Raw genomic sequence first — 52124 nt, forward strand, 5'->3', positions numbered from 1 at the left:
TATCGGTCGGCGTGATCGACGGCGCGCCGTCGTCGTTGCCATTGATTGTGATCGTCAGGGTGGTGAAAGAGGTGCCGCCTTCGCCATCGGAGATCGCGTAGCTGAACACGTCCGAAAGCGGCGCGCTGACTGCATCGAGGCCGTTCACGAGCGGATTGGCGTTGTCGAGGACGTAAGTGTAGCTGCCGTCGGCGGCGATGGTCAGCGTGCCGTAAGTGCCGACGATCTGCGTGCCGGCATTGGGCGTGCCGGGGAAGTCGCCGAGATGCGCGGCGGTGCCGGCCATGACATGCGTGACCGAGAGCGCGTCTCCATCCGGATCGATGTCCATTCCCGCCACAGCGGCTCCGCTGGCGATCACGCCGTTGGCGGCGGAGACGACGAGGTCCGGCCCGTCTTCCGTGACGGTTCCGTTGTCGGCCGCGGCTTGCGGCGCCGGGTTGGTGACCGTCCAGTCGAAGCTCTGCGTTACCGTGCTGCCGTGGCCGTCGTCGGCGGTGACCACGACGGTGTAGACGCCGGCGGGGTTGCCCCCTGTGCTCGACTGGCTGGCGGAGTTGTCGATCGTCCCGCTGATGATGCCGGTCACCGGGTCGAGCGTCAGGCCCGGCGGCAGGCCGGTGGCGGTGTAAGTCAGCGTGTCGCTCGTATCGGCGTCCGTGAAGGCGGAGGCGATGTCGACGGTGACGACCGCATCGGCATCCTCGTTCGCCTGCCCTGGCAGCGTGCCTACCTCGACCGGGCCGTCGTTCGTGCCGGTCACCGTGACCGTCAGCGTCGCGGTGTCCGTGCCGCCCTCGCCGTCGCTGATGGTGTAGGTCACGCTCGTCGTGCGCGTCTCGCCCACGGCCAGGTCTTCGAACTCGCCGTTCGGATCGAAAGCGTAGCTGCCGTCGGCGTTCAGGGTGAACGTCCCCCCGCCAGTGCCCGCGAGCAAGGAGCCCACACCGGCCGCCGCGCCGTTGATGGCGCTGACCGTCAGCGGATCGCCTTCGGGATCGCTGTCGTTGCCCAGCACTCCGTCTGCCGCATCGACCGCCAGCGGCGTAGCCTCATCGGTTGCGTCAACGTCGTCCGCCGCCACAGGCGGATCGTTGATTCCGGTGACCGTCACTTCGAATGTAGCGGTGTCCGAGCCGCCCTCGCCATCGTCGATCGTGTAAGTCACGCTGGTGGTGCGGGTCTCGCCGACGGAAAGGTCGTCGAACTCGCCGTTCGGATCGAACGTGTAGCTGCCGTCGGCGTTGAGGATGAACGTGCCGCCACCGTTGCCGGCTACCGCGGCGCCGACGTTGCCGGGGGCGCCGTTCACCTCGCTCACGACCAGCACATCGCGGTCCGGATCGCTGTCATTGCCGAGCAGGCCGTTCGCGGCAGTCGCGGAGAGCGGCGTGTCCTCGTCGGTCGTGCGGGCATCGTCGAGCGCGACCGGGACGGGGTTGCTGACCGTCCAGTCGAAGCTCTGGCTTACGGTGCCGCCGTTGCCGTCGTCGGCGGTCACCACCACCGTGTAGACGCCAGGCGGATTGCCGGTCGTGCCGGACTGGCTGGCCGAGTTGTCGATCGTCCCGCCGATGAGGCCCGTCACCGGGTCCAGCGTGAGGCCGGGCGGCAGCTCCGTTGCCGTGTAGGTCAACGTGTCGCTGGCATCGATGTCCGCGAAGGCGGAGGTGACGTCGATCGTGACGACCGTCTCGGCGTCCTCGTTCGCCTGCGCGGGCAGCATGCCCACGGCCACGGGACCGTCGTTGGTGCCGGTGACCGTGACCACCAGTGTGGCGGTGTCCGTGCCGCCTTCCCCGTCGCTGATCGTGTAAGTCACGCTCGTGGTGCGCGTCTCGCCGACCGCGAGATCGTCGAACTCGCCGTTCGGGTCGAAGGTATAGCTTCCGTCGGCGCCCAGAATGAACGCGCCGCCGCTGCTCCCCACCACCGACGAACCGACGCCCGCGGCGATGCCGTTCACGGCGCTGACGGTCAGCGCATCGCCATCGGGATCGCTGTCGTTGCCCAGCACGCCGCCGGCTGCGCTTACCACAAGCGCGGTATTCTCATCGGTCGTGCCGGCGTCGTCGATTGCCTCCGGCACCGGGTTGCTGACGGTCCAGTCGAAGCTCTGGGACACAGTGCCGCCATGGCCGTCGTCCGCGGTCACCACGACCGTATAGGTCCCGGGCGGGTTGCCCGCCGTGCCGGACTGGCTGGCGGAGTTGTCGATCGTCCCGCTGATCCGGCCGGTCACGGGATCGAGCGTCAGGCCCGGCGGCAGGCCGGTCGCGGTGTAGGTCAGCGTGTCGCTGGCATCGACATCTGCGAAGGCGGCGGTGACATCGATCGAAACGACCGTATCCGCATCCTCGTTCGACTGGCCCGGCAGCGTGCCCACCGCGACAGGCCCGTCGTGGGTGCCGGTCACCGTTACCAGGAGGGTGGCGGTGTCCGTGCCGCCCTCCCCGTCGCTGATCGTGTAAGTCACGCTCGTGGTGCGCGTCTCGCCGACGGCGAGGTCGTCGAACTCGCCGTTCGGTGTGAAGGCGTAGCTTCCGTCGGCGTTCAACGTAAACCTGCCGCCACCGGTGCCCGCCACTGTCGAACCGACGCTTGCCGAGGCCCCGTTCACGGCGCTGACGGTCAGCGTGTCGCCATCGGGATCGCGGTCATTGCCCAGCACGCCGCCCGCCGCGCTCACCACCAGCGCGGTGTTCTCGTCGGTCGTGCCGCTGTCGTCGATTGCCTCCGGAGCCGGGTTGGTGACGGTCCATTCAAAGCTCTGGCGTACGGTGCCGCCGTTGCCGTCGTCGGCGGTCACGACAACCGTATAGACGCCGGGCGGGTTGCCTGCTGTGCCCGACTGGCTGGCCGAGTTGTCGATGGTCCCGCCGATCAGGCCGGTAACGGGATCGAGGACCAGGCCCGGCGGCAGTCCAGTGGCAGTGTAGGTCAGCACATCGCTTTCGGGATCGCTGAAGCCGGCCTTCACGTCGACGCCAGAGACCGGGTCCGCATCGCTGTCGGACTGGCCCGGCAAGGGGGTTGTGACCGGCGGGTCGTTCACCGGCGTGACGAGGATATCCAGGGTGCTGGTGGCGGTGCCGCCGTCGTTGCCGTCGCTGACCGTGTAAGTAACGGTCGGGACGGTGCCGTTCCAGTCCTTCTCCGGCACGAAGGTGTAAGCTCCGTCCGGGCCGATCACCAGGGTGCCGACACCGGGAATGGTGGCGGTTTGCCCCGCCGTGTAAGCCTGTCCGCCGATCTCGAACGCGGTGACCGCGAGCGGGTGGCCGTTCGGATCGACGTCGTTCTCGAGCACATTGCCGCTGAGCGGCGTGTCTTCGGCCGTCGTCTCGGTTTCGGGTAATGGCGCGGGCGGTTCGTTGGTGACCTCCACTGTCACCGTCGTGGTCTCGGTCCCGCCGCCGCTGGTCACGGTGTAGGTGTAGCTATCCGGCCCGACATAGCCCGGATCGGGCGTGTAGGTGATCGTGCCGTCGGGATTGATCACGACGGTGCCGTGCCCGCCCTGGCTGATCGCGGTCACCGCCGCGTTGCTATTCTCGAACGTGTCGTTGTCGAGCACGTCCACCGTCACCGGATCGCCCGACTGGGTCGTGATCGCATCGGGGACGATGTCGCTCACCGGCTCGACAACGATATCGAGCGTGCTGGTGCCGATGCTCCCGCGGCCATCGTCCACCGTGTAGGTGACCGTCGGCACGGTTCCGCTCCAGTCCGGCACGGGCGTGAAGCTGTAGCTGCCATCGGCGTTGATCAGGACTGCACCGATGCCGGCAATCGTCGCCTGCTCCCCGGCCGCAAAGACCTGGCCGCCGATCTCGAACTGGGTGACCGTCAGGACGCGGTTCTCGGGGTCGCTGTCATTATCGAGGACATTGCCGGAGGCGGTTTCATCCTCCTGGATGGTCCGCGTGTCCGGCGCGAGCACGGGCGCGCGATTGACCGGCTGCTCGTCGTTCCTGCCGCTGCTGTAGCGTTGCTCCAACTCCTCTTCGACGGGATCGGCCCAGTCGATCGTCATCGGCCGGAGCACTTCCCTGTTTCGCGCCAGGTTCAGCGGGGCGATGCTGTCGGTTTCCAGCTGGTCTTCGATCCTGACGAGCTGCACGAAGCGATGGCCGTCGCCGAGCCGCGGCGCCGGGTCTTGCTCGGGCTGCTCCTCGGGCCTGTTTTCGGCAAGCAGGTTTTCCTCGATCATGCGGACCAGATCGGGTGAGGCCAGGAACGGCTCGGTCTGATCGGGCGGGACGATCAGGAAGCCGCTTTCGGCCCCTTCCAGCGTGACCAGCTCGGCATCGGCGCCCGAGCCGCTACGGACGACGAGAGCGGCGCCTGCCGCGAGAATGAGAGTCTCGGTACCGGTGAGTTCATCCCCGGCGGAAAGCCGGCGCAGCGAGCCGTCGGCCCCCCTTGCCCAGACTTCGCCGGTGACTTCGACAACGGTTCCAGTCGTACTCATGCCCGCTCCCCAACAATCAGATCCGTCGTCGCCGCGTGCTGACGCAGCCGGCTAGCGCTCGCTCAAGGCATTCTGCTTCGCTCTCAGAAGCGGCTTGAGCAGGTAGGAAAGAATGGTCCTCTTGCCGGTCAGGATATCGAGCTGGACGGTCATCCCCGGGATCACCGAGAGACCCGGCTTGAATTGGTTGCCGGCCGTCTCTGCCCTGACGAGGTAGTAAGTGTTGCCCTTGTCGTCGGTGATGCTGTCCGGGCTGATGTGGGTCAGCCTGGCGGGCATGCCGCCGTAGATCGAGAAATCGTATGCGGTGAACTTGACGACAGCTGGCAGCTCCGGCCGCAGGAAGGCGATGTCGCGCGGCGAGACTTTGGCCTCGACCACCAGCCGGCCGTCGCTCGGCACGACTTCGACCACCGCATGGCCCGGCTGCACCACGCCGCCGATGGTGTTGAACAGCACACGCTGCACCACGCCCGTGACCGGAGAGCGGATTTCCGAGTACTTCACCCGGTCGGCCAGGCCGCTGACGTTCTGACCCAGGCTGTTCAGCTCGGCGGTCGCCGCGGTGAGCTCTGCGCGCCACTCGTTCTTCGCCGTCAGTTCGACGTCGCGGATGCGCGTGGCGGCTTCCTGGATGCCCGACACGAGCTGGGCGCGCCGCGCCCGCGCCTGCTGGCGCTCGCCCTGCGCGTTGGAGACTTCGCGCTGCAGCCGCAGGACATCCATCTCGGAGACCGCGCCGGAGGCCAACAGCGGCCGGGTGATGGAGAGCTCTTCCTGGGCCATCTGGTAGGAGCGGTCGGCCGTGCGCAGGGCGGCTTCGACCTCGCCCAGTTCGTCGCGCCGCTGGGCGAGCTGCTGGCGCGCCATGAGGAGCCGCTCGTCGAGCTGCTTGCGGCTCTCGAAGAAGAACTGGCGCTCCTGCGCCAGGATCAGCGCCGCTTCGCTGCCCTGCCCGGCCCCGGCGCCGTCCGGCTCTTGCGGTTCGTAAAGGCTGCCGTTGACCAGTGCGTTCAGCCGGTCGATCTTGGCGCTCAGGGCGAAGGCCTTGGCGCTCCCTTCGCGCAAGTTCGCGACGAAGCGCGTGGGGTCGATCCGCACGAGGGTCTGGCCCTGCTTTACGCTCTGCCCCTCCTTGACGAAGATCTCTTCCACAACCCCGCCGTCGACCGACTGTACGACCTGCAACTGGCGCGAGGGGATGACTTTGCCTTCCCCGCGGGTGACCTCATCGATGGGAGCGAATGCCGCCCACAGCAGCAGCACGGCGAAGATCGCCACGATCGCGTAGAGCATGCCGCGCGCGCGGAGCATCTGCTGCCGGTCGATGGCGTGGCTTGCCCCCGCTTGCCAGTCGCGCAGATCGCGCGGCTCACTGCTGGAGAACAACTGCAACACCTTGTCGAGCCACCCGCCCTTGGTCGCCTGGCCGGTAACCCGGTCCAGCCAGTCGAACAGGCGCTGCTCGATAGAACGGTCGTATTCCGTTTGCGTGGTCATACTGCCACCTTCTGGATCTGGCCGCTGTTCAGCATGTCGAGGACCGCCGCCTTCGGGCCGTCTGCAACGACCTTCCCGTCCTCGAGGACGATCAGCCGGTTCACCAGTTCGAGCATGGCCGGCTTGTGCGTGATCAGCAGCATCGTGCGGCCCGCGGCATAGTCGGCCAGGGCCTTGGTCACATGCGCTTCCAGGCGCCCGTCCATCGCGCTGGTCGGCTCGTCCAGGACCAGGACGTTGGCGTTCATCGCCACAGCGCGGGCGATGGCGACGGCCTGCCGCTGCCCCCCGGACAACCGGTTGCCGCCTTCGCCGACCGGCATCTGCAAGCCTTCGGCATTGGCGCCGAGCATCGGCCCGAGGCCGGCGACTTCCAGCGCTGTAGAGAGGTTCTGCGAGCGATCGTCACGCGGCGCGCCGAGCATGATGTTCTCGAGCACGCTGCCGTTGAGGAGCACGGGTTCCTGCGGGACGAACCCGATCCGCCGGCGCAGTTCGTCCGGATCGATCTGTCCGGTATGGACGCCGTCGATCATGACGATCCCGTCGCCCGGCTGGTAGAGGCCCAGGAGGAGCTTGCCGACGGTGCTCTTGCCCGATCCGACGCGGCCGACGATCCCCACCCTTTCGCCGGCGCGAACATGGAAGCTGACGCCCTTGAGCGCATCCGCCTGAGCGCCGGGATAGGCGAAGACGACGTTGCGGAAGGCGATGTCGCCGGTGATGCTCGGGCGGCTGATCCAGGCCTTGCCGGCTGGCCGTTCCTGGGGCTGTCCAACGGTCTCGTCCAGCTGCGCGAGCGAGGTCCGCGCCTGGTAGAACGAGGTCATCAGCGAGGCGGTCTGCGCGATCGGCGCCATCGCGCGGGACGAGAGCATGTAGGCGGCGATCATCCCGCCCTGGCTGATCTCCCCATTGATCACGAGATACACGCCGACGATGATCAGGACCCCGCCGACGATCTGCTGGATCAGCGCGGTAACTGTGCCGACCGAGCCGCCCAGCAGGCGCTGCCTGGCGACTTGCGCGGAAAGGTACTCGGTCGCGTCCTCCCAGGCCTTCTGCACCCGGCCGGTGGCGCCGAAGGCCTTGAGCGTCTCCAGCGCGAACAGCCCTTCGACCAGCGCGGAGTTGCGCTGCGCGCTGGCGCCGCTGACGTCGTCCGATATCTTGCTGAGCCGCGCCGCCACCGACAGCGCGTAGAGCAGGGCGATCGCCGTTCCGACGATCAGCGGCAGCGCCAGCCAGAAGGAGATCAGGCCGATGATCAGGGCGAACAGGAGGAAGAACGGCAGGTCGATCAGCGTGAGCACGGTCATCGAGCCGGTGAAGCCGCGTACCGCCTCGAACGACTGGATGCTGTTGGCGTAGCTGCCCACCGAAGCCGGCCGCTGCTCCAGCCGCATGCCGAGCACACGCTCCATGATGCGGGCCGAGAGCTGGGTGTCCGCCCGGGCGGCGGCCGCGTCCACGAACCAGCTGCGCATGTGGCGCAGCGCCATGTCGCCGATCAGCACGATCAGGATGCCGGCGGCCAGCACCCACAGCGTGTCGGTCGCCTGGTTCGGGACCACCCGGTCGTACACGTTCATCACGAACAGCGGCATCGCCATGGCGAACAAGTTGACGAACAGGGCCGCCAGCATCACGTCGCGGTAGATCCGCCGGTTCCCCTTGATGACGTCCCAGAACCAGTGCCCTATGGGCTCGGGCTGCTTGCCGGCGTGCGCATCGGCGCGGAACGTCGGCCGGCAGAAGATCGCCTGCCCGAGATATCGCTGCTCGAGGTGCGCCAGGGGAATGTGGACCCGGCGATCGGCCGCGCCGAGTTCCGGGAACGCGACCGCGGCGGTCCCCGCATCCTGATCGATCGCATAGAGCACGCAGGCGTGCTCGTTCTTCAGCAGCAGGACGGCGGGCAGCAAAGCGGCGTTGAGTTCGCCGATGGGTGCGCCGACCACGCGAGCGGCGAAGCCGATGCGCTCGGCCGCGCGGGCGAACAGCGCCGGGGTCAGGGAGCCATCCAGCGGAAGGCCCGCGACAAGCGCGTCGCGCGTGGTCGCGGTCCCGTGCTCGGCCGCCAGCAGCAGCAGGCAATCGGCCAAATCGTCTCTTTGGTGGCGCTCCATCAACATGCTTTCACCCTCTCGAAACGGATGCGCAGGCGCACTCTCTCGGGACCGCTCAGCCCGAAGTACCGATCCAACCGCCGCAATCGATCGCTTCCGGCGGCTGGGCGTCGTCGTCGAATTCGCTGATGGCCGGCATCCCGGCCCGCGACTGGCCCATCACGTCGAGCAGGATCCCCATCGCGTGCAGGGTCCGGTAATAGGCCTTGGTCAGCTCGTGCCGCGCCTGGGCCGACGAACGCTCCGCCTGGAACGCCTCGTTCTTGGCATCCAGCACGTCGAGCAGGGTGCGGCGGCCGATGTAGAACTGCTGTTCGTAAGCCGCCGCGACGCTTGCCGAGCCGACCCGGTGCGCTTCCAGCGCGGCCAGCTTGGCCTTCAGGTTGGCGATGTCGTTCCAGGCGATCGAGGCGGTCTGGCGCAAGTCCACGCAGGCCTTGGCGAGCAGCTCCTCGCTCTGGTTGCGGCGCCGCTCCGCCGCATCGGTCCGCGCCCGGTCTGCGCCGCCGCGGAACAGGTTCATCGTCAGGTTCACCCCGACGAAGCTCTCCTCCCCCCGCCCGCGCGGATCGAATTCGGAATCGAAGCTGCTGGTGTTGCGGTAAGTCCCCGTGCGCGCGGCAAGCGAGACTTTCGGGTAAAAGGCGGCCTTGCTCTCCTGCACCGCTGCCTTCGCCGCCTCGACGGTCGAGGCCGCGGCATAAAGGCTCGGGTGGTTGCGGACCGCCGAGCCGATGACCGCCTCGAAGCTCTCCGGCACCCGATCGGAGGCAACGGCGAAATCCTGCAGCGTTTCGCCGGGAGCGCTGCCCACTACCCGGCGGAAGCGCGCGCTGACATCGTGCAGGTTGGCCTGCTCGGTCAGCATGTTGGCTTCGGCCAGAGCGAGGCGGCCGGAAGCCTGCTGCAGGTCCGCCCGGTTGCTGACACCGGAATCGGTCCGCTGTTCGATGAGCGCAAGGACGCTCCTGTGAGTCTCGCGGTTCTGCTCCGCCAGGCGCAAGGTTTCGCGGTACTGGCGCACGTCCTCGTAAGCCAGGATCGCGTCCAGCGCCTTGGTCTGCGTCTCGTCCAGGAGTTCGTAGTATCGGGCGAGGCGGAACTGGTCCGCTTCCTCAAGCTGGCTGCGGACCAGGAAGCCGTCGAACAGCATTTGCGTAATCGACAGTTCGGCGTGGTCGCGCGTGAACCACCCGCGGTCGTCGAATTCGCGGCTCGCCTTGCCGAACTCTCCGCTGATGTCGACGGAGGGAAGATAGCCGCCCTTTACCGCTCGCCGGTCGTCCCCCGCCGCCAGGAAAGCTTCCCACCGGGCCTGGACTTCGGGCTGCGTGTTGATGGCCGCTTCGACCGCTTGCGCGACATTCGAAACCGGGGGCACGGCGGTCTGCACGTCCTGCGCCGCCGCGGCTCCGGCCCATGCGAAGCAGGACGCCAGGGCGGCAGCCCGCGCAGCTTTGACGAAGCGGCGTCGCGCCCTGCCCGATAGATGAGATGACGAGTACAACGAACCGACCCCCAACGCTTTGCACACGTGCTTCACCAGGCGCACCCTCCCCCCTTGATCGACACGGCGCACCGGTCCGATGCGGAACGGCACGCAACAGCGACGCTGACGCTCTCTTGCTGGACAGTCCGGAAGTCACGGACCCGAACCGTTGGAATTTGCGGGATCATGAACCCGCCGAGACCCTTCCCGAATGCGAGAACCCTTCTCCGGCAGACAGATGCCCCGATAATGCTTTATCGTCCATTGCGGGATTGTTAAATATTGTTAAATGGCCGACCGATCAGTCGCACATTCATTAACTATACTAGGCGAGTTATGCCTTTGCTGAGACACACCGGCGAAGATTAACTTCGAATATTAACGTTCGCCCGTGAAGTACACCTACGCCATCTTCCGCAGCATGCCCTCAGCTTCGGATAGTTGCGCTTGCCGCCCGGAATACTCTCGATTCAGGTACGCAGGCGGACGCCGGCGAGCGGAAATGCAGGGTGCCGGCCGGGCCTCTTCCACCGCCTGGCCCGCAGGCGCTCCTCGTACTGCACGACATGCGCGAGAGGGGCGCCGAAGAAGAACATCTGTTCGGACGCGGCCATCGTGCGCGACTGTACTCTCAACGCTCCACCGGAACCGAGTTGCCGTTCCGCCGCGAACAGGTGCCGCCCGCATCGAATGACATGATCCGGCGCCACGGCAATATCGAGCCGGCTTTCGCCAGAGCTGATCGATGAGATGGGCCACTGCATGCGCCGACCTATATTCCACGGCCTGCGGACGTCTACCTTTTCGGAGGCGATTCACTCTTAATTTGCAATGTTTTGCATTGCTACAGGAGGAAGTACTTCCAACAAGGGCCGGCACTACACCCGGCCGACAATGGCACCCCGCGGCAGGGACGCCGCTGTGGCAATACCGGACGCTTCGCTCTAAGTGCGCGGCACACGCTCCGGGGAAGACACATGGCACGCAAGCATCCGAAACACGGACCCTACGAGGACCTGCCGAGCGAGGAGGAGACGCCGGAGGCAGCGGTGCCCTGCTGGCTTTGCAGCCGTCCGACGGGGAAGACCATCGTCTGGCATCACCCCGTGCCGAAGAGCCGGGGCGGCCGCGACGTCGTGCCCATGCATCCTATCTGCCAGCAGACCCTGATCGCCAACTTCACCAATTCCGAACTGCAGCGCCACGCGACCGACGTGGAGGCGCTCCTGGCCAATCCCAACGTCCGCAAGTTCGTCGACTGGGTGGCCAAGAAGGACCCCGACTTCACCGCCACTATCACGAAGAAGCAGCGCTGAGCGGGCGGGCAGGCGCGAGCTCTAGCCGACAAGCGGCGGAAGCAGCGTTGCTCGCTGCGTGTGTCTCGCGCCGGAGAAGCACAGCTGAAGTTCGCTTTGCCGCTCGGTACCGCCCATTGCGGACGAGCCGGAGCGGTGGCAGTATCGGCATAACTGCCCGGGGGTGATTTACGGCGAACGGTCGCCAATCTCGTGCGAGCCGCGGCGCGGCCGCCTATCTCGTCCTGCCGTTGCTCATGGTCGGCGCGGCACTCGTGGGCTTCTGGCCACAGTACTATGGACCCTTGCTGCGCGGCGATGCCCTGGAAGGGGTTTCCGCGCATCCGCTGGTTCACCTCCATTCCTCGCTTTTCCTGCTCTGGCTGTGCGTGATCTTCGGACAGGCTCTGCTCGTCCGTTTGGGGCACGTCCGCTTCCACCGCAGGATCGGCGGCTGGCTCGCTGGCCTGGGCTATTGCGCTGCCGCCGTCGGCCTCTTCAGCGGCCTGGCCCTCGCGGCAGCGCGAGTAGAGCGCGGCGACAGCATCGAGAGCGCAGCCACCTTTGTTGCCGCCCCATTGCTCGACATGGTCATGTTCGTGACGTTTCTCACGGGCGCGGTGCTCTACCGGCGGCGCCCCGAGATCCACAAAAGGCTGGTCCTGTTCACCGGCTACAGCTTCGCGTTCATCGGGCTGATCCGCTATCTCGCGCGGGTACCCGGCGTGATGGAGCAGTTGTGGCTGGCTACGATACTGCTGATGCTGCCGATCGCGATGTGCATGGCCTGGGAGCGGTTGCGGACGGGGCGGATCCACGCCGTCTGGTGGTACGGCTCAGCCATATTCTTCTCCCGCCTTATGCTCGAGCTGCTCACGACTCTGCCATGGTGGCAGCCGATTGGACGTGCCCTGATTGCACCCTTCCTGTAGCTGCCTGCAGGCAAGTGCTCGCCTCGGTTCGTTGCCACTCCGCCGGAGGGCGCGATTGACTCGCCGGTAGCGGCACCGCACGCTGGGCCATGTGCAATTTGTATCGCATGAGCGCCTCGACGGCGGAGGTCGCGAACCTTTTCGACGCAGTTGAGCGAGGCCAGACCAACGCTGGCCCCGAAGTCTACCCCGGCTACCCTGGCGTCGTCGTTGCGAGCGGCGAGGTGAGATCGATGACCTGGGGCTTTCCGCTGGTGCTGAAGGGCAAGAATGGGCAGCCGCTCAAGCCGAAACCTGTCAACAACACTCGGGCCGACAAGCTCGACAGCTTCATGTGGCGCTACAGCTTCCAGGAGCGCCGCTGCATCATTCCCGTCACCGAGTTCGCCGAGGCGGAGGGGGAAAAGGGCGCGAAGACGCGCACGTGGTTTGCGCTTCCCGACGAGCCGATCTTCGCCGTAGCCGGCATCTGGCGCGACACGCCCGAGTGGGGCCCGGCCTATTCGATGGTGATGACCGAAGCCTGCATCCATGTGGCCGATGTGCATGATCGCATGCCGGTCATCCTCCGCCGCGCGCACTGGCGCGACTGGCTGGAGGGCCCGCCCGACCATGCCTCGCTGTTGTGCCGCCCTTATCCCGACCTCATGGTGCGCAAACGGACGAGCGAGCCGTGGGTGCGGAAGGGAGCTTCGGCCTGACACGCAGCTCTCGCAAAGGCAGTGCCGGGCGATGAGCGGATCTTCGAAGCCGGACACCACGCCGGACGGCCGATACATCGTCGTGCGCGGGCGCCTGTGGCGCGCTGCGAACCCGCTCCTGGACACTGCCGTCCGCGAAGGACTGGTACGAGAGCTGATGAGCGCGAGGCGAGCCGTGCGCGCAGCGCTGCGCACCGGAAACCGCGATGACCTTTCCGCAGCACGGGCGCGCGTGCAAGCCGCAAAGGAGGGGCTTGGAGAGCGAGGCGAGCCCTGGTGGTCCGACGGGGCACCGGACTTCAACCGCCACCTCGTCAAGAACACACCCTACGCTGAATGGTGGCAGACGAAGTCGGCCAAGTAGTTCCTCACACAGCGGCTGAGCCCACGCCGCTCGCGCGGCGTTGTCAGAGACCGGTGCTGGGCAAGTGGCGGAGCGGGAGGGATTCGAACCCTCGATACGGGGTTACCGTATACACACTTTCCAGGCGTGCGCCTTCGACCACTCGGCCACCGCTCCGCATCCTGGGATGGCGCGCCCTAGCGGGGCGTGGGGGGTTTCGCAAGCCATGCGACGGTGGCAAACCGGATCGATGACGCGAATGCTCCTCAGCGCCCTCGCCTGCGCTCTCGTGGCGGCACCTCTGGCGGCGCAGGAAAAGCCTGCCGAAGCGCCGACGCCTGCCTCAGTGGTGGCGGCTGCGAAGTCCGCCGAATGGACAGCGATCGACCCGGCCGATCTGCTGGTGATGACGCTTGCGCCGAGCGCGAAGGGCGAGGAGCGGCAGGTGATCGTGCAGCTTCTGCCGCCGCCGTTCAGCCAGGGCTGGGTCGGCAACATCCGCGCGCTCGCCCGGGCGCACTGGTGGGACGGGACGAGCGTCTACCGCGTGGTCGACAACTGGGTCGCACAATGGGGCGACGCCGACGAGACCAAGCCGCTGCCGGAAGGCATCCGCGAAGTGCCGGAAAGCGAATATGTCACGCCGGTCCAGCGCGATCCCGCGGGAGTTCGCGACTACGTGCTGACGCCGAAGCGCGCCGAGATCGTGATCAACCGGTTCATCGATTCTTATGCCGTGACCGGGTTCGTGGCCGGCTGGCCGATGGCGCTGGACGACAAGGGCGGCGGCACGGCGTGGCCGGTTCATTGCTATGGCCATGTCGGCGTCGCCCGCGACCTTTCACCCGCCACCGGGAGCGGCGCGGAGCTCTACGCGGTGATCGGCCACGCGCCGCGGCAGCTCGACCGCAACATCGCGGTGGTCGGGCGGGTGATCGAGGGGATCGAGCACTTGGCGACCTTGCAGCGCGGCAAAGGCGAGGCCGGGGTCTACGACGATCCGGCCCTGCGTGTGCCGATCCTCTCGGTTCGGCTCGCCGACGAATTGCCGGAAGGCGAGCGGCCGCGGTTCCAGTATCTCGCCAGCGAGAGCGAGAGCTTCGCCAGATATCTCCACGTCCGCGCCAACCGCAGCGATCCGTTCTACCGTGTGCCCGCAGGCGCGGTGGACCTGTGCAACGTGCAAGTGCCGATCAGGCGAGAGCCCCAGGGGTGAGCGATCGCGTCCACTTCTCGGCTCCGCTGCTGATCTGGACCAACGAAGCCGAACGGAGCTCCATGGGCTTCGTGGTGGTTCCGCAGCCGGCGGCCGACGCGATCTCAGCATACGAGCTGGCGCGGCGGCTGGAGCTTGGGAAGCGGCGCGGCTTCGGATCGGTCAAGGTCACCGTGCGGGTCGGCGGCAGCGAATGGCAGACATCGGTGTTCCCACAGAAAAGCGGGACATGGTTCCTGCCGATCAAGGTCGCCGTCCGTCGGGCCGAGGGACTGGACGAGGGCGCTCCGGTGGAAGTGGAGCTGGAGTTGCAGTGAGCAATCCTCCCTGTTCGGCGCAGCCGAATGGGGAGGGGGACCGCGACACCGCAGGTGTCGTGGTGGAGGGGTAAGGACCGCCATACCCCTCCGTCAGCCGCCTGACGGCGTCTGCCACCTCCCCATTCCCGCTTCGCGGGAACAGGGAGGATTTCGCTAGATCCGCTCCGCCTGGGCGATGGCTTCGCTGGCGCGCAGGGCGCTGACGATGCGGGTCAGGTGCATCAGGTCGTTCACTTCTAGATCGACGTCATAAGTGTGGAACGGATCGTCGCGCTGGGTCAGTTCGAGGTTGATGACGTTGGCGTTGTTCTGGGCGAAGATCCCGGCCATTTCGGCCAGCGTGCCGGGGCGGTGATAGAGAACCGCGCGCACGCGGCCCACCGCGCCCTTCGAGCGTTCGCCCCACGACAGGTCGACCCAGTCGGCATCGATCCCGCTGGCCAGTTCGAGGCAATCGATGGCATGGACCTGGACCCCCTCGCCCCTGTGACGCAGGCCGACGATGCGATCGCCCGGCACGGGATGGCAGCACGGCGCCAGCGTGAAGCCGACGCCCGGGGTCAGGCCCTTGATCGAAATCGCCTGTTCCTGGGCCGGCAGCTCCGGCAGGTCGGCGGTGCTGCCGGGGACGAGCGCTTCCATCACTTCGCGGTCGCTCAGCTTGGCGGAACCGATGGCATGCATCAGCGCATCCTCGTCCTCCAGCTCGAGCCTTTCGACCGCGGCCCTGATCGCCTTCCTGCCGATCTTGCTCGGCACCCGTGCGGAAATGTCGTCGAACAGCATGCGGCCGATGGCGATGACTTCCTCGCGCTCCTTCTGGCGAACGGCCCGGCGGATCGCCGCCCGGGCTTTGCCGGTGACGACGAACCCGAGCCAGGAAAGCTGCGGCTCCGCGCTCTTGCCCTTGATGATCTCCACCACGTCGCCGTTGTTCAGCGGCGTGCGCAGCGGCATGTGCCGCCCGTTGATCTTGGCCCCGACCGTCTGCGCGCCGAGATCGGTGTGCACGGCGAAGGCGAAGTCGACCGGCGTCGCGCCTTTGGGCAGCTGGAACAGCGCGCCCTTCGGCGTGAACGCGAAGATCCGGTCCTGGTAGATCGCCAGGCGGGTGTGCTCGAGAAGTTCCTCGGCATCGTGGCTGGCGTCGACGATCTCGATCAGGTCGCGCAGCCAGCCGACCGCGCCGTCCGGCCGATCGCCCTGCTTGTAGGCCCAGTGTGCGGCGAGGCCGAATTCGTTGAGCCGGTGCATCTCACGCGTGCGGATCTGCACTTCGACGCGCATCGTGCTTTCGTAGATCAGCGAGGTGTGGAGCGAGCGGTAGCCGTTGCTCTTGGGCGTCGAGATGTAGTCCTTGAACCGTCCCGGCACTGACTGCCAGACCGTGTGCAGCACGCCGAGGGCGCGGTAGCAGTCCTCGATGGTATCGGTGACCACGCGGAAGGCGAAGATGTCGGTGATCTGCTCGAAGCTGACATGGCGCTCGGCCATTTTCTTCCAGATCGAGTACGGGTGCTTCTCGCGACCCGAGACCTCGACCCGTACGCCGGCTTCGGCGAGCGCCTGCTTGACCTTCAGCGCGATAGCATCGACCTGGCCGCCTTCGGAGCTGCGGATCTGCTCAAGGCGCCCGGTGATCGTGGCATAGGCTTCGGGCTCGATCTGCTCGAACGCGAGCAGCTGCATCTCGCGCATGTACTCGTACATGCCGACCCGCTCGGCCAGCGGGGCGTAGATCTCCATCGTCTCGCGGGCGATGCGCTGGCGCTTGTCCGGGCTCTTGATGAAGTGCAGCGTGCGCATGTTGTGCAGCCGGTCGGCCAGCTTGACGAGCAGCACGCGCAAGTCCTCGCTCATCGCCAGGAGGAACTTGCGCAGGTTCTCCGCCGCCCGCTCGTCGTCGGTCATTTGCTCGATCTTGGAGAGCTTGGTGACCCCGTCGACCAGCCGCGCGACATCGGGCCCGAACTGGTGCTCGATATCCTCGATCGTGGTCAGCGTGTCTTCGACCGTGTCGTGCAGCAGCGCGGTGATTACCGTGTCCTGGTCGAGCTTCAGGTCGGTCATCAGCCCCGCGACTTCGATCGGGTGGCTGAAATAGGGATCGCCGCTGGCGCGCTTCTGGCTGCCGTGCTTCTGCACTGTGTAGACGTAAGCGCGGTTGAGCAGCGCCTCGTCGGCGTCCGGATCGTAGGCCTTGACCCGTTCCACAAGTTCGTACTGGCGCAGCATGCGGCCACGATGTGCGTATTGTTGCCGCGGGAGCAAGGGGAAACGCGCAGGCGTTGCGGGAACGGCAACAAGTGTTGCGCAATTGGTTCTTACCAAGGCGGCCGCCACGCCGTAGGAGGGACCCCGCGATGCTGACGGACCCTACCGCCCTGCTGCTCGCGCGGCTGCAGTTCGCCTTCACGGTGAGCTTCCACTTCATTTTCCCTGCGTTCTCGATCGGCCTGGCGAGCTATCTCGCGGTGTTGGAAGGGCTGTGGCTGAAGACCGGGCGGGCGGTTTACATCGACCTGTTCCGCTATTGGCTGAAGATCTTCGCCATCGTGTTCGCGATGGGCGTCGTCTCCGGCATCGTCATGTCCTACCAGTTCGGGACTAACTGGTCGGTATTCTCCGACCGCGCGGGGCCGGTGATCGGGCCGCTGATGGCCTACGAGGTGCTGACGGCGTTCTTCCTCGAGGCGGGGTTCCTGGGCGTCATGCTGTTCGGCATGGAGCGTGTCGGGAAGAAGCTGCACTTCGTCGCCACTGTCATGGTGGCGATCGGCACGTTCATCTCGGCTTTCTGGATCCTGTCGGTGAACAGTTGGATGCACACGCCGCAGGGCTTCGTGATGGGGGACAACGGACAGTTCCTGCCGGGCGAAAGCTGGCTGCCGATCATCTTCAACCCCAGCTTCCCGTTCCGGCTGGTGCACACGGTGACCGCAGCATACCTGACCACTGCGCTGGTGGTCGGCGGCGTGGGCGCGTGGCACCTGCTGAAGGATCGCGCGAACATGCACGCGCGCAAGATGTTCTCAATGGCGATGTGGATGGCGGCGCTGGTCGCCCCGCTGCAGATCGTCGTCGGCGACCTTCACGGGCTCAACACCTGGGAGCACCAGCGGCCCAAGGTGCTGGCGATGGAAGGGCATTACGAGAGCCACCCGGACGGCGCCCCGCTCTACCTGTTCGGCATCCCCAACGATCGCGAGCAGCGGCTCGACTACGCCGTGGGCATTCCGAAGGTCGGCAGCCTGATCCTCGAGCATCGGCTCGACGGACCGGTCGCCGGGCTCGACACGATACCGGACGATGAGCAGCCGCCGGTGGCGGTGGTGTTCTGGTCGTTCCGCATAATGGTCGGCTTGGGGCTGCTGATGCTGGCGCTCGGCATGGTCAGCCTGTGGGCGCGCTGGCGCAAGACCCTCTACACCTCGCCATTCCTGCACCGGTTCGCGCTGGCGATGTCGCCCGCGGGCTTCGTGGCGGTGATCGCCGGGTGGGTGACCACCGAAGTCGGACGCCAGCCTTACGTCGTGTACGGCCTGATGCGCACGGCCGAGGCTGCTTCGCCGCTCGCGACGCCGGCGGTCGCCTCTTCGCTCGCCGCATTCGTGGTGATCTACTTCGCGGTGTTCGGCACCGGCACCTGGTACATCCTGCGGCTGATGCGCACTCCGCCGCACACGCACGAGCCGGACCTGAAGGACAGCCTCGACGCGCCGATCCGCACCGCCGGCACTACGCCCGGGCCGACCCAGAACCCGGGGCACGAGCCGCCGCTTCCGAAGGGGCAGGACTGATGGCCGTCAGCTTCGACCTGACCGTGATCTGGGCGTTCATCATCGCCTTCGCGGTGTTCGCCTATGTCGTGCTCGACGGGTTCGATCTCGGCATCGGCATCCTGTTCCCGACGATCACCGTCGGCCACGGGCGCAACCGGGCGATGAACTCGATCGCGCCGGTGTGGGACGGCAACGAGACCTGGCTGGTGCTCGGCGGGGGCGGGCTGCTGGCGGCTTTTCCGCTGGCCTATTCGGTGATCCTGCCGGCGACTTATCCGCTGGTGATCGCAATGCTCCTGGCGCTGGTGTTCCGCGGCGTGGCGTTCGAGTTCCGCTGGCGCGACCCCAAGCACCGGCCGCTGTGGGACGGCGCGTTCTTCGGCGGGTCGGTGATTGCGGCACTCTCCCAAGGCATGATCCTCGGCGCGCTGCTGCAAGGGATCGAAGTGGAAGGCCGCGCCTATGCCGGCAGCTGGTGGGACTGGCTGACGCCGTACACTCTGCTCACCGGCCTCGGCACCGTCGCCGGCTATGCCCTGCTCGGGTCCTGCTGGCTGGTGTGGAAGCTGTCCGGCGATGTGCAGGACCATGCCTACAAGCTCGCCATGCGGGCCGGGATCGCGACCCTGGCGCTGATGGCGATGGTGAGCGTCTACAACCTGCTGCTGCTCGATCAGTATCGGGAGCGCTGGCTGGAATGGCCCAACATCCTGTTCGCCAGCCAGGTGCCGCTGCTGACCGCGATCGTCGCGTTCACGTTCTTCTGGTCGCTGCGGCGGCGCAAGGAGCTGCTGCCGTTCCTGCTGGCGCTGGCGCTGTTCCTGCTCGGCATGGCCGGCATCGGCGTGACGATGTGGCCTTATGTCGTCCCCGCCGACATCACCATCTGGGACGCCGCCGCGCCGGAGAGCAGCCAGGTGTTCATGCTGGTGGGCGTGGCGATCACCCTGCCGCTGATCCTCGGCTACACCGGCTGGGCTTATTGGGTGTTCCGCGGGAAGGTCGGCCATGAGGGCTACCACTGATGGCACCCGAGGAGCGGCCGCTGTGGCAGCGGCTGGCCTGGATGGCGGCGATCTGGGCGGCGAGCGTCGCTGTGCTGGGGGCTGTGGCTTGGGTGCTGCGGTTGTGGATTGGGTGAGAGTGGGCGCGGGGTCGGGCCCTCATCCAACTTCGACTAAGCCCCTGCGGGGCTAAGTCTCCGTATCCTTCTCCCACAAGTGGGAGAAGAAGGGTCGCTGCTGCTTCTCCCGAGTGAGAGTAGAAGAATGCGGCGTAGCGCTGCTCCTTCTCCCACTGGTGGGAGAAGGATACGAAGGCTTGGCAGCTTGCTGCCTAGCCGAAGTTGGATGAGGGCCAGCGGTGCCCACTACCCCTCCCCGTTCACAACCTTATCGACCGCAGCCTGGGTCACCGCATGATACCCCGCGCGCGTCCCCGCATAGATCCGCCTCGCGATCGGCTGGCCCCACTCCCCCTCGCCCATGAGCGCCTCGAACAGCGGGCGGACGAACTTGGTGCGGCCGACGGTCGAGAGGAAGCGCTCGACCTGCGGCACGGCGGGCTCATAGCGGTTCTGCATCGCCAGCTCGAGCCAGAGGAACAGCACTTCGTTGTTGCCGGTGCCGGACAGGCCCAGCGCCGTATCGACCGCAGCGAGCTGCTGCGCGCTGCGGTCGTCCGGCACGCTCTTGAGGAAGCGCTGGCGCTCGGCGGTGGTCCATCCGGACCAGGCGCCCGAGGGAATCGTGCCGCCGGCCTTGTAAGCCTCCACGGCAGCGTCGACTTCGGCGAAAGCCTGCGGGTCGGGGCGGACGACGTTGTCAGGCAGCCCCGGCTCGAAGATCCACTCGCGCAGCTTGAGCCTGCTCGCCAAGGCGGCGTCACCTCGCACGAGGTTCTGCTCCATGTCCTCCAGCAGCATCTGCGATGTCGCGGGCTGGAAGGCGTGGCGGTCGAACCAGCTCCGCAGCCAGGCATCGAAACGCTGGCGGCCGACGATGTGCTCGACGGTGCGCAGGAATGCCGCGCCCTTGTCGTAGACGATCTCGCTGCCGGCGCTTTCGACCCCGTCGGGCTGGTGCAGCGCGGTGCCGGGATCGTCGCGGCCGACTTCGGCGAGGACGTCCTCGACCGTGGCGAAGCTCAGCGCTTCCTCCTGCTCGGCCCGCTCCTTGCCGTAGATCTCCTCCGTGATGCGCCCCTCGAAGTAGGACGTGACCCCTTCGTTGAGCCAGGAATCGCGCCAGTTGGAGTTGGTCACCAGATTACCCGACCAGGAGTGCGCCAGCTCGTGCGCGACGAGGCCTGTCAGGCTACGGTCGCCGGCGATGAACGTCGGCGTGAGGAAGGTCATCACCGGGTTTTCCATCCCGCCGTACGGGAACGCCGGCGGCAGGACGATCATGTCGTAGCGGCCCCAGCGGTAAGGGCCGTAGAGCGCCTCGGCCGCAGTCACCATAGCCTCTGTGTCGACCAGCTCGGCGGCCGCCCGGTCGAGCATAGCCGGCTCGGTCCACACACCGGTGCGCGGGCCGAGCGCGCGGAAGTCGATGTCTCCCGCCGCGATGGCGATCAGATAGGGCGGGACCGGCTTGTCCATCTTGAAGCGGAAGGCCCGCCGGTCGCCAAGATCCTCCGGCTCCCCCTGGCTTATGCCGGACATGACCACGTCGAGTGGCTTGGGGGCGGTGATCCGCGCTTCCCAGGTCTGGCGGATGCCGGGGCTGTCCTGAGTTGGGATCCAGCTCCGGTTGAGGATCGCTTGGCCCTGGCTGAGCAGAAACGGGTGCCGTCCGCCCGCCGTCTGCTCGGGAGCGAGCCACTGCAGCGCGCCCGCCTGCGGATTGGCCTGATAGGCGATGGTGATGCGCCGTGCCTGGCCGATCTCGATCGTCAGCGGGGCGCCCTTCTCGTCATCCGCTGCGCCGACCCGGAACGGCAGCTCCCTTCCCGCCTCATCGGTGATCCGCGCGATCCGCAGCCCGTCGCTGTCCAGCACGATGGTCTTGGCGTTCGGCCGCGCCAGGATGTCGAGCACCGCGGTACCGCCCACCTGCTTGCCCTGAAAATCGAGGGCGAGGTCGAGCGCCACATGGGTAACGCGGGCCACTTCCGGCTGAGCGTAAGTGGAGGTGTCACGCGCTTCGGGCGTTGTCAGGATCGGCGAGACCATCGCGGCGCCTTGCGCCGCCGGTGGCGCGGCCGGGATCGTGGTGCAGGCGGAAGCGAGAAGCAGGGCGAGCGTTGCGGCGGCAAGGCGCATGAAGAAACTCCGGCAGCTGATCGTTTCAGAGGGAACTATCGATCCCTCCCTGACCTGCCAATGAAGAATTGCGGGCTTGCGGTCGCTGTGACAGTGTCATATATTTTCGATATGGCTGCTGCACGATCCGCCAAGCCCGTTACAGTTACGCTGGGTCCGCTAAGCGACATGGTCCGGGAGCGGGTCGAATCCGGCCGCTATTCTTCCGCCAGCGAGGTACTGCGGGCTGGCTTGCGAGCGCTCGAGCGCGAGGAAGCCGCGCTCGATGAAATGCTCAAGAAGATGGTGCAGGAAACCCTGGCCGATCCAGGCGAGCTGATCCCGCACGAAGACGTTTTCGCGCACCTCGATGACTTGCATCGGCAGCGCACCGGGTCGTGAAAGATTACAGGGTTGTCTGGCAATCCGATGCGCGAAGCGATCTGATTGCCATCTATCGCTGGATAGCCGATGCCGCCGACCCGGGAACCGCCATCGGCTTCATCGAGGCCATCAGGGGCCACACCGGCAAGCTCGCGTCATTCCCTTCAAGAGGCCGCCCACGCGAGGACATCGGCCCCGGTATCCGTACGGTGCCTTTCAGACGGCGCACGCTGATCGCATACCGGGTCCATTCCGACTGGGTGGAAATCCTGCGTGTCGCTTACGCCGGACGACATTTGGGTCTGGACTAACCCCAGGTCACCTCGGGCGGGAGGCTCATCAGGATGGCGTCGATGTTGCCGCCGGTCTTGAGGCCGAACAGGGTGCCGCGGTCGTAGACCAGGTTGAACTCGACGTAACGGCCGCGCCATTCCTTTTGCGCGGCCTTCTCCTCGGCTGTGAACGGCTGCTCCGCGCGGCGCCGGACGATCTTCGGGAAGACGGAGAGGAACGCCTCGCCCACATCGCGAGTGAAGGCGAAGTTGCGTTCCCACGCGGCGTCGTCAGGGCATTCGAGATGGTCGTAGAAGATCCCGCCCACGCCGCGGGCCACGCCGCGGTGGGGGATGAAGAAGTACTCGTCAGCCCACTTGCTGAAGCGGTCGTAGTACAGCGGGTTGTGCGCCATGCAGGCGGCGCGGAACGCGGCGTGGAATTCCTCCGTGTCCTCCGCATAAGGGATCGGCGGGTTGAGATCCGCGCCGCCTCCGAACCAGGCCTTGCTGGTGGTGAGGAAGCGGGTGTTCATGTGCACCGCGGGCACGTGCGGGTTCGCCATGTGGGCGACCAGGCTGATGCCGGTGGCGGTGAAGCCGGGATCCTCGTCGCTCGCGCCGTTCACGCTCTGCGCGAAGCCGGGCGCGAATTCGCCCTGCACGGTCGAGACGTTGACGCCGACTTTCTCGAACACTTTGCCCTTCATCACCCCGCGCACGCCGCCGCCGCCTTCGCTGGCGTCCTCGGTCTCGCGATTCCACGGGATGTATTCGAACGCGGCGTCGGAGCCGGCCTCCCGCTCGATGGCTTCAAACTCGGCGCAGATGCTGTCGCGCAGGCTTTCGAACCACGTGCGGGCGCGCTCGGTTTGGGGGCTCCAGTCGTTCATGCCATTCACAACCTTTCAACCCCGTTCGTCCTGAGCTTGTCGAAGGGGACCGCTTTGTCTTCCGCGCCGCACTAGAAGGAAGGACGGCCCTTCGACAAGCTCAGGGCGAACGGGAAAGGGGTTGGGAGCCTTGCCAAAGCCGTTACCCTACGGCAAGGGGCGCGCATGGTTCCCCTTTCGTTCGCCCCCTCTCTCGAATTCAATGGTGAAGAATTCGCGCTCGTCGATGGGCGCGCGCTCTATTGGCCGCGGGAGCAGGCGCTGCTGGTGGCCGACCTTCATCTGGAGAAGGCCAGCTTCTACGCCAAGCACGGGCAGATGCTGCCACCTTACGACAGCCGCGAGACGCTGGAGCGGCTGGCGCTGGCGATCCGCGCGACCGGTGCGCGGCGGGTCTACACCCTCGGCGACAACTTCCACGACAGCGCCGGAACCGAGCGGCTGGAACCGCACGCCGCAGGTATGCTCGCCGCCCTCACCCGCGCGACCGACTGGGTGTGGATCACCGGAAACCACGATTCAGCCATGGAAGCAGCCGCCGGCGGGACGCTGGCGAAGGAACTGGAGATCGCCGGGCTCCTGCTGCGCCACCAGGCGAAGAAGGGCGAGACGCGGCCGGAGCTGTCGGGCCATTACCACCCCCGCCTGCAGCTCCGCGTTCGCGACCGGGCGATTCGCCGCCCTTGCGCGGTGATCGGCAGCGGCGGAGACGGCGGCGGGCGGATGATCCTGCCCGCTTTCGGTGCGCTCACCGGCGGCATGAATGCGGCCGATCCGGCGATTCTGGATGCGCTGCAGCCAGCCGCCGCGATCGATGCCGTGGTACCGGCGCGCGGGCAGCTTGCGACCTTCCCGCTGTGGCGCAAGGCGGCCTGACTCAACTCCCTGTCGCCAGCCCCTAGCACTTGGCGGCGAATCGCCCTAAGTAGCGCCTCAATCAACGGCAATCCAAGGAGCCTGCCCCATAGCCCGTCCCCCCCGGCGCATGATGACCCCGCCCGTAAAGAGCGGCCCGCGCTACGATAACATGATCCAATCGGACAAAGTCCGGGTGATCGACGAGAACGGCGAGAATATCGGCGTCATGTACACCAGCGAAGCGATCGAACAGGCGGCCGGCATCGGCCTGAACCTGGTCGAAGTCTCGCCCAACGCCGACCCGCCCGTCTGCAAGTTCCTCGACGTCGGCAAGCACCGGTACGAGGCGCAGAAGAAGGCCAACGCCGCCCGCAAGACACAGAAGACGCAGGAGATCAAAGAGATCAAGATGCGTCCCAACATCGACACGCACGATTACGACGTGAAGATGCGCAACGTGTTCAAGTTCCTCGAGGAAGGCGACAAGGTGAAGATGACCTTGCGCTTCCGCGGCCGCGAAATGGCGCACCAGGAACTCGGCATGAACCTGCTCAAGCGGGTGCAGGACGATACGGCGGAGATCGCCAAGGTCGAAGCCTATCCCCGGCTCGAAGGCCGGCAGATGCTGATGGTGCTAGCGCCGAAGTAAGGCGCCGGGACTACCCCGAAAGACTATGATTTGGCTGTCGGTCGTCGCCCACTTCGGGTATAGAAGTGGGCGAGGCTGCGGCGACTCATCGATCGGCTTCTGGCGATCCGCACTTCGCGCCCGTGGTGCTCCGTAGACGCGGACAACCATCTCCTGGCCGAGAGCCGTCCGCTTGCTCCCTCCTGCGAAAGAGCAAGCCATGCGAACGTTCACGATGCTGATGAAGCGCGGTCGCGGGCAGCAGCCGCAGCGCCTGGATTTCGACGCGGAGGATCCGGCGGACGCATTCTCAATCGCCCGGCGCGAAGGCGGCGACGAGCCAGTCGAGCTCTGGGAAGGCAGCCGGCGTCTCGGCCGCCTGACTCGGATGCAGGACGAGCTCTGGCGCATCGAATAGCCGCGCTTCGCGCCGGCACTTTCCCCCTCGCCATCTGTTGCAGACCCATGAGAGCGCCGACCCGACTGGCGCACATCGCGCTGTCCGGTTACAGGTGAAATCATGACCGATCCCGCCGACCCGATCACCCCGCGCCGCAAACCCAAGCCGGAGGTGACCACGATCGGTGGGCGGGCGCTCAAGCCCTCCACCCTGATGATGAGGCACGGGTACGACCCGGTGCTTTCGGAAGGCTCCCTGAAGCCGCCGATCTTCCTCACCAGCACGTTCGTGTTCGAGAGCGCGGAAGCCGGCAAGCGCCACTTCGAAGGCATCACCGGCAAGCGCGAAGGTGGGGCCGAGGGCCTCGTCTACTCGCGGTTCAACGGCCCCAACCAGGAGATCCTGGAGGATCGCCTGGGCGTGTGGGACGGCGCTGAGGACGCGCTGGTGTTCTCCAGCGGCATGACCGCGATCTGCGTGCTGATGATGGCTTACTGCCGGGCGGGCGACGTGATCGTCCATTCCGGTCCGCTCTACGCCGCCAGCGAAGGCTTCGTTGCGAAGGTGCTCGGCAAGTTCGGGGTGCGCTACGTCGACTTCCCGGCCGGCGCGACCCGCGAGGAACTGGACGCCGTGCTCGCCAGGGCGAAAGATATGGCCTCGGAAACGGGCGGCAAAGTGGCGATGGTCTACCTGGAAAGCCCCGGCAATCCGACCAACGCTCTCGTCGATATCGAAGCTGTGCGCGACGCGCGCGATGCCGCGCTCGATCCCGGCAGCACGCCGATCGCGATCGACAACACTTTTCTCGGGCCGCTGTGGCAGAGCCCCTTGCGACATGGCGCCGACATCGTCGTCTATTCGCTGACCAAGTACGCCGGCGGCCATTCGGACCTCGTGGCCGGAAGCGTTTCGGGCGCGAAGAAGTGGATGGATCCGGTCCGCAGCCTGCGCAACACGATGGGCGGCATCTGCGATCCCAACACCGCCTGGATGCTGCTGCGCAGCCTGGAAACGCTCGAGATCCGCATGCAGCGCGCGACCGAGAACGCGATCCGCGTGTGCGACTTCCTCGACGCTCACCCCAAGGTGGAAGGGGTCGGGTTCCTCGGCCTGCTCAAGGACCCGCGGCAGAAGGACATCTACCAGCGCCACTGCACCGGGCCGGGCAGCACGTTCTCGCTGTTCATCAGGGGCGGCGAGGCGGAAAGCTTCCGCTTCCTCGATACGCTCAAGGTGGCCAAGCTGGCGGTCAGCCTCGGCGGCACCGAGACCCTCGCCAGCCACCCTGCCGCGATGACCCACCTCTCCGTCGCCCCCGAGCGCCGGGCCCAGCTCGGGATCACCGACAACCTCGTGCGCATCTCGATCGGGATCGAGGATGCGGACGACCTGATCGCCGATTTCGACCAGGCGCTGGCGGCGGTTTAGGCCTGCACTGGAGATTGCGCCCGCGCCCTTCGACAAGCTCAGGGCGAACGGAGCCGGGCCGGGTAAGCCCCCACGTCCGTTCGTGGTGAGCTTGTCGAACCACGTCAGCGCGACGCCTCACATCTTGCGCTATCGTCCTTCGACAAGCTCAGGACGAACGGGAAGGGGTGTGGCTCAGCGCGCGCCTACTCTTGGACAACACCACATCCGTTCGTGGTGAGCTTGTCACCACATCCGTTCGTGGTGAGCTTGTCGAACCACGGACAGTGCGACGGCTGACATCTTGCGCTTGCGCCCTTCGACAAGCTCAGGGCGAACGGACATTGGGTGTAGCTCAGCGCGGCCGACTCTTGGACATCACTACATCCGTTCGTGGTGAGCCTGTCGAACCACGATTAGCGCAAGGCCTCAGATGCCGCTGGCGTCCTTCGACAAGCTCAGGACGAACGGGGTGAGGCAGGAAGGTTAGCTGGCTCGCGCCGCTACCCGCGCCACTGGCGGCGTTCCTCGGCCTGGCGCAGCACCTCGTAGGCTAGGCTGCAGGCGTGGAACTGCTTTGCCGCTTCCTCGTCGCCGGGGTTCACGTCGGGGTGGACTTCCTTGGCCTTGGCGCGCCAGGCCTTCTTGATCGCTTCGAAATCGGCATCGGCTTCGAGGCCGAGCACTTCGAGCGCGCGCATTTCGTCGCTGCTGCGGCTGCCGTCTCCGGAGCCCGCCCAGCCGTAATGCGACGCTTCGGTATAGCCGGCGCTGGCCTGCCGTTCGGTGCGGGCGCGGGCTTCCGCCTCTTCCTTGTCGAGGCCTTCGAAGTAGTCCCACTTGCGGTTGTATTCCGCCGCGTGGCGCTGGCAGAAGTACCAGCGGTCGGGGTTGTTCGGGGCCTTGGGCGCGGGGCAGTCCCCCGGCTCGTCGCAGCCGTGGCGGTCGCACAGGCGCACGGTCGTGGTCTCGCGAGCGCCCGCGTAGCCGCGCCAGCGGGGGAAGCCCCAGTCTATCGAGCGGCGCGGTCGGTTCACGGCTGCACTTCCATTTCCATTACACCTTAAGTGGCATGCGGGCCCCGCCCTGCCAAGCGCCCATTCCGCGACACTTCGAGACAAATGCTGCATTGCAATATGGCTGGAGCGCACGATATGGGCGCGGCAAGGAGTCTCGACGTGAGCAAGCAGTTGTCCGTTTCCGCCGCCTTCTCCATCTTCGCGATGGCGGCTTTCGTGCTGTTTGCGCCCCAGGCGCCGCGCCAAAGCGAAACGGGCGCGACGACCCTTGCCGCCGCGCCCGCGTTCAAGGCCTCGCTGCCGGACTTCTGAGGAAGCCCGGAGCGAAAGCGCCTTAGTTCATCACGATCGTAACGGCGCGCCGATTCTGCGCCCACGATGCTTCGTCCGAACCGAGAGCGACCGGGCGCTCCTTACCATAGCTGACCGTGTTCACGCGGGCGGCAGGCACGCCCAGGCTGACGAGATAGTTCTTCGCCGCGTTGGCGCGCCGCTCGCCAAGGGCGAGGTTGTAGTCGCGCGTGCCGCGCTCGTCCGCGTGGCCTTCGATCGTGGCGCGGGCGTTCGCGTACTGCTGCAGGTACTGCGCCTGGCTGCGCAAGGCGGCGGCATCCTGGCTGTCGATGTCGTACTTGTCGGTATCGAAGTAGATCGTGTCCTGCGTGCCGATCACCGACTTGAAGTGCGCCTGCGTGCCGGGAAGCGCACCGGCCGGGCCGGTGGGCGCGGGCGTCACGCTATCGGTCGGCTGCGGGGCCGGCGGCAACTGCTCGGGCGCCTTCTTGGCGCAGGCCGACAGGGCCAGCGCGCTGGTGGCGATGAGGGTAATGGCGAGACGGTTCATCTCTGAATCTCCTTCTTGTTATATCGCGCCGCGCAGAGCCCACGCGGGGCCCCGAGAGGGACAACGCGCTTATGGCAATACCGGTCCCCAAGCCGGATCCGATGCTCCGACCGGCGTTGCGAGACGCCGTTCGTTACGTCCTGTCAAATCGACCTGCCAGATCGTGGCGTCGCCCGAGCCCCGCTCCGTGCGGAAGAACTGCACGATGCGGCCGTTGGGGCTCCAGGTCGGCGCCTCGTCCTGCCAGCCGTTGGTGAGATGGCGCAACCCGCCGCCCGACGGGTTCATCACCGCCACGCGGAAGCCTCCGCCGATATGGGTGAAGGCGATCAGGTCGCCGCGCGGGCTCCATTCGGGCGTGGCCGCGCGGCCGCCGAAGAAGCTGATGCGGCGCTGGTCCGATCCGTCGGCGTTCATGATGTAGATCTGCTGGCTGCCCGAACGGTCGCTCTCGAACACGATCCGGCTGCCGTCGGGCGAATAGGAACCGCCGACGTCGATGCCGGGCGTGTTGGTCAGCCGTGTGCTGCGCCCGCCGGTCGCCGGGACCGAGTAGATGTCGGTGTTGCCGGCGACCGCCATCGAATAGAGGATCGTGCGACCATCGGGCGACCAGCGCGGCGCGAACGTCGGGTTCGTGCTCTCGGTCACCAGGTTCTGCCGGCCGCTGCCGATGTCGTAGACGTAGATCCGCGGATTGCCGTTGAGGTAGCTGAGGTAGACGATCTTCGAATAGTCGGGCGAATAGCGCGGCGTCAGCGCGGTCGACTGCCCGTTGGTGATGAAGCGGTGGTTGGCGCCGTCGGAGTCCATGATCGCCAGGCGCTTCACGCGGGCGTTCTTCGGCCCGGTTTCGGCGATATAGGCGATCTTGGAATCGAAGAACGGGCTTTCGCCGGACAGGCGCGAGTAGACGAGGTCGGCGCACTTGTGCGCGGCCCGGCGCCACTCGGCGGGCTGGACCACCCAGCCGGCGCGCGCCAGCTCGCTGCCCAGCGCGACGTCGTAGAGGTAGCAGCCGACGGTCAGGCGCCCGTCTCCCGCAGCGCGGACATAGCCCTGGACCAGCATCTCGGCGCTGCGGCCGCGCCAGGTATCGAACGCCGGCGCGGTGATCTGCGGATAGCTCGGGCGCGGCAGGGAGTCCGGCCCGACAGGGCGGAACAGGCCGTTGTTGCGCAGGTCGTTGAACACGACCCGCGCGAGCTCGTGCCCGAGCGCACCGGTGCCCTGCGAGTTCGCCGGGGTCGGCTGGTCGCGGTCGGTCGCGAAGGTGGGGATGGCGATGCCGAGATCCTGCCACGCGCTTTCGTCCGTGACGGTGAAAGTCAGGCCGCCCTGGTCCTCTCCGGCAGGCTGTGCCGGAGCGGGCTGCTGCGGCTGCGGCTGCGGCTGGGGCGCTTGCGCGGCGGCCGGGGCCGACACCAGGGCGGCAATGGCGAGAAGGAGATAATGCTTCATCACAGGTTCCTATCGAAACGAGCGCCGCGCACGGACTTCCACGCGTCGTAAAATTCATCGGGCAGATTGAACGGCGCCGCCAGTTGCACGGCGCGGATCGCCCGCTCGGCATGGAGCGGCGCCTGCGGGCGGTTGGAATCGTTGATGCCCTGCTGGTCCACAACCCGGGGCCGCCCTTTCAGGCTGCCGTCGGGATTGAGCTCCCAACTCAGGATCGTGACAAGCTTTTCCGCGTCGACGCCTTGCGGCGCGTTCCAGTGCGGCTTGATCTGGCGGATGATTGCAGATGTGATCGAGGCCTGCTCGGCCGGCCCGGCGCGCGCCGCGGGCGTGCCGCGGCTCTCGCTGCGCTCGCTGCCGCCCACGCCTTCGAGGAAGTCGTCGCCCAGACGGCTGCCGCCGGATCGGGTTGCCTGGGTCGGACGCGGCTCGGGCCGCGGGGTCGCCCTGGAGGTCGGCGCCGGCGCGGGCCGCGCGGAAGCGGCCGGCCGCGGAGCGGGGGTGCGCGTGACGGTAGGCTGGCGTGTCGGGCGCGGTGCGGGCTGCACCCGCTCGACCGGCCGCTCGATCACCGGCTCCGGGCGAGGCTGCGGCGGCTGCGGCTGGACCTCCGGTTCAGGCGGCGCGGGCTCCGGCGCCAGCACCGGGGCGATAGCGGCCTGCGGCTCGGCGGACGGATCGGGCGCCGTCGATTCCAGGCTCACCTCGCTCGCCAGGCTGACTTCCATCCGCTCCGGGATAGGCAGGCGCGTAGGCTCGTCGCGGACGTTGAACACCAGCGCGGCCACGAGCGCGACATGGGCAACCGCGGCCACGCCAAGCCCGACGCGCTCTTCGCGCCTGAGATGAGCGAATGGTGCCATCACCGCCACGGCTATGGAGCCTCGGCTGAACCCTGGGTGACCAGAGAAATGCGGTTGCACCCGGCACGGTTGAGCTCGCCCATCACGGCCATGACCCGCCCGTAATCGAGCACGCGGTCGGCCCGCAGCGTGATCAAGGGCGCATCGGCGGTCCCGCAGCCGAGCTGCTCGACTTCGTTGGGGAAGCTGCCGCGTTCGACCACGAGATCGTCCACGTAGATGAACCCTTCGCGGTCCACCGCGATGGTGATCTGGTCCGGTTCCTGGTCCAGCGCGTTGGCGCGGCTGTCCGGCAGCTCGATCGGCACGGCGCTCGCCAGCATCGGCGCGGTGACCATGAAGATGATCAGCAGCACCAGCATGACGTCCACGAACGGCGTGACGTTGATCTCCGCCATCGGCGTGCGCCGCTTCGAACGTCCGCGCCCGGAGGACTGAAGGCCCATCGCCACGACTAGCTCCTCCCCGGCACGGGGAGGGGGACCATCCGCAGGATGGTGGAGGGGGCCCGGCGGAACATCAGAGGTTGCGCTGGGCCCCCTCCGTCACCGGCCGGAGCTTGTCCAGAGCGACGCCGCAGGCGGCGTCGAAGGGGCCGGCGCCACCTCCCCGTTCCGGGGAGGATTTGCTGCAGACGCTCCATCACTGGCCCTCCAGCTCGCGGCTGATCTGGGCGTGCACCCGGTCTGCGAAGCGCTGCATGCGCGCCTCGAACGCGTTCACCCGGTGGCTGAAGCGGTTGTAGGCGATGACGGCCGGGATGGCGGCGAACAGGCCGATGGCGGTGGCGAACAGCGCTTCGGAGATGCCGGGAGCGACGACCGCGAGCGAGGAGTTCTGCTGCTCGCCGATCTGGAAGAAGCTGTTCATAATGCCCCAGACGGTGCCGAACAGCCCCACGAACGGCGCGACCGAGCCGGTGGTGGCGAGAAAGTTGAGACGTTCGGCAAGGGAGTCCGCTTCCGTCGCGACTTGCCCTTCCATCGCCAGCGCCACGCGCGACCGGGTGCCTTCGCGATCGGCCACGCGGCCGCCTGCTCCGGTCGAGTGCTGCAACTCGCTCAGACCCGCGGCGGCAACGCGGGCCGACGGCACGTCCTGCCGGCGCCGACCTTCGAGCAGCGTCTCAGGCTCCTTGGCCAGCAGGAATTCGCGCTCGAACGCGGCGCTGCGGCGGGAGACCTTGCCCATCCGCAGGGAGAAGCTGACGATGATCGCCCAGACCCAGATGCTGGCCAGGACCAGTCCGACGATCACGATCTGCACGACAATGTCGGCGTCGCGGAACAGCTGCAGGGGGTCGAGCCGGGTCGGCGCAGCCGCGGTGGCGGCTGCGAGGAGGGAGACGGTTGTCATGCTGATTTCGTATCACCCATAAATGTTGCAAATGCTGTGCGCCAGGGATCGGGCTGACGCCGCGGCCGTCCATCCGGCCCAACGAAGCCGACGCGCAATTGTGCCTCGGCGAGCAGATCCTCCCCTCGCAGCGCCTTCTGGTGCAGGCGGCAGGACGCGGCACGAAGTTCGACCGGCCGCGTGGAAATGACGATATCATCGTCGAGCTTGGCCGGCGCGGCATAGCGGATTGCCAGGTCGGCGACGGCATAGGCGCCCTCGCCTGCCTCGACAGCCGCGCGCTGGTCTATGCCGAGCAGACGCAGCAGGTCGGAACGGGCCCGCTCGAACCATTTCAGATAATTGGCATGGTAGACGATGCCGGACAGATCGGTATCCTCGTAGTAGACACGCACAGGGAACCAGTGCTGCGGGCCCTCCAGGAGCCCGGAGGATGGTTTTGGATGGCGCGCCATATATGAACGCTGCCTTACGAATCGCCGAGTCGCGCGGCAAGTGCCAAGCGGGCCGAACGGTTACGAAGCCGCGATCATCCGCCCCAGCGGAGCGCCGCCGAACAAATGCACGTGCAGATGCGGCACTTCCTGTCCCCCGTGGCGGCCGACGTTGGCGAGCAGCCGGTAACCGGGATCGACCAGCCCCTGCTCGCGGGCGACATGGCCCACGGCGCGGATGAAGCCGGCAATCTCCTCCGGCTCGGCACGAGCGGAGAAATCGTCCCAGCTGACCCATTCGCCCTTGGGAACGACCAGGATATGCACCGGCGCCTGCGGGGCGATGTCGTGGAAGGCGAGCGCCCATTCGTCCTCGTAGACCTTGTTGCACGGGATCTCCCCGCGCAGGATCTTCGCGAACACGTTCTCGCGATCGTACGGCAGGGTCGGATCGATCGGCATCAGGCTCCCCTCGAGGCTTTCTCGTCGATGCCGGACACGCCTTCCCGCTGGTCGAGCTCGGCGAGCACGTCGGCGAGCGGGATATCCTTCTCCTGCAGCAGCACGAGCAGGTGGAAGAGCAGATCGGCCGCTTCGCCGGTCAGTTCCTCGCGCGTGCCGGAGAGGGCGGCGATCACCGCCTCGACCGCTTCTTCGCCGAGCTTGCGGGCGATGACCGGAAGGCCGCGGGCGCGCAGCTGCGCGACGTAGCTCTGTTCGGGAGACGCCGAGCGGCGCCGGGCGATCGTGGCTTCGAGGCGGGTCAGCGTGTCCATGCGCGCCCGGCATGGCGCAGCGGGACGCGCCGCGTCAATCCTGCTCGCGATCCTTGTCCGGCCGGCGCATCGAGGCGCGGCGGCCGACGATCACGCCGAGGATGCCGAGAGCGAACAGGGTCAGCTGCGATCCTTCGGGCACTTGCGAGCCCTCGCCGGCCAGGACCGGCGCGGCGGAAAGAAACAGCCAGAGCGGGATGAGGATGCGGGCGACCATGCACCCGGCCTTTGTCCCGCCGGGCGGCGGCCGCAAGCGGGCAAAGATGAACGTCCCGTACCGGGACCATCAGCCCCGCGCCGGCAGGCCCGCGGCCCTCAGCGCGGCGTGCGCTTCGGCGATGCTGTAAGTGCCGAAATGGAAGATCGAGGCGGCGAGGACGGCGCTGGCATGCCCTTCCCTGACGCCTTCGACGAGATGCTCCAGCGTGCCGACGCCGCCGCTCGCGACGACCGGTATCGAGACCGAGTCGGCGATCGCGCGCGTGAGCTTGAGGTCGTAGCCGCGCTGGGTGCCGTCGCCGTCCATCGAGGTGACGAGCAGCTCGCCCGCGCCCAGTTCGGCGAGCCTGACGGCGTGTTCGACGGCATCGATGCCGGTCGCTCGCCGGCCGCCGTGGGTGAAGATCTCCCAGTGATCGTGGCTCCACCTCGCGTCGACCGAGGCGACGACGCACTGGCTGCCCATGCGGGCGGCGATGTCGGACACGACCTCCGGACGGGCGACGGCGGCGCTGTTGACCGCCACTTTGTCCGCGCCGGCGAGCAGCAGCGCGCGGGCGTCGTCCACCGTCCGGACGCCGCCGCCGACCGTCAGCGGCATGAAGCAGACTTCCGCAGTGCGCCGGACGATGTCGAGCAGGGTGCCGCGGCCTTCGTGGGTCGCGGAGATGTCGAGGAAGCACAGCTCGTCCGCGCCGGCCTTGTCGTAAGCCTGCGCCTGTTCGACCGGGTCGCCGGCGTCGCGCAAGTCGACGAAGTTGACGCCTTTGACCACGCGGCCCTCGGCCACATCGAGGCAAGGGATGACCCGGATGCGGACGGTCATAAATCCTCCCCGGCACGGGGAGGGGGACCGCCGCCGAAGGCGGTGGTGGAGGGGGCCCGCCATCTGGCGCAGCGCGTGCGGCGGGCCCCCTCCACCATCCCCGGAACAAGTCCGGGGCTGGTCCCCCTCCCCGTGCCGGGGAGGATCGGGTTCCTCGCGGCGCTCACCCGCGCCCTGCCATCTGGATCGCGGCGGTGAGGTCCAGCCGGCCGTCGTAAAGCGCGCGGCCGGTGATCACCCCTTCGATGCCGTCGTCAGCATGCAGTGCGAGCATGCGGATGTCGTCGAGGCCCTTTACGCCGCCGCTGGCGATCACCGGCAGATCGGTGCGCCGGGCGAGATCGACGGTCGCTTCGATGTTGCAGCCCTTGAGCATGCCGTCGCGGCCGATGTCGGTGAACAGGAGGCTGGCGACGCCGGCGTCTTCGAAGCGGCGGGCCATGTCCGTCACCGGCACGTCGGACAGTTCGGCCCAGCCCTCGGTGGCGACCATTCCGTCGCGGGCGTCGACGGCGACGACAATGCCGCCGGGAAACTCGCGCGCCATGTCCTTGACGAACTGCGGGTCCTTCAGCGCGGCGGTGCCCATCACCACGCGGGCGACACCGAGGTCGAACCAGCCTTCGACCGCTTCCGGCGTGCGGATGCCGCCGCCGAGCTGCACGTAGCCGGGGAAGGCTTCGATGATCGCCTCGACCGCCGCGCGGTTCTCGGCACGGCCGGCGAACGAGCCGTCGAGATCGACCACGTGGAGGTGCTGCGCGCCGGCTTCGGCGAACAGCAGGGCCTGGGCGGCGGGGTCGTCGCCGTAGACGGTGGCGCGGTCCATGTCGCCTTCGGCGAGGCGCACGACCTGGCCGCTCTTGAGGTCGATGGCGGGGAATACGATCATCGCCGCGCGGTAATGCGGCGGACCGGGTTTCGCAATCACCAACCTCCCGGTGGCGGCGGCGCTACTCCGTCCCGCCTTTCGAAGGCACGAACATGTCCTTGGGGATGTGCGTGATGCGGCAGGCAAGGTCCGCCTCTCCGCTGGCGACGATGAAGTGATCACCCGCATCAACGATCCCGGTCGAGAACACGACGTCGCGGACGTACATCAAGTCGTCCAGCGGCCGGGTGAGTTCCGCGTTCGCCTCCATCAGCGGAGGGTGGCTGGTGGCGATCACTTTCCACGGCTCCTCCGGATCGAGCAGCGACCAGTATGTGCGATAAATGCCGACGATCTCGTGCGGTTCGACCCCGTGCCACAGCGACAGCCAGCCGCGCTGTCCGGCGATCTCGGTCAGGATCGGCGGAGTGCCGCCGCCGATCCGCGCGGTTGAGGGCGTCCCCGCATGCGGGCGGATGTGCGGTTCGATGTGCGGCATCCAGTGCAGCGCATCGGGGCTGGAGGCGATGTTGATCGACGGGCCTGCGTGCCAGGGGCTGTCCGGCGGATAGGCGAAGAACAGCGCCCCGAGCGGGCGGGTCTGCGCCCAGTACTTGCCGCCGATCAGCCCTTCGAAGATCAGCATGTCCTTGTTCTGGTGGTCGAGGACGATGCCCTCGAACGTCCAGTCGAGCGCGTTGTCGGAGCTGTAGAGCGTGGTGGAGTGCCGTTCCGGGCTGACCGAGCAGGTGGTCATCAGGTAGCGATCGCCGACTTTACTGATCCGCGCGTCTTCCACCCCGTAGCACTGCCAGGTGCCGGCGGGCGCGATCGCCTTGTCGTAGTGGATCTGCACGATCTCCAGACCGTCGGGCGTGACCTCCACCGGCAGGAGCCAGGAGAGCGAAGTCAGCGCCATGACCTTCCAGCCATAGCCGTGGAGCTGGAACTTGCGCGGATCGGCGGTGTCGGCGAGGTTGAGCGGCCAGGCGTCGAGCACGTAGCCTTCCTGCGGATCCCAGCGGATCGCATGGACGTGATTATCGAAGATCGGCTTGCGCAGGGCTTCGGCGACGCGGACGATCAGCAGCAGGTTCCCATTTGGGAGCTGCGTCATCCCGGGATTGAACGCGCCGAGAACATAGGTTTCGCAGTCCAACTGGCCTGCGAGCGGCGAGCGTGACAGGTCAATATCGCCCGGGCACAGAACGAGTTGATCGACCGGGAAGGTGCTTGCCCCCTTGTTGCTGGTCATGGCGTCCATGATCTAATCCTTGATGCGCGGCTCGACCCGCATCAGCGACACGACGGTCCGCCTGGGCTGGCAAAGGAAGAAGTGCGCGGCAGCGGCGATGTCCTCCGCGCGCAGCATCTTGGCCTGGTGGATCATCTCGCGCTGTTTTTCGACCGGGATCTCCGGCAGCTGCATGTCGGTGCCGACCAGGCCGGGCTCGATGTTGCCGACCTTGATATCCTTCTCGGCAAGCTCCTTGCGCAGCGCCTCGGCGAAGGCCTCCACGCCGGTCTTGGTGGCGACGTAGACGGTCGACTCCCCGCCGCGCGACACGGCCGACATCGAGCCGATGAACAGGATGTCGCCGCCCGGCCCCATCCGCTCCACCACGCGCCGCGCGGTTGTCATCATGTGGGTGAGGTTGGTGTCGACGATGTAGCGGATCTTGTCGACTTCGGTGTCGCCGACGCCGTCCGCCGGCAGCCCGGCGTTGATCACCGCGATGTCGATGCCGCCGAGGTAGCTTTCCGCCTCCTCCACGAAGCGGTCGACATCTTCCTGCCGGGTGAGATCGATGTTGATCCCGTCGCCCTCGCCCACTTCGCGGATCCGCTCGAGCGCGTCGTCGAGATGCTCGGGCGTGCGGCCGCAGACGAAGACTTTCGCGCCTTCCGCAGCGAGCAGTACCGCGATCGCCCGGCCTATGCCGGTCGTGCCGCCGGTGATCAGCGCCTTGCGGCCCTTCAGCGAGGGCATCTCGGTGTGTGCGTCGGACAAGTTTTTGGGATCGGCCTCGGCCATGAAAATCGCCTCCTTTTTCGATGCGGAGACGTTCTGGCTAGCGCCCGGTTCCTGCAAACTTCGTGCGTGTATGACGCCTCGCGAGGGACCGTGGAGCGAGCGCCTGTCGTGGTTCGACAAGCTCACCACGAACGGGATGTGGGGTCACAAGCTCACCACGAACGGGATGTGGGGTCATGAGATCAGCGGAACGGGTCCCGGTCCATTCGCCCCCAACCCGTTCGTCCTGAGCTTGTCGAAGGACGAATGGGCCCGAGCCCGCCCTTAGGGCCGCCAGTCGAGGAAGCGCGCGAGCAGTGCGAGCCCGTAGGCCTGGCTCTTTTCCGGGTGGAACTGCACCCCCAGCAGGTTGTCGCGCGCCACGGCGGCGACGAGCCCGCCGCCGTGATCGGTCATTGCGGCGATTTCGCGCCCGTTGTCGGGCACGAAGTGATAGGAATGGAGAAAATAGGCTTCGCCCGGCACGACCAGTTCGGCACCGTCGTGGTGCGGCAGGGGGGAGACGTCGTTCCAGCCCATGTGCGGGATCTTGATCGCGGGATCGGTCCGCTCGATCGGTTCGACCTGGCCTTCGATCCAGCCGAGCCCGGGAGTGATGCCGTGCTCCAGCCCCCGCTCCGCCATGAGCTGCATGCCGACGCAGATGCCGAGGAACGGCACCCCGCCTTGCAGGACCCGCTCCTCGAGCGCTTCGACCAATCCGGAGATCGCCCCGAGCCCTTCCGCGCAGGCCTTGAACGATCCGACGCCCGGCAGCACGATCCGCTGAGCGCCGCGCACAGCGTTCGGGTCGGCGGTAACCGCAACCCGTTCCGCCCCGGCCGCCTTCAGCGCGTTGTGGACCGAGTGGAGATTGCCCGCGCCGTAATCGATCAGCGCAACGGCGTCAGCCACCGAGCTGGCCCTTCGTCGAGGGGATCGCCCCGCCCTTGCGCAAGTCGAGCTCGACCGCCTGGCGCATGGCGCGGGCGAAGCCCTTGTAGATCGCCTCGCACACGTGATGATTGTTCTGGCCGTAGAGCAGCTGGATGTGGAGCGTGATGCCGGCAGCTTGGGCGACCGAGTGGAACCAGTGCTCGATCAGCTCGGTGTCCCATTCGCCGAGCTTCTCCTGCGTGAAGCGGGCTTTCCACACGAGGTACGGGCGGCCGGAGATGTCCAGCGCGACGCGGGCCAGGGTCTCGTCCATCGGCGAGTAGGCGGTGCCGTAGCGGCCGATGCCGGCTTTGTCCCCCAGCGCGTCCGACAGCGCCTGGCCGAGCGCGATGGCGCTGTCCTCGGTCGTGTGGTGCTGATCGATGTGCAGGTCGCCGTCGACCTTGAGGGTGACGTCGATCAGCGAATGGCGGCTGAACTGTTCCACCATGTGATCGAGGAAACCGATGCCGGTGGAGACGTCGTACGCCCCCGTCCCATCGAGGTTCACCTCGACGAGAATCTTGGTCTCGGTCGTGTCGCGGCTGATCCGGCCCGTGCGCATGGCCCTGCGCTATAGGCGGAAACGCATCGCTGGCAACTCCCCGCGACACGTTCCTGCTTGACCGCGACGCGCCGTCTCGCCACCTATCCGACTGATATGAGTAACGATACGCCCGACAGCCTGATCCCCTACGACGAGATCGTGCAGGAAGCCTTGCGCGCCGTGGTCGGCCGCGTGCTGCGCGAGGTGGTGAGCAACGGCAGCGAACTGCCGGGCGCGCACCATTTCTACATCACGTTCAAGACGGGCGCAGCGGGCGTTTCCATCCCGAAGAACCTGCGCGAGCGGTTCCCGGACGAAATGACCATCGTCCTGCAGAACAAGTTCTGGGACCTGATCGTGGACGAGGACGGGTTCAGCGTCGGCTTGTCGTTCAACCAGGTGCCGGCGAAGCTGGAGATCCCGTTCTCCGCGATCACCGCCTTCGTCGATCCGGCGGTCGATTTCGGGCTGCAGTTCCAGGCGGCCAGTGGCGACACGGGCCCGCCCGAGCACGACGATGCGCAGAACGATGCGCCGGGCGCCGGGCCGGAACGTGGACCGACGCCGGACGTTACCGCTCCCGACGACGGCTCCAACGTCGTCACGGTCGATTTCGGCCGCAAAAAGTAACCGCGCGGCCCGCCGCGCTTCAGGGGCGAGGCCATGTCCGAGAAGCACAACCTGCCGGCGAAACTGACCGATCGCGGCGGCCGCGCCGTTCGCAAGGTGGTGACCAAGACTCGGAGCGGCGTCCGCAAGGTGCCCGGACCGAGCCCGAACTCCGCGACCAACCTGCTCGTCGCCGATATCGCGATGCGCACTGTCATGCGCCTGTTCAGGCGTAGCGTCGAGAAGGGCCTGCTCGGCGCGCGTTTCGATCCGGCGAAGGCCCACGAGATCGTGGAAGGCCGCACGCTCGGAAAGACCCTGTTGAGCGCGGCGGCAGCGCGGGTGGCGACCGGTTCGGTCCCCGGAGCTATGCTGGTTGGCGGCGGAATCCTCGGCAAGGCACTGCTCGATCGGACGGTGGGTCGAAGAAGGGCGATCCGCAAAGGCGATCGCGCGCTGGCGGAGCAGGCCGAAAAAGCCTGAGCGTAGCTGCGCAAAGCGGCGCCGCGGGGCTTGATTTCGCCCGCCCGCCTGCGCCAACAGCGTGCATGGCTCCTTCGCAAACTCCCGGTTCCAATTCGCTCAAGCGGCGCGGGCTGATGTTCGTGCTCTCCTCCCCCTCCGGCGCGGGGAAGACGACGATCGCCCGCCGGCTCCTGGCCGAGGACGACGAGATCGCCATGTCGGTCTCCGTCACCACGCGGCCGATGCGCCCCGGCGAGGTCGAGGGCCGCGACTACCAGTTCGCCGACCGCGCCCGGTTCGATGCGATGGTCGAGGCGAACGAGTTCCTCGAGTGGGCCGAAGTCTTCGGCAACTGCTACGGAACGCCGAAAGCGCAGATCAAGGCCGGCCTGCGCGAAGGGCAGGACTTCCTGTTCGACATCGACTGGCAGGGCACGCAGCAGCTCTACCAGCGGATGGAGACCGACGTGGTTCGGGTGTTCCTGCTGCCGCCGAGCATCGAGGAACTGGAACAGCGCCTGCGCGGCCGCGGGACCGACAGCGAAGAGGTGATCGAGGGGCGCATGGCCCGCGCCAAGGCCGAGATCAGCCATTGGGACGGGTACGACTACGTGGTGATCAACGACGACGTGGAGGCCTGCTTCGGCAAAGTCCGCGCGATCCTGGATGCCGAACGCCTGCGCCGCGCACGACAGACCGGCCTGGTGGACTTCGCGCGCAACCTGATGCGCTGACCTAAGCCTTCTTCCGGTAACCACCCTGGCCGCGGATCATCTTCCGATGGGCCTTCTGCTTCTTGACGAGGTACATCGTCAGAAGCAGCGCGCCAAGCGCGAGGACCGCAATCAGCAGATACGCGATAACCAGTCGAGCTTCCATTTTTGCGACCCTGAATGCTGGCAAAATGCGCAGCGTTCGGAAATGGTTGCGGCCGGGATAGGTTCCCGGCCGCCGTCGCCTGCAACCTAGAACTCGCGCGACCAGCTGAGCGCCACGCCCTTGTCGTCGGGGAGCGCGGCGTAGTGGCCGGGATCCTTGCGGTAGAACAGGCTGGCCGAGGCATCGCCGGTGAACAGCGGCCCGCGCCAGGCGATCTCGCCGGTCAGCTCGCGGCCTTGCGGCGCAAGGGACATGCTGCGGATGCCGTAGATCGGGCTGAGCGTTTCGTAGCTGTAGTCCACCGGCAACTGCAGGTTCAGCCCGCCCCGCTCGACCCGCAGCGGCTGCGAGACGCGGAAGGCCAGGCTGTCGCCGGGCGAGAACACCGCGCTTCGGGTGAGGTCCAGCGCCCAGGCGCGGCTGGCCAGACGCGAGCCCGCCGCGACGGCCCCACCGCTGCGGGCGAAAGTCCACCCGTGGCGCATGGCCGCGCCGAGGCGCCAGTTGTCGGCGAGGTCCCAGCCCGCCTGTGCATCGAGGAACAGCGTGTCCGCCCCGGAAACCCCGAAAGCATTGTGGAAGCGCGCGCCGAGCATCGTCGTGTCCTCGCGCATCCAGTTGAGGCCGAGCGCCGCGTGCACCCCGCCGAAGCGGCGATCGAGACCGAGCCCGAAGGTCTGCACGTCGCCGCGTTCGCGCTCTCCGCGCAGCTCCGCGGCACGGCGCATGACCGAGGCGGACAGCGTCTCGCCGCTGTCGGCGCTCAACGTCAGGCCCCACGGGCCGAGCCGGCGGCGAACGGCCACGGCCGCGTCCGTGCTGCGGTAAAGCCCCTCGTCTCCCACCGCTCCGCCGGCGATCATGAAGGCCGGGCGGTCCTGCCCCTGGAGCTGGGCCACGAGCCCGTCGGCGCTCTGGGCGAAAGCGAAGCCGACTTGCGTGGTCGGGGACAACTGCAGCGCGACCCGTGCCGCCAGAACGCGGGCGCCCTCGGCATCTTCCGGTGACAGGGTGAGCTGGCCGACGCGCGACGGTTCGCCAAGGCGGCCGCCGGCGTCGATGGTGAAGGCGAGGCTCGCCTTCTCGTTGCCGGCCACGAGCTGGCGCCGCTGGACCGCGAGCGAGCCGTGCAGCGGCTCGCTGACCCGCGCGCCGCCCATGGTTCCGGCGAGATCGATGCCGAAGGCGCGCTGGTATTCGTCCAGCACGATCGTCTGCAGCGAGGCGCGCTGTGCGGCATCGCCCATGGCCGGCGAAGTCGAACCGCTACTGTCGCCGGCTGCCATGGGCGTGGTCCCGCCGGCCAGGCTGGTGGTGCCGATCGGCTGGAACGCGCGTGCGATATCGAGGATCCCGCGGCCGTAGACCGGATCGGTGCCGGGAGCGCCCGCATCGAACGCGGAGCGCAGCAGGACGTCGACGATCTGCGCACCCGTCAGGCGCGGGAACGCCTGGGCCAGCAAAGCCGCCGCCCCGGCAATCTGCGGCGCGGAGAAGCTCGTGCCGGAGAACAGATAGGAGAAGCCCTCGCTGTCGACGTAGATCCTGCCGTCCTTGTAGACGCAGCAGATTGCCTGGCCGCGCGCGGCGAGGAACCGGTTCGGCTGATTGCCGGCCCGGTTGCTGAAGCTGGAGATGACGCCGTTCTCGTCCACCGAGCCGGCGACGATCACGCTGGTGCCGCCGGCGGCGTCGATGCCCGCGGCGAAGCTGTCCAGTTCCGCCTGGCCGTCGTTCCCGGCCGAGACGACGATCACCGCGCCGGCGTTCGCCGCGCGCTGCACCGATCGCCTGAGGACCGTGTCCGGCGCCCCGCCGCCGAGCGAGAGGTTGATGATCCTGGCTCCATTGGCGATCGCGTGATCCACCGCCCGGGAGATCGCGCCGTCGGAGAAGGTGCAATCGTCGTCGGTGTCGTTGGCGCCGCTGTCGCTGACGCAGGAACCCGGCGTGTCGGCGCGCAGGGCCATGATCGTGGCGTTCCAGGCGATGCCGACGATGCCGGTGTTGTTCCGCGCCGCAGCGGCGACGAGCGCGACGTTGGTGCCGTGGTCGTCGGTCGAATCCACGCCGCGGCTGCTGGTGTCGCTGTACACGTCGCGGGAGGCGGGCGAGATGCGCCCGGTGAACTCCGGACTGTCCATGTCGATGCCGGTATCGACGATGGCGATCGAGATGCCCTGCCCCGTGGCGCCCGCATTCCAGGCCGTGGCGGCGTTGTGCTGCAGCGGACCGTCGGACCGGCGGAACTCCGCCGTGTCGAACTGGGTCGGCACGGGCGATGGCGTGGGGCTGGGCGCGGGCGACGGGGCCGGCGTGGGAGCTGGCGTCGGAGTGGGTGTCGGTGTTGGCGTAGGCGTAGGCGTCGGTGCGGGCGTAGGCGTCGGTGCAGGCGCGGGAGCCGGGGCCGGTGTCGGTGAAGGTGCGGGCGCCGGGCTGGGCGTGCTGATCGCCCCCCCGTTGCCGCCGCCGCCACAAGCGCTGACCAGGACGAGCGCGGACACTGCGATCCCGGCGTGCAATCCGCGCGAGAAGGAGCTGCAGACCCTCATTTTCGATTGTTCCTCTGCGACCCGGCAAGGCCGAGAGAGCAGCCTCGCCAGTGAAAGATGCACGACCTTGACTCAACGTTCCCGTTGCCGGAACGGGACACGCCTTGCCCGGCGCCCGGCGCCGGTCTACCCGCCTTTCGCCCGCCGGTCTTGAACCGGCAGTGAACTCTATATTTTTTAAGGACCTACGATGACCGACAGCCTGGAAACCGTGATCGACGCCGCATGGGATTCGCGTGAGACGGTCACGCCCGGCAGCACCGATGTGCGCGAAGCGGTCGAAAGCGCGCTGGAACTGCTCGACAGCGGAGAGGCGCGCGTGGCCGAGCCTGACGGCCAGGGCGGCTGGCGAGTCAACCAGTGGCTGAAGAAGGCCGTGCTCCTGTCGTTCCGCCTTTACGACAACGCGCTGGTCGATGTCGGCGCGGCCGGCGCTCCGGCGTTCGACAAAGTGCCGAGCAAGTTCGCCGGCTGGGGCGAGGATCGCTTCCGCGAGGCCGGCTTCCGGGTGGTGCCGGGCGCCGTCGCGCGCCGCGGCAGCTTCATCGGCAGGGGCGCCGTGCTGATGCCGAGCTTCGTGAACATCGGCGCCTATGTCGGCGAAGGAACGATGGTCGATACCTGGGCGACGGTGGGATCGTGCGCGCAGATCGGCCGCAACGTGCACATCTCCGGCGGCGCCGGGATCGGCGGCGTGCTCGAGCCGCTGCAGGCCGGGCCGGTGATCATCGGCGACGGCGCGTTCATCGGCGCGCGGGCCGAAGTGGCCGAGGGCGTTCGTGTGGGCGAAGGCGCCGTCCTTTCGATGGGCGTCTACCTCGGCGCTTCGACCAAGATCGTCGACCGGGCGACTGGCGAGGTGCATCGCGGCGAAGTTCCGCCATACGCAGTGGTCGTGCCCGGCGCGATGCCGGGCAAGCCGCTGCCCGACGGGACGCCCGGCCCCTCGCTCTACTGCGCGGTGATCGTGAAGACCGTCGACGCGCAGACCCGCTCCAAGACCGGGATCAACGAGCTGCTGCGCGACTGAGCCAGGGGCTCGCAGCGGAACATTCGTCCTGCCTGACCGTATTTCCGGCGAACCCGCGAGGGGCGCAGATTACGGGAGGCAGCGACGATGGAACGCAGGGGCGACGAAGTTCATATCGACAGTGACGAAGCACGGGCCGGCTCGACGAACAACGTCGTGCGCTGGGTGCTGATCGCCGGCCTGCTGCTGGTGATCACCGCCTTCACGATCATCGTCTTGATCGGAAGCGCGAGCCAGGGCGACCACGAAGACGACGTCACCATGAAGGTCGATGCGCAGGACCAGAGCAGGGCCGGCGGCGAAAGCACCGACGGGATCGTCAGCGAAGGCGCCGACGAGCTCCCCGAGCCGGCGACCGAAGCGAACACCGAGGGCGAGGGCCGGATCGCGAACTGATCGCACCCCGCTTGGGCGGCGAGGCAGAGGAGACCTGACATGCCGGCGAAATCCAAGGCGCAGCAGAAGGCGGCCGGCGCCGCCCTTTCGGCCAAGCGCGGGGACAGCAAAGTCTCCGAGCTGCAAGGCGCTTCCAAGGGAATGTACGAGTCGATGACCGAAGACGAGCTCGAGGACCTGGCGAGCACCAAGCGCAAGGGCAAGCCGGAGCACGTCGACGACGACTGATGCCGCTGGACCGCTTCATCGAAGCCCAGGCGCCGGCCTACCATCGCGCCCTCGCCGAGTTGCGGGGCGGCGCCAAGCAGAGCCACTGGATGTGGTTCATCTTCCCGCAGATCTCCGGCCTCGGCAGAAGTCCGACCGCCCAGTTCTACGCCATCGCGGATCGCGCCGAGGCGCACGCCTACCTGGCCCACCCGGTCCTCGGCCGTAGGCTGCGCGAATGCACCGACGCAATGCTGGCCTGGGGCGGACGCAAGTCGGCCGAAGCCATCCTTGGCCCGATCGATGCGCAGAAGTTCAGGAGCTCGATGACGCTGTTCGAGGCTGTCGCGGAGGACGACGACCGCTTCGCGCAGGCGCTGGAGGCGTTCTACGCGGGCACGCGCGACCAGGCGACGCTCGACCGGCTGTGACGGGCTCCGCCGCGCCTACCCACCGGCCAGCGCCATGCCCCCAGCTTACTCGATCGTCAGGCCCACGACGCGCCAGCCGCCTTCCTCGCGATCGAGCGTGACCGTCTCCACCGCGTCTGCCTTGTTGGCGAAGCTTGTGCGAAACTTCACGACTTCATAGCCGTGAGGCGGAGCGGGGAGCTTCTCCTGGCTGACGAACGCGCGCGAGATTACCGTGCCGAGGGGCACGCGCACCTTTTCCGATACCGTGGCCCAGACCTCGGCAGTGTTGAGCTTCCGGAACGAGGTGCCGGTCGCGCGATAGCTTTCGTCCCACCGTCCCTGGTCCACCAAGGCCAGCCACTGACGGGCCGTATCCACCACCTCCGCGTTCGGGGCGGCGCGAACGGCAGCGGGGGCCGGCGGCGCGGTCGAAGCGGCGTTTGGCAAGGCGGTGAGCGCCAAAAGACTGAGAGCAAGCGTCATGAGCAGAACTCCGATCACTATCCAGGGAAGGCGGTGCACCCGCCCTGCGCCGGGGATCGGCGCGATTCCCTGATCGATCAGAGCCGGGGGGGAATCTCCCCCCATTTTCACGTCCCCTAAGAATTGGGGGTCGAAGGAGTCAGGTCGCCCCTGTTCGGCCGCCAGCAGAAGGCGTGCGGCCTCGCGGCTGCTCGATACCGCCATCTTGCGCCGCGCATCGCGAAGCCGTTCGTTGATCGTGTGGACCGAGAGGCCGAGGCTGCGTGCGATCGATTTCGCGTCATGGCCGCGAACGATGAGGCGGAGCGTCTCCTTCTCCTTCTCCGTGAGCGCCCAATCGTCTTTCTGCACGGGCGTGTTCATGCCGGGAGTCTAGGAGACGCGCTTCGCCGCAGATACCCCAAAAAATTTGGTGGCACGAGGCGGCATCAGCCGACAAGACGGGCAAGAGCCTGAGCAGCGGCGGGCGCGCGTTCCTTGGCGCCGTTGATCATCAGGGCGAAGACGTCCCCGCCCTTCCCTCGGCTCGCCGCCGGGTCGCCGGCGTAAGCCAAACCCTCCGGGGCCTCGCCGGCGGCCCAGGCGCGGCAGAGGGCGGCGATGCGCTGGATGTCTTCGGCCGGATATCCGGTGGGCTCTTCCGCCACGAGGTTCTTGCAGCGCAAGTAGGCGAAGTCGGCGGTGCGGTCGGCGATCGGCGTGCGGCCCTCCTGTTCGCACCAGACGATCGCCGCGCCGGCGGCGCGGGCGAGGTCGACGAACTGCGGGCAGGCGAAGCTTTCGTGTCCGACCTCGACGGCGTGGCGCAGGCGGACGCCTTTGTGCTCCACCGGCAGCAGCGCGAGGAAGGCGGCCATGTCCTCCGCCTCGAACCGCTTGGTGCCCATGAACTGCCAAACGATGGGTCCGAGGCGGTCGCCCAGTTCCTCCAGCCCTTGCCCGAAGAACCTGGCGAGCGCATCGCCGGCGCCCGCGAGCACTTTGCGGTTGGTGACGTAGGAGGACCCCTTCAGGGTGAACACGAATCCTTTGGGCGTCTGCTCGCGCCAAGTGCGGAAGCTCTCCGGTTTCTGGAGCCTGCGATATGTGCCGTTGATCTCGATCACGCCGACCTGACGGGACGCCCATTCGAGCTCGCGCTTCTGCGCCAGGGCTTCGGGGTAGAAGGTGCCCTTGCGCCACTCCGGGTAGACCCAGCCGCCGATGCCCGCCCTGATCGCCATCCGGCCAGCCTATCCCGGCAAGGAACCGAACCCCGCTATTTGCGGTTTCCTGTGCCGGGAGAGCGACGAAAGGAGCTCGCATGGCGGTCGAGGCAATCTGGAACGATCAGGTGATCGCCCACAGCGAGAAGACCGTGGTGGTCGAAGGCAACCACTACTTCCCGCGGGACGATGTCGACACGTCGGTGCTGGAGAAGAGCGCCACTACCTCCGAATGTCCGTGGAAGGGCACTGCGCACTACTATAGCATCGACCTCGACGGAGAGCGCAACGAGGATGCCGCCTGGTACTACCCGGATCCCAAGCCGGAGGCGGAGAAGATCCGCGGGCATATCGCCTTCTGGAACGGAGTGGAGATCGTCGAGGAGTGAGCCCGGTCAAAATCGTCATCGAGGAACTGCGCTTGTCGCCCCATCCGGAAGGCGGCTGGTTCCGCGAGACGTGGCGCGCCCCCGCCGCCGAGGGGGAGCGAGCGCAAGCGACCGCGATCCTGTTCCTGATCGAAGCCCACCAGCGTTCCCACTGGCACAAGGTCGACGCGTCCGAAGTCTGGCTGTGGCACGCCGGCGACCCGCTGCTGCTGTCGCTGAGCGCGAGCGACGAAGGCCCTGTGCGCAAGATCCGCCTGGGGCCCGACGTTATCGCGGGCGACATGCCGCAGTATGTGGTCGATGCGCACGAATGGCAGTCGGCCGCGCCGCTGCCGGGCAAGGCCGGCTATACCCTGGCCTCGTGCGTGGTAACGCCCGCGTTCGAGTTCTCCGGCTTCACCCTCGCCCCGCCCGAGTGGCACCCGGGCGGGTGAGACGGGCCGCCTACTTCTCCTTGCCGGCGACGCCGTAGTTGATCTGCGCGTTGCGGGTCTTCTGGAACTCCGGAACGGACATGCCCTTCATCGCCGCATAGATGTCGATGTTGCCGATGCCGGTCACGGCGCCGAGCTTCTCCAGCATGAAGAAGATCACGCCGTAGTGGATCATGCCGATCCAGTCGCGTTCGCGCACGAGGCGCTTCTCCTCGTCGCTGAGGCCGGCCTGGGCCATCGCCGCTTCCTCGTCTTCCCGGAACAGCTTGCGGACGGCCGGATCGGTCAGCGAGTGGAGGAAGTGGTTGAGGCGGAAGCCGCGGACCGAGCGTTCGATGGTGAAGGGGTAAGTGCCCTCCATCTTCTCCACGCCCTTGTAGTCCCACTCCATGCGCTCGCGCAGCGCCTCGTCGCTCTCGGCGGGAGGCGCGACGTCGCCCTTGTCGTTCAGGATCATCGTCGCGATCGGGCACATCGACGGGAGGAAGTAGGTCTTGTGCGTGACTTCCACCTCTTCCGACAGCGCGCCGCGCATCATCAGCCACATGACCACCTCGGCGCCTTCCCAGCCGCCCAGCTCCGCCAGCTTGGCGATCGGGTAGTCGAGCAGCGCTTCGGGGTTCTTCTCGAGCAGGTCCATGAACTTGTCGTCCCACTCGGGATTGTTGAAGCCGCAGGCCTCGCCGTGAACCTGGTGGCTGAGCCCGCCGGTGCCGGCGATCGCCACCTTGATGTCCTCCGGGTAGGACTGGATCGCGCGGCGCAGCGACTTGCCGAACTTGTAGAAGCGGCGGGCCGAGGGCAGCGGCACGGTCAGCACGCCGCAGACGATCGGCAGCAGCTTCACCGCCCAGCCGTTCTCGGCATCGTGGTCGACCATGACCGACAGCGGCGAGAACGCGCCGTGATCGAGGCCCTTGCCCTGGAAATAGCTGAGGTCGAACTCGTCGGCGACCATGACTTTGGCGACATGCTCGGCGAACTTCGGGTCGCCCATGATCGCCGGGATGTCGCGCGGGCCGCCGCCTTCGTCGGCCGCTTCGAATTTCTCGCCGACGCCCAGCGCGAAGTGGCTGTAGTGGTCGAAGAACGAGGTCATGTGGTCGTTGTAGATATAGACCAGCACGTCCGGCTTCTTCTCGCGAAACCACTGCTGCACCGGTTCGTAGCCCTCGAAGATCGGCTTCCACACCGGGTCGTCGAACTTCTTCGCGTCCTTGGCGAAGGCGATGGTGGGGGTGTGCGACGTGGCTATGCCGCCGACGATCGTAGCCATTGTGGGCCTCTTCCTCTCGATGCTGCGCAAGGCCGCGCGGGGCCGTGCTCCTTTGCCCGCATGATGCCACGCGGTGAGGCCCGGGGACAAGCCAATTTCCAGATGCGCGAAATGTTCACGTACCCGAAACGAAAACGGGCGGAGCAGCCTCTCGCTGCTCCGCCCGCATTCATGCCCCCTGCCGGGCGCTGCCCGGCGAGATCGCTTAGCTGAGGTGCTTGGAGACCGCGGCCGTCATCTTGAACATGGAGATCTGGTCCTTGCCGATGACCGCGCCGAGCTTGTCGTCGGGATTGATCATCCGCTTGTCCTTGCTGTCCTGCAGGTCGTTGCCCTTGATGTATTCCCAGACCTTGCTGGTCACCTGGGCGCGCGTCATCGGCCCCTTGCCGACCACGGTTTCGAGCTCCGACGAGAGCGTGACTGGTTTCTGCAGTGCATTGTTCTTGGCCATGGGCCCATCCTTTCCAGGCTAGAGATTCGGTAGCGTCGTCTTAATTCAAAAGCTCGGTTTCGTCCTGCTCCCCGTCGAAATCATCCCCACCTTCGTTTTTCTCGTAGGTTCCAGTGAGCACGGCGGCGGCTACCACGTGGCCCTTCATCGCTGCAACGAGGTCCGCCCTCCCTGCCCCCGGCATCAGCGCGAGCGGCAGGTCGAGGGCGAAGATCTGGAACACGTAGTCGTGCGCTCCCTGACCCGTCGGCGGATCGGGCAGCAGCCATTCGGAGTTGTTGAACGCGTTCTTGCCGACCCGCGGCGGAACCTCGCCCTCCAGCAGCTTTCCTTTCTGAGGAGCCAGGCCCCAGACCAGCCAGTGGCAGAACGGCTCCGACGTCGGCGCGTCCGGATCCTCGACCACGATCGCCAGTTCCTGCGCACCCGCCGGCGGCGCGGTCCACTCGAGCGGCGGAGCGACGGAGTCCTCCTCTTCGGCGGTGAAGCAGGGATCGAGTTCCTCGCCGTCGGCGAAAGCCGGCGAAGTCAGCTTGAAGCCGCCCTTGTTCAGCACGTCCTCCCCGCCGATCTGGGCAATGGTCAGCTTTGCATGGCCGGCGCGGGCGTTCTTCAGCGCCTTTCCGAGCCAGGCGGGTACGTTGTCGTGCATGTCGTGCGTTTCTCCTTCGAACGGGCGACCGTAGGGAAGCGATACCCGCGCCGCAACCGCCCTGGCTTCAGGCGAAGCGAAAGGCGCAAGATCGCCGCCGCCGGCATGTCCTCGCCATAATCGTGCGCACCCGGGTGTTCGGATGTCCCAGCGGCAACCATCAGCGGAAGCAGGTGTTCCTCGTGCGCGGCATTGCGCCGGCTTGGATCAGGGATGCTCGGACCCGGTGAAGCTCTGCGCATCGGTCCAGGCGCAGCCCTGGCGCTGCTCGGCGCCGACTTCCAGGGTGACGGTGAACGGGTAAGTCCGGTCGCTCATCCCGTCGCTGCATTCGCCCGGGGTCACCGCCATCACGAAAGGGGCGCCGTCGAGGGTGCCGGAGAAGGAGAGGCCGTTGCGCCCGGCGAAGCGCTCGACGGGTATTTCGGTGCCGTCGATGTTCTCGGGGGTGGAATAGGTCAGCGTTCCGCCGGCGACCTGCCCGCCCCAGAACGGTTCCGTTCCGGTGAAGCGCAGGACTTCGTGCTCGCCGATCCCGGCGTAAGGCTGCCTGTCGTCGGTGTCGCCGGGTCCGCTGGTGGAGGGTGCGGCGACGGCCTCTTCGGAGGCGGCCACTTCGCCTGGGGCGGCTCTATCGGTGCCAGGCTCGCCCTGGCAGCCGGCCAGCGCAAGAGCGAGGAACAGAGCGAGGGTATGGGGAAGTCGGGTCATGCCGCACCCTACGCGCGCGCCGCGGGCGGAGCAAGGATGGGGCGCTGGTTGGAAGCGTGCCCGGCTCAGTCGTGCGCTTCGGCGTCCTCAGCCACGCGGGCGGCTTCCTCGGCCTCGGCAGCGCGGCGTTCGACGCGGATCAGTTCGGCCTTGGCCCGGTCTCGTTCGACCTTCTTCGCCTGGTTGGCGAGCGAGCGCCACACGGCGGCCGAGCGTTCGGCCCGTTCGCGGACCATGACTAGTTCGGCCTTCGCGGCCTCGGCAGCGGATTCCTTGGCACGCGCATCGTAGAACTGGAATGTCTGGCTCACGGGCGCGTCTCCTGGGGTCGTCGGATTGATAGTAGGCGCCCCGGGCGCGGCGATGACGCGCGCGCCCGGGGTCCCGAAGTCGGTGGCTTAGGCCGCCGAGAGATTGACCGCGGAGGCCTTGCCGTTACGGCCGGTCTCTACCTCGTAGTTGAGGCGCTGGTCCTTATCGAGCGTCTGCATCCCGGCCGCCTGGACGGCGGAGATGTGGACGAAGCTGTCTGCGCTGCCGTCGTCGGGCTGAATGAAGCCATAGCCCTTGTCGGTGTTGAAGAACTTTACGGTGCCGGTAGGCATAGTCTGTTTCCTTTCGAGAAACGGGTCGATCGCCGGCAGCAGTTTGGCTGGCCGCCGATCATTCGGTTGTCCGCCCGCAACGTGCGGGCGGTAGTCGCGTCGGGTCGTCAATCGAAAGGAAGTCGTCGTCAGCCTTGCGCCCCGGCAACCGCTGAGCGGATACGCGGGGCGTTCGTCATTCGCCGAAGTCCGTCGCAAAATTCGACGTCAGCGCCGCCGCTATACCACAGGGCCCGCGGAACGCCTAATCGCATCGCCTCAGCACTTGCCCGGCCCGCCGCGCCGATTCGGAACCGGCCCGGCACCGCTGCATTTTTTCCTTAGAGGAGAGTGCTTTCGGCATGAGCGGAGCAGCGAAGTTCCTGTTGACCACGATCGGCGGCGGCGTCCTGCTCGGCACTGCCGGCGGCTACCTGGCCGACCCCAAGATGCAGCAGTACGGCGGCAACGAGCCGTGGCGGCAAATGCTGGAGTCGGACCGGTCTCCGTCCGAGAGTCCGCTCGCCATCGAGGCCCCGCCGTATGACTTGCGGCCATACGGCGGCAGCCACAGCTACGCCCCGGAGTTCGCCGACGACCCGATCGAAACCTGGTCGGATCCTTACCTCGATGCCGACTGGCTCGAGTACGAACCCGATTGGCCGGAGCCGCCGCAGATCGCCCGGCTCGAGATCGAGGAGCCGGAGGCGCCGTCCTACGGGCGCACGGTCGAGTTCCCCCCGCCGTCGATCACCAGGACCGCCGAGCGCGCGGAGCGGGCCGCGGACGACGCGAGCCTGGCGGCCAGCGAGCCTGCCGACCTGCCGCCGGAGCCGCGGGTCGCCCAAGGCGCATTGCCCGCTATCTGGTAGGAATGGACTGCGCCGGAGCCGGACGCCGGCCCCGGCGCGTCACGCGTCAGGGAAGTTCGCGCGCCTGGGTGAGGTGG

61 protein-coding genes and 1 tRNA gene (2 of these 62 cut by a window edge) are annotated in these 52124 nt (G+C 67.2%); 26 read left to right on the forward strand and 36 right to left on the reverse strand.

The window, feature by feature from the left end:
- The 5 genes from GRI75_RS09700 to GRI75_RS09720 form a co-directional block, all read right to left on the reverse strand.
- Positions 1-4474 carry the 5' end (the start) of an Ig-like domain-containing protein gene (locus tag GRI75_RS09700; protein ID WP_160746781.1) on the reverse strand. The gene continues 8180 nt to the left of window position 1, outside the view, so only the first 4474 of its 12654 coding nucleotides appear in the window; it begins with the start codon at positions 4472-4474; the stop codon falls past the left edge of the window.
- A gap of 51 nt (positions 4475-4525) precedes the next feature.
- Positions 4526-5974 (reverse strand): HlyD family type I secretion periplasmic adaptor subunit, encoded by a 1449-nt coding sequence (locus tag GRI75_RS09705; RefSeq protein WP_160746782.1) that lies wholly within the window; start codon positions 5972-5974, stop codon positions 4526-4528.
- A complete protein-coding gene (locus GRI75_RS09710; RefSeq protein ID WP_160746783.1) occupies positions 5971-8103 on the reverse strand; it encodes a type I secretion system permease/ATPase in 2133 nt (710 codons plus the stop codon). Before GRI75_RS09710 ends, GRI75_RS09705 begins: the two co-directional genes overlap by 4 nt.
- 55 nt (positions 8104-8158) lie before the next feature.
- Entirely contained in the window at positions 8159-9496 is a 1338-nt protein-coding gene (locus GRI75_RS09715; RefSeq protein ID WP_160746784.1) for a TolC family outer membrane protein, read from the reverse strand.
- A gap of 566 nt (positions 9497-10062) precedes the next feature.
- Positions 10063-10356, reverse strand: a complete 294-nt coding sequence (locus GRI75_RS09720; protein ID WP_160746785.1) for a hypothetical protein — start codon at positions 10354-10356, stop codon at positions 10063-10065.
- A 213-nt stretch (positions 10357-10569) separates the two neighbouring features.
- Here GRI75_RS09720 and GRI75_RS09725 point away from each other — a divergent pair, with 213 nt between their 5' ends.
- The 4 genes from GRI75_RS09725 to GRI75_RS09740 all read left to right on the forward strand — a co-directional run bounded on the left by GRI75_RS09725 (position 10570) and on the right by GRI75_RS09740 (position 12884).
- Positions 10570-10908: a hypothetical protein gene (locus GRI75_RS09725; protein ID WP_160746786.1), complete on the forward strand. Its 339-nt coding sequence runs from the start codon at positions 10570-10572 to the stop codon at positions 10906-10908.
- A gap of 236 nt (positions 10909-11144) precedes the next feature.
- Positions 11145-11819: a hypothetical protein gene (locus GRI75_RS09730; protein ID WP_160746787.1), complete on the forward strand. Its 675-nt coding sequence runs from the start codon at positions 11145-11147 to the stop codon at positions 11817-11819.
- A gap of 89 nt (positions 11820-11908) precedes the next feature.
- Entirely contained in the window at positions 11909-12520 is a 612-nt protein-coding gene (locus GRI75_RS09735; RefSeq protein WP_160746788.1) for an SOS response-associated peptidase, read from the forward strand.
- A gap of 31 nt (positions 12521-12551) precedes the next feature.
- The gene (locus GRI75_RS09740) at positions 12552-12884 is read left to right on the forward strand and encodes a hypothetical protein (protein ID WP_160746789.1); all 333 of its coding nucleotides are present in this window, start codon (positions 12552-12554) and stop codon (positions 12882-12884) included.
- A gap of 65 nt (positions 12885-12949) precedes the next feature.
- Here GRI75_RS09740 and GRI75_RS09745 read toward each other — a convergent pair.
- Positions 12950-13040, reverse strand: a tRNA-Ser gene (locus tag GRI75_RS09745).
- A gap of 82 nt (positions 13041-13122) precedes the next feature.
- On the opposite strand from GRI75_RS09745, the gene GRI75_RS09750 reads away from it, so the two are divergent.
- Complete coding sequence (locus GRI75_RS09750; protein ID WP_328597965.1) at positions 13123-14079, forward strand: peptidylprolyl isomerase; 957 nt, start codon at positions 13123-13125, stop codon at positions 14077-14079.
- The gene (locus GRI75_RS09755; RefSeq protein WP_328597966.1) at positions 14076-14396 is read left to right on the forward strand and encodes a DUF1905 domain-containing protein; all 321 of its coding nucleotides are present in this window, start codon (positions 14076-14078) and stop codon (positions 14394-14396) included. Before GRI75_RS09750 ends, GRI75_RS09755 begins: the two co-directional genes overlap by 4 nt.
- Before the next feature lie 156 nt (positions 14397-14552).
- On the opposite strand, the gene GRI75_RS09760 is transcribed toward GRI75_RS09755, so the two are convergent.
- The gene (locus tag GRI75_RS09760) at positions 14553-16634 is read right to left on the reverse strand and encodes a RelA/SpoT family protein (RefSeq protein ID WP_160746791.1); all 2082 of its coding nucleotides are present in this window, start codon (positions 16632-16634) and stop codon (positions 14553-14555) included.
- Between the two features lie 128 nt (positions 16635-16762).
- Between GRI75_RS09760 and GRI75_RS09765 the strand changes: the two genes are divergently transcribed.
- Genes GRI75_RS09765 through GRI75_RS09775 form a run of 3 tightly spaced genes read left to right on the forward strand, consistent with a single transcriptional unit; the run spans position 16763 to position 19322 of the window.
- Positions 16763-18199: a cytochrome ubiquinol oxidase subunit I gene (locus GRI75_RS09765; protein ID WP_160746792.1), complete on the forward strand. Its 1437-nt coding sequence runs from the start codon at positions 16763-16765 to the stop codon at positions 18197-18199.
- Entirely contained in the window at positions 18199-19206 is a 1008-nt protein-coding gene (gene cydB / locus GRI75_RS09770; RefSeq protein WP_160746793.1) for a cytochrome d ubiquinol oxidase subunit II, read from the forward strand. The genes GRI75_RS09765 and cydB overlap by 1 nt, the downstream gene beginning before the upstream one ends.
- Complete coding sequence (locus GRI75_RS09775) at positions 19206-19322, forward strand: DUF2474 domain-containing protein (protein ID WP_160746794.1); 117 nt, start codon at positions 19206-19208, stop codon at positions 19320-19322. The genes cydB and GRI75_RS09775 overlap by 1 nt, the downstream gene beginning before the upstream one ends.
- Positions 19323-19550: 228 nt before the next feature.
- On the opposite strand, the gene GRI75_RS09780 is transcribed toward GRI75_RS09775, so the two are convergent.
- Positions 19551-21446, reverse strand: coding sequence for a M1 family metallopeptidase (locus GRI75_RS09780; protein WP_160746795.1), 1896 nt, complete (start codon positions 21444-21446; stop codon positions 19551-19553).
- Between the two features lie 111 nt (positions 21447-21557).
- Here GRI75_RS09780 and GRI75_RS09785 point away from each other — a divergent pair, with 111 nt between their 5' ends.
- Both GRI75_RS09785 and GRI75_RS09790 read left to right on the forward strand, forming a co-directional pair.
- A complete protein-coding gene (locus tag GRI75_RS09785) occupies positions 21558-21827 on the forward strand; it encodes a type II toxin-antitoxin system ParD family antitoxin (RefSeq protein WP_160746796.1) in 270 nt (89 codons plus the stop codon).
- A complete protein-coding gene (locus GRI75_RS09790; RefSeq protein WP_160746797.1) occupies positions 21824-22120 on the forward strand; it encodes a type II toxin-antitoxin system RelE/ParE family toxin in 297 nt (98 codons plus the stop codon). The genes GRI75_RS09785 and GRI75_RS09790 overlap by 4 nt, the downstream gene beginning before the upstream one ends.
- On the opposite strand, the gene hemF is transcribed toward GRI75_RS09790, so the two are convergent.
- Positions 22117-22974: an oxygen-dependent coproporphyrinogen oxidase gene (gene hemF / locus GRI75_RS09795; protein ID WP_160746798.1), complete on the reverse strand. Its 858-nt coding sequence runs from the start codon at positions 22972-22974 to the stop codon at positions 22117-22119. The genes GRI75_RS09790 and hemF overlap by 4 nt on opposite strands.
- A 165-nt stretch (positions 22975-23139) precedes the next feature.
- Here hemF and pdeM point away from each other — a divergent pair, with 165 nt between their 5' ends.
- The 4 genes from pdeM (at position 23140) to GRI75_RS09815 (ending at position 26291) form a co-directional block, all read left to right on the forward strand.
- On the forward strand, positions 23140-23850 hold the full coding sequence (gene pdeM / locus GRI75_RS09800) for a ligase-associated DNA damage response endonuclease PdeM (RefSeq protein ID WP_160746799.1): 711 nt from the start codon (positions 23140-23142) through the stop codon (positions 23848-23850).
- A gap of 109 nt (positions 23851-23959) precedes the next feature.
- The gene (gene infC, locus GRI75_RS09805) at positions 23960-24481 is read left to right on the forward strand and encodes a translation initiation factor IF-3 (RefSeq protein WP_160746800.1); all 522 of its coding nucleotides are present in this window, start codon (positions 23960-23962) and stop codon (positions 24479-24481) included.
- 199 nt (positions 24482-24680) lie between these two features.
- Positions 24681-24878, forward strand: coding sequence for a hypothetical protein (locus tag GRI75_RS09810; RefSeq protein WP_160746801.1), 198 nt, complete (start codon positions 24681-24683; stop codon positions 24876-24878).
- Positions 24879-24980: 102 nt separating this feature from the next.
- Positions 24981-26291: a cystathionine gamma-synthase family protein gene (locus tag GRI75_RS09815; protein WP_160746802.1), complete on the forward strand. Its 1311-nt coding sequence runs from the start codon at positions 24981-24983 to the stop codon at positions 26289-26291.
- A gap of 482 nt (positions 26292-26773) precedes the next feature.
- On the opposite strand, the gene GRI75_RS09820 is transcribed toward GRI75_RS09815, so the two are convergent.
- Positions 26774-27307: a J domain-containing protein gene (locus tag GRI75_RS09820; RefSeq protein WP_160746803.1), complete on the reverse strand. Its 534-nt coding sequence runs from the start codon at positions 27305-27307 to the stop codon at positions 26774-26776.
- Between the two features lie 141 nt (positions 27308-27448).
- On the opposite strand from GRI75_RS09820, the gene GRI75_RS09825 reads away from it, so the two are divergent.
- A complete protein-coding gene (locus GRI75_RS09825) occupies positions 27449-27601 on the forward strand; it encodes a hypothetical protein (RefSeq protein ID WP_160746804.1) in 153 nt (50 codons plus the stop codon).
- A gap of 22 nt (positions 27602-27623) precedes the next feature.
- Here the strand turns inward: GRI75_RS09825 and pal are convergent, their stop codons facing one another.
- The 15 genes from pal to hisB form a co-directional block, all read right to left on the reverse strand.
- Positions 27624-28133: a peptidoglycan-associated lipoprotein Pal gene (gene pal, locus GRI75_RS09830; protein WP_160746805.1), complete on the reverse strand. Its 510-nt coding sequence runs from the start codon at positions 28131-28133 to the stop codon at positions 27624-27626.
- Between the two features lie 69 nt (positions 28134-28202).
- A complete protein-coding gene (gene tolB / locus GRI75_RS09835; protein ID WP_160746806.1) occupies positions 28203-29594 on the reverse strand; it encodes a Tol-Pal system beta propeller repeat protein TolB in 1392 nt (463 codons plus the stop codon).
- Positions 29594-30457 carry an energy transducer TonB gene (locus tag GRI75_RS09840; RefSeq protein WP_160746950.1) on the reverse strand — a complete coding sequence of 288 codons (864 nt, stop codon included), beginning with the start codon at positions 30455-30457 and terminating at the stop codon, positions 29594-29596. Before GRI75_RS09840 ends, tolB begins: the two co-directional genes overlap by 1 nt.
- Before the next feature lie 11 nt (positions 30458-30468).
- Positions 30469-30909, reverse strand: a complete 441-nt coding sequence (locus GRI75_RS09845) for an ExbD/TolR family protein (RefSeq protein ID WP_328597967.1) — start codon at positions 30907-30909, stop codon at positions 30469-30471.
- A 190-nt stretch (positions 30910-31099) separates the two neighbouring features.
- Entirely contained in the window at positions 31100-31813 is a 714-nt protein-coding gene (tolQ, locus tag GRI75_RS09850; RefSeq protein WP_160746807.1) for a protein TolQ, read from the reverse strand.
- Positions 31810-32268 (reverse strand): YbgC/FadM family acyl-CoA thioesterase, encoded by a 459-nt coding sequence (locus tag GRI75_RS09855; RefSeq protein WP_160746808.1) that lies wholly within the window; start codon positions 32266-32268, stop codon positions 31810-31812. Before GRI75_RS09855 ends, tolQ begins: the two co-directional genes overlap by 4 nt.
- A 60-nt stretch (positions 32269-32328) precedes the next feature.
- A complete protein-coding gene (locus tag GRI75_RS09860; RefSeq protein WP_160746809.1) occupies positions 32329-32709 on the reverse strand; it encodes a histidine triad nucleotide-binding protein in 381 nt (126 codons plus the stop codon).
- Positions 32709-33023 (reverse strand): phosphoribosyl-ATP diphosphatase, encoded by a 315-nt coding sequence (locus GRI75_RS09865; protein ID WP_160746810.1) that lies wholly within the window; start codon positions 33021-33023, stop codon positions 32709-32711. Before GRI75_RS09865 ends, GRI75_RS09860 begins: the two co-directional genes overlap by 1 nt.
- A 34-nt stretch (positions 33024-33057) precedes the next feature.
- Positions 33058-33240 (reverse strand): hypothetical protein, encoded by a 183-nt coding sequence (locus tag GRI75_RS09870; protein ID WP_160746811.1) that lies wholly within the window; start codon positions 33238-33240, stop codon positions 33058-33060.
- Positions 33241-33309: 69 nt separating this feature from the next.
- Complete coding sequence (hisF, locus tag GRI75_RS09875) at positions 33310-34068, reverse strand: imidazole glycerol phosphate synthase subunit HisF (RefSeq protein ID WP_160746812.1); 759 nt, start codon at positions 34066-34068, stop codon at positions 33310-33312.
- Between the two features lie 163 nt (positions 34069-34231).
- Entirely contained in the window at positions 34232-34960 is a 729-nt protein-coding gene (gene hisA / locus GRI75_RS09880; RefSeq protein ID WP_160746813.1) for a 1-(5-phosphoribosyl)-5-[(5-phosphoribosylamino)methylideneamino]imidazole-4-carboxamide isomerase, read from the reverse strand.
- Positions 34961-35021: 61 nt separating this feature from the next.
- Complete coding sequence (locus GRI75_RS09885; protein WP_407925142.1) at positions 35022-36203, reverse strand: glycoside hydrolase family 130 protein; 1182 nt, start codon at positions 36201-36203, stop codon at positions 35022-35024.
- A gap of 3 nt (positions 36204-36206) precedes the next feature.
- Positions 36207-36974 carry an SDR family oxidoreductase gene (locus GRI75_RS09890; protein WP_160746814.1) on the reverse strand — a complete coding sequence of 256 codons (768 nt, stop codon included), beginning with the start codon at positions 36972-36974 and terminating at the stop codon, positions 36207-36209.
- Between the two features lie 264 nt (positions 36975-37238).
- Positions 37239-37868, reverse strand: coding sequence for an imidazole glycerol phosphate synthase subunit HisH (gene hisH / locus GRI75_RS09895; RefSeq protein ID WP_160746815.1), 630 nt, complete (start codon positions 37866-37868; stop codon positions 37239-37241).
- Entirely contained in the window at positions 37861-38454 is a 594-nt protein-coding gene (gene hisB, locus GRI75_RS09900; RefSeq protein WP_160746816.1) for an imidazoleglycerol-phosphate dehydratase HisB, read from the reverse strand. The genes hisH and hisB overlap by 8 nt, the downstream gene beginning before the upstream one ends.
- A gap of 96 nt (positions 38455-38550) precedes the next feature.
- Here hisB and GRI75_RS09905 point away from each other — a divergent pair, with 96 nt between their 5' ends.
- From GRI75_RS09905 to gmk, 3 genes are all read left to right on the forward strand, one after another.
- Positions 38551-39066 carry an SspB family protein gene (locus GRI75_RS09905; RefSeq protein ID WP_160746817.1) on the forward strand — a complete coding sequence of 172 codons (516 nt, stop codon included), beginning with the start codon at positions 38551-38553 and terminating at the stop codon, positions 39064-39066.
- Between the two features lie 33 nt (positions 39067-39099).
- Positions 39100-39528 (forward strand): hypothetical protein, encoded by a 429-nt coding sequence (locus tag GRI75_RS09910; RefSeq protein WP_160746818.1) that lies wholly within the window; start codon positions 39100-39102, stop codon positions 39526-39528.
- A 65-nt stretch (positions 39529-39593) separates the two neighbouring features.
- Positions 39594-40244: a guanylate kinase gene (gene gmk / locus GRI75_RS09915; RefSeq protein ID WP_160746819.1), complete on the forward strand. Its 651-nt coding sequence runs from the start codon at positions 39594-39596 to the stop codon at positions 40242-40244.
- Position 40245: 1 nt separating this feature from the next.
- Here gmk and GRI75_RS09920 read toward each other — a convergent pair whose 3' ends face one another.
- On the reverse strand, positions 40246-40389 hold the full coding sequence (locus tag GRI75_RS09920; RefSeq protein WP_160746820.1) for a hypothetical protein: 144 nt from the start codon (positions 40387-40389) through the stop codon (positions 40246-40248).
- 86 nt (positions 40390-40475) lie between these two features.
- Entirely contained in the window at positions 40476-42665 is a 2190-nt protein-coding gene (locus GRI75_RS09925; protein ID WP_328597968.1) for a S8 family peptidase, read from the reverse strand.
- Positions 42666-43131: 466 nt separating this feature from the next.
- Between GRI75_RS09925 and dapD the strand changes: the two genes are divergently transcribed.
- From dapD to GRI75_RS09945, 4 genes are all read left to right on the forward strand, one after another.
- Positions 43132-43971 carry a 2,3,4,5-tetrahydropyridine-2,6-dicarboxylate N-succinyltransferase gene (gene dapD, locus GRI75_RS09930; RefSeq protein WP_160746822.1) on the forward strand — a complete coding sequence of 280 codons (840 nt, stop codon included), beginning with the start codon at positions 43132-43134 and terminating at the stop codon, positions 43969-43971.
- Positions 43972-44058: 87 nt separating this feature from the next.
- On the forward strand, positions 44059-44367 hold the full coding sequence (locus tag GRI75_RS09935) for a hypothetical protein (protein ID WP_160746823.1): 309 nt from the start codon (positions 44059-44061) through the stop codon (positions 44365-44367).
- 39 nt (positions 44368-44406) lie between these two features.
- The gene (locus tag GRI75_RS09940) at positions 44407-44595 is read left to right on the forward strand and encodes a DUF3008 family protein (protein WP_160746824.1); all 189 of its coding nucleotides are present in this window, start codon (positions 44407-44409) and stop codon (positions 44593-44595) included.
- Positions 44595-45005: a DUF1810 domain-containing protein gene (locus GRI75_RS09945; protein WP_160746825.1), complete on the forward strand. Its 411-nt coding sequence runs from the start codon at positions 44595-44597 to the stop codon at positions 45003-45005. The genes GRI75_RS09940 and GRI75_RS09945 overlap by 1 nt, the downstream gene beginning before the upstream one ends.
- A gap of 45 nt (positions 45006-45050) precedes the next feature.
- On the opposite strand, the gene GRI75_RS09950 is transcribed toward GRI75_RS09945, so the two are convergent.
- Positions 45051-45833, reverse strand: a complete 783-nt coding sequence (locus GRI75_RS09950) for a helix-turn-helix domain-containing protein (RefSeq protein ID WP_160746826.1) — start codon at positions 45831-45833, stop codon at positions 45051-45053.
- A gap of 65 nt (positions 45834-45898) precedes the next feature.
- Positions 45899-46693: a DUF72 domain-containing protein gene (locus GRI75_RS09955; protein ID WP_160746827.1), complete on the reverse strand. Its 795-nt coding sequence runs from the start codon at positions 46691-46693 to the stop codon at positions 45899-45901.
- Positions 46694-46773: 80 nt separating this feature from the next.
- On the opposite strand from GRI75_RS09955, the gene GRI75_RS09960 reads away from it, so the two are divergent.
- Entirely contained in the window at positions 46774-47064 is a 291-nt protein-coding gene (locus GRI75_RS09960) for a DUF427 domain-containing protein (protein ID WP_160746828.1), read from the forward strand.
- A complete protein-coding gene (locus GRI75_RS09965) occupies positions 47061-47498 on the forward strand; it encodes a cupin domain-containing protein (RefSeq protein WP_160746829.1) in 438 nt (145 codons plus the stop codon). The genes GRI75_RS09960 and GRI75_RS09965 overlap by 4 nt, the downstream gene beginning before the upstream one ends.
- 10 nt (positions 47499-47508) lie before the next feature.
- On the opposite strand, the gene GRI75_RS09970 is transcribed toward GRI75_RS09965, so the two are convergent.
- The 6 genes from GRI75_RS09970 to GRI75_RS09995 all read right to left on the reverse strand — a co-directional run bounded on the left by GRI75_RS09970 (position 47509) and on the right by GRI75_RS09995 (position 51196).
- Complete coding sequence (locus tag GRI75_RS09970; RefSeq protein WP_160746830.1) at positions 47509-48774, reverse strand: gallate dioxygenase; 1266 nt, start codon at positions 48772-48774, stop codon at positions 47509-47511.
- A gap of 205 nt (positions 48775-48979) precedes the next feature.
- A complete protein-coding gene (locus GRI75_RS09975) occupies positions 48980-49228 on the reverse strand; it encodes an SWIB/MDM2 domain-containing protein (protein ID WP_160746831.1) in 249 nt (82 codons plus the stop codon).
- 40 nt (positions 49229-49268) lie between these two features.
- Positions 49269-49880, reverse strand: a complete 612-nt coding sequence (locus GRI75_RS09980) for a YbhB/YbcL family Raf kinase inhibitor-like protein (protein ID WP_160746832.1) — start codon at positions 49878-49880, stop codon at positions 49269-49271.
- 207 nt (positions 49881-50087) lie between these two features.
- Positions 50088-50591: a COG3650 family protein gene (locus GRI75_RS09985; protein WP_160746833.1), complete on the reverse strand. Its 504-nt coding sequence runs from the start codon at positions 50589-50591 to the stop codon at positions 50088-50090.
- A 65-nt stretch (positions 50592-50656) separates the two neighbouring features.
- Complete coding sequence (locus tag GRI75_RS09990) at positions 50657-50902, reverse strand: hypothetical protein (RefSeq protein ID WP_160746834.1); 246 nt, start codon at positions 50900-50902, stop codon at positions 50657-50659.
- Positions 50903-50989: 87 nt separating this feature from the next.
- Entirely contained in the window at positions 50990-51196 is a 207-nt protein-coding gene (locus GRI75_RS09995) for a cold-shock protein (protein WP_160746835.1), read from the reverse strand.
- A gap of 341 nt (positions 51197-51537) precedes the next feature.
- Here GRI75_RS09995 and GRI75_RS10000 point away from each other — a divergent pair, with 341 nt between their 5' ends.
- Complete coding sequence (locus GRI75_RS10000) at positions 51538-52047, forward strand: hypothetical protein (RefSeq protein WP_160746836.1); 510 nt, start codon at positions 51538-51540, stop codon at positions 52045-52047.
- Positions 52048-52093: 46 nt separating this feature from the next.
- Here GRI75_RS10000 and GRI75_RS10005 read toward each other — a convergent pair whose 3' ends face one another.
- Positions 52094-52124 carry the 3' portion of a DUF4142 domain-containing protein gene (locus GRI75_RS10005; RefSeq protein WP_160746837.1) on the reverse strand. 533 nt of this gene lie beyond the right edge of the window, so the window shows 31 of its 564 coding nt (coding positions 534-564); its start codon lies beyond the right edge, outside the window — the gene reads right to left on this strand; it ends in the stop codon at positions 52094-52096.

The organism is Croceibacterium soli (assembly GCF_009828065.1).
Classification (GTDB): Bacteria; Pseudomonadota; Alphaproteobacteria; order Sphingomonadales; family Sphingomonadaceae; genus Croceibacterium_B; species Croceibacterium_B soli.

Excerpts from the sequence above, each read along its gene's own strand:
- gmk (WP_160746819.1), top strand. The coding sequence starts at position 39,594 with ATGGCTCCTTCGCAAACTCCCGGTTCCAATTCGCTCAAGCGGCGCGGG.
- hisB (WP_160746816.1), bottom strand. The coding sequence starts at position 38,454 with ATGCGCACGGGCCGGATCAGCCGCGACACGACCGAGACCAAGATTCTC.
- hisF (WP_160746812.1), bottom strand. The coding sequence starts at position 34,068 with ATGACCGTCCGCATCCGGGTCATCCCTTGCCTCGATGTGGCCGAGGGC.
- GRI75_RS09720 (WP_160746785.1), bottom strand. The coding sequence starts at position 10,356 with ATGCAGTGGCCCATCTCATCGATCAGCTCTGGCGAAAGCCGGCTCGAT.
- GRI75_RS09860 (WP_160746809.1), bottom strand. The coding sequence starts at position 32,709 with ATGCCGATCGATCCGACCCTGCCGTACGATCGCGAGAACGTGTTCGCG.
- GRI75_RS09975 (WP_160746831.1), bottom strand. The coding sequence starts at position 49,228 with ATGGCCAAGAACAATGCACTGCAGAAACCAGTCACGCTCTCGTCGGAG.
- hisA (WP_160746813.1), bottom strand. The coding sequence starts at position 34,960 with ATGATCGTATTCCCCGCCATCGACCTCAAGAGCGGCCAGGTCGTGCGC.
- GRI75_RS09735 (WP_160746788.1), top strand. The coding sequence starts at position 11,909 with ATGTGCAATTTGTATCGCATGAGCGCCTCGACGGCGGAGGTCGCGAAC.
- GRI75_RS09775 (WP_160746794.1), top strand. The coding sequence starts at position 19,206 with ATGGCACCCGAGGAGCGGCCGCTGTGGCAGCGGCTGGCCTGGATGGCG.
- GRI75_RS09725 (WP_160746786.1), top strand. The coding sequence starts at position 10,570 with ATGGCACGCAAGCATCCGAAACACGGACCCTACGAGGACCTGCCGAGC.
- GRI75_RS09995 (WP_160746835.1), bottom strand. The coding sequence starts at position 51,196 with ATGCCTACCGGCACCGTAAAGTTCTTCAACACCGACAAGGGCTATGGC.
- GRI75_RS09780 (WP_160746795.1), bottom strand. The coding sequence starts at position 21,446 with ATGCGCCTTGCCGCCGCAACGCTCGCCCTGCTTCTCGCTTCCGCCTGC.
- hemF (WP_160746798.1), bottom strand. The coding sequence starts at position 22,974 with ATGAACGACTGGAGCCCCCAAACCGAGCGCGCCCGCACGTGGTTCGAA.
- GRI75_RS10000 (WP_160746836.1), top strand. The coding sequence starts at position 51,538 with ATGAGCGGAGCAGCGAAGTTCCTGTTGACCACGATCGGCGGCGGCGTC.
- pal (WP_160746805.1), bottom strand. The coding sequence starts at position 28,133 with ATGAACCGTCTCGCCATTACCCTCATCGCCACCAGCGCGCTGGCCCTG.
- GRI75_RS09940 (WP_160746824.1), top strand. The coding sequence starts at position 44,407 with ATGCCGGCGAAATCCAAGGCGCAGCAGAAGGCGGCCGGCGCCGCCCTT.
- GRI75_RS09910 (WP_160746818.1), top strand. The coding sequence starts at position 39,100 with ATGTCCGAGAAGCACAACCTGCCGGCGAAACTGACCGATCGCGGCGGC.
- GRI75_RS09760 (WP_160746791.1), bottom strand. The coding sequence starts at position 16,634 with ATGCTGCGCCAGTACGAACTTGTGGAACGGGTCAAGGCCTACGATCCG.
- GRI75_RS09970 (WP_160746830.1), bottom strand. The coding sequence starts at position 48,774 with ATGGCTACGATCGTCGGCGGCATAGCCACGTCGCACACCCCCACCATC.
- tolQ (WP_160746807.1), bottom strand. The coding sequence starts at position 31,813 with ATGACAACCGTCTCCCTCCTCGCAGCCGCCACCGCGGCTGCGCCGACC.
- GRI75_RS09905 (WP_160746817.1), top strand. The coding sequence starts at position 38,551 with ATGAGTAACGATACGCCCGACAGCCTGATCCCCTACGACGAGATCGTG.
- GRI75_RS09890 (WP_160746814.1), bottom strand. The coding sequence starts at position 36,974 with ATGGCCGAGGCCGATCCCAAAAACTTGTCCGACGCACACACCGAGATG.
- GRI75_RS09815 (WP_160746802.1), top strand. The coding sequence starts at position 24,981 with ATGACCGATCCCGCCGACCCGATCACCCCGCGCCGCAAACCCAAGCCG.
- GRI75_RS09765 (WP_160746792.1), top strand. The coding sequence starts at position 16,763 with ATGCTGACGGACCCTACCGCCCTGCTGCTCGCGCGGCTGCAGTTCGCC.
- GRI75_RS09950 (WP_160746826.1), bottom strand. The coding sequence starts at position 45,833 with ATGAACACGCCCGTGCAGAAAGACGATTGGGCGCTCACGGAGAAGGAG.
- GRI75_RS09840 (WP_160746950.1), bottom strand. The coding sequence starts at position 30,457 with ATGGCACCATTCGCTCATCTCAGGCGCGAAGAGCGCGTCGGGCTTGGC.
- GRI75_RS09885 (WP_407925142.1), bottom strand. The coding sequence starts at position 36,203 with ATGGACGCCATGACCAGCAACAAGGGGGCAAGCACCTTCCCGGTCGAT.
- GRI75_RS09955 (WP_160746827.1), bottom strand. The coding sequence starts at position 46,693 with ATGGCGATCAGGGCGGGCATCGGCGGCTGGGTCTACCCGGAGTGGCGC.
- GRI75_RS09870 (WP_160746811.1), bottom strand. The coding sequence starts at position 33,240 with ATGGTCGCCCGCATCCTCATCCCGCTCTGGCTGTTTCTTTCCGCCGCG.
- GRI75_RS09730 (WP_160746787.1), top strand. The coding sequence starts at position 11,145 with ATGGTCGGCGCGGCACTCGTGGGCTTCTGGCCACAGTACTATGGACCC.
- GRI75_RS09810 (WP_160746801.1), top strand. The coding sequence starts at position 24,681 with ATGCGAACGTTCACGATGCTGATGAAGCGCGGTCGCGGGCAGCAGCCG.
- tolB (WP_160746806.1), bottom strand. The coding sequence starts at position 29,594 with ATGAAGCATTATCTCCTTCTCGCCATTGCCGCCCTGGTGTCGGCCCCG.
- GRI75_RS09855 (WP_160746808.1), bottom strand. The coding sequence starts at position 32,268 with ATGGCGCGCCATCCAAAACCATCCTCCGGGCTCCTGGAGGGCCCGCAG.
- GRI75_RS09980 (WP_160746832.1), bottom strand. The coding sequence starts at position 49,880 with ATGCACGACAACGTACCCGCCTGGCTCGGAAAGGCGCTGAAGAACGCC.
- GRI75_RS09865 (WP_160746810.1), bottom strand. The coding sequence starts at position 33,023 with ATGGACACGCTGACCCGCCTCGAAGCCACGATCGCCCGGCGCCGCTCG.
- infC (WP_160746800.1), top strand. The coding sequence starts at position 23,960 with ATGATGACCCCGCCCGTAAAGAGCGGCCCGCGCTACGATAACATGATC.
- GRI75_RS09920 (WP_160746820.1), bottom strand. The coding sequence starts at position 40,389 with ATGGAAGCTCGACTGGTTATCGCGTATCTGCTGATTGCGGTCCTCGCG.
- GRI75_RS09740 (WP_160746789.1), top strand. The coding sequence starts at position 12,552 with ATGAGCGGATCTTCGAAGCCGGACACCACGCCGGACGGCCGATACATC.
- GRI75_RS09785 (WP_160746796.1), top strand. The coding sequence starts at position 21,558 with ATGGCTGCTGCACGATCCGCCAAGCCCGTTACAGTTACGCTGGGTCCG.
- GRI75_RS09985 (WP_160746833.1), bottom strand. The coding sequence starts at position 50,591 with ATGACCCGACTTCCCCATACCCTCGCTCTGTTCCTCGCTCTTGCGCTG.
- GRI75_RS09935 (WP_160746823.1), top strand. The coding sequence starts at position 44,059 with ATGGAACGCAGGGGCGACGAAGTTCATATCGACAGTGACGAAGCACGG.
- GRI75_RS09705 (WP_160746782.1), bottom strand. The coding sequence starts at position 5,974 with ATGACCACGCAAACGGAATACGACCGTTCTATCGAGCAGCGCCTGTTC.
- GRI75_RS09750 (WP_328597965.1), top strand. The coding sequence starts at position 13,123 with ATGCTCCTCAGCGCCCTCGCCTGCGCTCTCGTGGCGGCACCTCTGGCG.
- GRI75_RS09960 (WP_160746828.1), top strand. The coding sequence starts at position 46,774 with ATGGCGGTCGAGGCAATCTGGAACGATCAGGTGATCGCCCACAGCGAG.
- cydB (WP_160746793.1), top strand. The coding sequence starts at position 18,199 with ATGGCCGTCAGCTTCGACCTGACCGTGATCTGGGCGTTCATCATCGCC.
- GRI75_RS09945 (WP_160746825.1), top strand. The coding sequence starts at position 44,595 with ATGCCGCTGGACCGCTTCATCGAAGCCCAGGCGCCGGCCTACCATCGC.
- pdeM (WP_160746799.1), top strand. The coding sequence starts at position 23,140 with ATGGTTCCCCTTTCGTTCGCCCCCTCTCTCGAATTCAATGGTGAAGAA.
- GRI75_RS09710 (WP_160746783.1), bottom strand. The coding sequence starts at position 8,103 with ATGGAGCGCCACCAAAGAGACGATTTGGCCGATTGCCTGCTGCTGCTG.
- dapD (WP_160746822.1), top strand. The coding sequence starts at position 43,132 with ATGACCGACAGCCTGGAAACCGTGATCGACGCCGCATGGGATTCGCGT.